Consider the following 57,671-nt stretch of genomic DNA (forward strand, 5'->3'; position numbering starts at 1 on the left):
AATACAACATTCCCGATAAAAACATCTATAACTACCAGAATTTCGATCAGATTGCCAACAATCCGGATATCGACATCGTGTATGTGGTCCTGCCACCTTCCATGCACAGGGAATTTGTGGTGCGTGCAGCCAAAGCGGGTAAGCACGTTTTCTGTGAAAAACCGATGGCTCCCTCCGTGGCTGACTGCGAGGCGATGATCAGTGCCTGCAAAAGCAGCAAAGTAAAACTGGCGATCGGCTACCGGTGCCAGCATGATCCGAATATCCAGGCTTATATGAAAGTAGCTAAAGAACAAAAGTTCGGAAAAGTTAAGATGGTGAGCAGCGCGGCGGGCTATTTTGATGCCCGGACCGATCATTGGAAACAGAAAAAAGCGCTTGGCGGAGGCGTTATGGGAGATATGGGCGTGTATGCATTGCAGGGCGCCAGACTCGCGACTGGTGAAGAGCCGGTCAGCGTTATCGCGCAGGCGTCGACCACGCGGCCGGAGATTTACAAGGAAGTGGAAGAAACGATGATGTTTATGCTGGAATTTCCCAGCGGTGCACGCGCTGCCTGCCAGACGAGTTTCGGTATCAATATGAATTACCTGCAGGTCAACTATGAAAAAGGCTGGCTCAAACTCGAACCGCAGTCGGGATACAATGGCAACAAAGGAAGTATGTCGGACGGAACGATCATCAATTTCCCGCTCAAAAGCCAGCAGGCCAAGCAAATGGACGAGGATTGCCTGGCGGTCATGAACAATACTGACCTGATTGCTCCCGGGGAAGAAGGTTTGCGTGATATCCGTGTGGTGGAGGCCATTTATAAATCGGTGGCTTCCGGCAAAAGTGTCAGGATCTGAGCCGTAGGGAAACAGGCGGAGTCGCGAAGTTTCAACGTATTGTGCCTGACATTTTAAACAAAGTAAATTGACATTCTGAACACAATGAGCTCCCTGATGACGAGGTAATTTTGTCCTATCACATTTAAATATAAAATGACATGGGACAAAACAATTATCAGGGAGCTTTACAACAGCCAATCGGTTCAGGCTTCGACGCGACATCCACGGCAAGTGATGTAATCAAAGGTATTGACCTTTCAGGAAAAATTGCAATAGTAACAGGTGGCAATACCGGTATCGGTTTGGAAACCACCAGGGTTCTGGCTGCAGCAGGCGCTACTGTGATCGTTCCCGCGCGGGATGCGGAAAAGGCCCGCAAAAATCTTGAAGGTATCCCGAATGTCGAATTGGGAGAGATTGATTTGATGGACCCGGCTTCCATAGATGCATTTGCCGAAACGTTTTTGGCCACGGGCCGGCCGCTTCACCTGCTGATCAACAATGCAGGCATCATGTGGGTACCGCTGCGCCGCGACGGCCGGGGTATCGAATCGCAGCTGGCTACAAACTATCTGGGACAGTTTCATCTTACTGCCAGGCTATGGCCGGCACTCAAAATCGCAAATGGAGCCAGGGTTGTGAATGTATCTTCACTCGGCCACCAGATGGCCCCGTTCAATTTTGAGGATCCTAATTTCCTTCACCGCGAGTATCAGACACTGCAAGCTTACGGGCAATCTAAAACCGCCAGCAATTTATTCGCCCTTGAACTGGACCATTTTGGCAGTCGGTCGAACGTAAGAGCGTACGCATTGCATCCCGGCTCTATAAACGGCACCGAATTAGGCAGGGAGGCCTCACTGGAGTTATTTCAGCAAATGGGCTTTCTGGATTCGGAGGGTAACCTGCTTCCGGAGGTGGCGGCATCTTTAAAAACAGTTCCCCAGGGCGCGGCCACGACGGTTTGGTGTGCAACCAGTCCGGCGCTTGATGCGATCGGCGGGGTATATTGTGAAGATGCAGATGTGGCGGTGCTAAGCCTGGACAATGCCGGGGCCGAAAGTCAGCACGGCGTAAAACCTTATTCGCTGGATAAGATGAATGCCAAGAGATTGTGGGAGTGGAGTGAAGAAGTTACAGGTATTAAGTTTGGCTCCGAAGCAACAGCTGTGCAGTCGTAAACTCGCTCAAATAGTCGTTTTATCATGATCGTCAGTTTCAAAGCCGGCTGAGATTACTATTTTTGGATAAGCGAAAAGAGGCTGTGTCAAAGCGACAGAGATGTCAGCCAGCGGGCTGTTAGCGATGCAAAAGCCCGCATTTTATTACCTAAAATATGGACCACATTTCAAAGTACCTGACAAAGGAAATCAAGCTTTCCAGCTACGACGACAAACTGTTTAAATCGGACCTGATGTTTGACGACCACATGCTCATCTGGTTTATTTCGGGTGAAACCAAGATCATACAGGCAGATGCTACCTACTATTTTAAGGCGGGTGACATATTCCTGATCCCGAGGAACCAGCTTGCTACGATTGTTAACTATCCGAAAAACGGGCAACCCCACAAAACGGTGGTCATGCATCTGGCGGCGGAACGGTTAAAACGGTTTTATGAAAAAATAGAGGTTAAGAAGACAATTACATCAGAGCAGAAAATATTCAGCTTTTCCAATCATCCTTTGCTGGAAAGTTGCCTGACTTCCCTGATACCCTACTTTAACCTGAGAGGTGAATTCCCGGAAAGTATCGCGTCACTTAAAATTACGGAAGCGATCACAATCCTGAGGGAGATCGACAAAACGGTTGACAGCGTGCTGGCTAACTTTGACGATCCGGGTAAAATTGATCTCATTGATTTTATGCAGCGCAACTTTATGTTCAATATGCCTATGGAAAAATTGGGTTATTTAACAGGCCGCAGCTTGTCGACATTCAACAGGGATTTCAGGAAATCCTTTAATGCCACACCTCAGAAATGGCTTACGGAAAAAAGGCTGGAACTGGCATACTACCAATTGGCGGAGAAAAATAAAAGACCCACTGACGTATATCTGGAAGTGGGTTTTGAAGATCTTTCCCATTTTTCTTTTGCCTTCAAAAAGAAGTACGGAGTCGCGCCTACCCAGTTACCGGCCTGATGCACTCATGAACTTTTCAGGGTAGCGGTTGCCAGAAACGGTTCCAACGGGCATAGCCGCTTCCATGCTTCGCAGGTCTTCGGCAGAAATTTTCACATTTTCAGATGCGATGTTTTCTTCAAGATATTTGACCTGCTTGGTGCCGGCAATAGCAATGATGTCTTCTCCCTGCGCAAGACCCATGCCCAGCGCACGAATTGTTGGTGCACCCGGTGGGGCGTTACGAACAACAATTTATTGTTTTCGACATTGAACTCTTCGAGGTCTACACCATGCCGGGTGCAGCCATTTAACATAAAAAAAGAAAAAACTAGTATGGTTTGCGATGGTTCAGCTCATATTGACCGGCGATCTCAGGCGCCAGCTGACCAAAGCCTGGTGAAACGATCCGGATCGGCAGTTCGTCGTTCTGTGTAAATGGGTCGGGCAGTTTACCAGTGTTTTGCATAAATAAAATTAGCTAAAAGGTTTCGTTCCGGCGCTTGACAAGACCATCATGATATAACGTATTTTCGCAATTGTATAATAGCAACGGCAAGCCACCCGCGACCTTTGTTATGTTTCAAAACCTGTATTTGTCCGTCGCAAAGCAGCATTAAATCTTCTTATCAGTGAACGTTCTACCTCCCGGATGCTATATTATTTTACCTCATCAGCGCGCACGGTCACATCCAGCACGCCCGGCGCGTTGGAACTGGGAAGATCGATTTGTAATAATCCTTTATTTAAAACGGTGAAGGCCAATTTTTTACCATTAAAAGAAGTCTGGTATTGTTTGTCGGGCTTCATGCAAACAAGAAGAGTCCTGACATGCGGTTTGGTAGAATTGTCAAAAGACAGGTTGGCTTTGAATCCTGAATAGTCCGGGTTAAAGGATTTTTCATCAATCCATGTCTCAAAGCCGGCGGTAACTGTTCCGATTTTGTAATAAGAAGAAAACCAGGCCAATACAGGTGCCGACAAGCCCGAAAATTGGTGCCAGCCTGCGCCCCTGCCGGACTTGGCAAGAAAATGTTCAAACGTGTAGTATGAAGCGTCGGTTTCTGTTTTCCATACGTCGAGCGCTTTGCCGGCCAGTTTATAAGCCAACTGAGGCTGACCGATATCCAGGAGTGTTTTCCAGATAAACCATTGATGCGGCATCCATACGGAACCGTTCCAGTAACCATCGTTTTTATAATATGGAGCCGACTGGTCCACAGCCGAAATGCCGCTTGGTGTCCATAGGCGTTCCGGCGAAAAAAGCTTTTTTACGAGGATGTTTTTTTGATCTTCTGTGCATATACCCGCCATCAACGGAGAAACACCATCCAGTCCCATATTGAAATTCACGCCTCCGGGCTCATAATTAAAAAAAGAAGCTGCATTGCCCTGGGCGTCATGTTTAACGTAACTGAAATACCCGCTCTGTTTGTCCCAGGAGAAATTTTGTAATGCAGCCGTGAACCTGGCGATATCCTGGTCATACTCTTTCACATCGTCATTTAACCCGAGTTTCAAAGCCATCATTCTCAGTATTTTAGCCACCCGGATCGCGTGGGCTGTGTTGGAAACCGGAGCGGTGCTGTCTTCCAGTTTCTGGGCATGCACGCCCACCTGCGGCGGATAATCGTCCCAGCCGGCCGAATTGTAGAAATAATCCCAGGTTTTCAGAAGCCCGGATTTCAGTAAGCCGATGGTGGAGCTGCCGAATTTGCCTGCCGTAAAAAGGTAGAGCCGTCGTAGCCTGGGGTAAAAATAACTGAGCAACTCTTTGGATTGCGTTTTATTCCATAGGTCCAGAAATGCATAGACCTGCACGGGCAGGGGAGAGCCATGGTGGATAAAGGCGGACTGACTGTCGTCGGGAGTAGTGTAGGCATTGATGCATTCCGCGGCGAGGCGCTGGTTGACCTCGTTCATGCCGAGCGCAATAAATCCCGAATCCCAGGTATAAAGGCTGTTCCACCACTTGCCCGGCGTGAAATTCCGGATGTAGCTGTTTTGTGTATAAACCGGATAAACGACGTTGGACAGAAGAGCTGCCTGCATCATCTTCTGACTGAAAAGATACTTTTTGCCTTCCCCGAGAATTGCCTCTTCCGCGCTGGCGGGTGTTTTCGTCAGAGCTGGCCCGGAAGAACTGAACTGATTGAGCCTGTCTTTAACCTGACTGTAACTTCCCGAACAAATGACAGCATAGGCAGTATGATCGCTCTGCGGTAAAATTTCGATCGGACGGATAAATACATTCGAAAAGCTTCCTTCTTTGTTTCCTGTAAAGACTTTATCGACATGGTTGTGGACCAGGTTCTTGAAGAAAATATCAAGTTCACTATGGCGGAATTCCCGTATCTGGGAAGACTTGTTGTCCCAGCCTATGCCGTAATAGGGAAGCATATCCCGATATTTCAGGATCATGTTTTGTGAAGCAGGGTTTTCTTCGGTTTTAGCCACGAAATCCATAACCTGTGTTTCAATCTTGAAAGGCTCTGGCTCCGATTGGTCGGAAATTACAAATCCGTTGATCTCGGCTTCTGCCGACCCGGACGCAACCAATACGACCTGACGGGTGCCGGGAGCAGATACGGAGAACGGAATATCGGCACTTTCCAGATCTCCTGTACCTTTCAATTGGATTTCTTCATTGGCCAAACCCGATATGCGAAAAGAAGAAACAGTGCCTTTTTTTGCCTTGTAAATAACGCTCAGTTTGCCTTTCAGCTGCCCAGGCTTAATGTTTACGGAGTAGGTTACACTGTCTCCCGCGGTTGTTCCGAACCCTTTGCCGATCGCGCGGCCTTCGATAAAGTCACTCTGACGCACCTCGCCCCGTAGCCAGCCGTCGTATACAAGGTGATCTCTCGGTGTTTTCTTCACATAACTCAAAGACTGATAAGACAATGCATTAAACCACCGTGCGCCCTCGGAGCAGCTGATTTTTTTCGCCGCATAGTTTTCCGGGTAGTCAATGAAGGACATCAGGTTCAGAGCAAGATTTTGCTGCAGATCGGTTTTGTTGACGCTGTGCATTTTAACCAGGACTGTCGATGAATCCTGGATCGTATAAGTGACATCGACATATACTTTGTCTTTCCATTCCAGTTCGTAACGATAAGTGAACTGTTTGAGCCCGGCACTGAACTCCCAGGGAAAGTAGCCCGACTCAAAACGTACGTTCGGGATCAGCACCTTGTTTCTATAGTATGCCGGCATCACGGAAAAATCAAAACGCATACCGCTTGCAATGTCGGGAATATGGGATATGCCCGCATATTTCTTTGAATAGGGACCCCATGCAGACAGGCTGACATCATGGGAATGAAGCAGTTTCCCGAAATCAATGTTCTTGACGGACGCGCCAGAATGCTGGGCGAAAGCTTCGTTTTGACAAAGTGATAATCCGAGAAAGAGGACAGAATAAAATAGATGTCGCATTGTGGTCTGGAAACTAAGAAGGTGTCCAAGCAGACACCTTCAAAATGCATAATATATTTAAATTAATAACCTGGATTCTGTATGATCTTATCCTTGTTGATGTCGATCTGGCTTTGCGGTACCGGGAAAACCAGGTTGTTCGGTGTCAGTTCAGCGACCAGTCTGATCTGGTCTTTTTTACCGTTGATGACCGGGATCGCGCGGTCCGTGCGAACAAGGTCAAACCAGCGATGGCCTTCGAACGCGAGCTCCACGCGTCTTTCCTGTTCCATAGCCAGGCGAAATGCCTGCTGTGTCGGGATATCCGCAGCGGTCTTTTTAGCCAGGCCGGCTCTTGTCCGGATCATGTTCAGATAGTCGAGAGCATCTCCGGCAGGCTGATAGCTCACTTCATTCAGGGCTTCTGCATACATCAGCAGTACATCGGCATACCGGATCAGGGGAATGTTATTTCCATTGTCGTTTTTAGCAACCGGCACATCATAATATTTCTTGATAAACCTTTCCGGGATAACCTGTCCGGCAGCATTGGTGTAAGACGAAGCTACAGACACATCCTTACGCAGATCACCCGTTTCATAGGCAGCGATCATATCCGCGGTTGGCTGGTTATTTCCATCCCCTCCGAAAGCGATCACAGCATTACCCGAGTTTTGAGGAGCGAAGGAATTAGGCCACGCGTTTCCTTCGCCAGCTCCGCCGGATTTATACTGCACATCAAAAACTGACTCTTTGTTATTCTTATTACCGACACGGAAAACATCTGCGTAGGAGGGGAGCAAAACGTAAACACCCAGATCAATCACCTCTTTCAGTTTGGAAACAGCAGGCGCATATTTTTTCTGAGTTAAATATACCTTGCCCAAATAGGCCTTTGCAGCACCTTTAGTTGCTCTGCCGAGGTCGGCTGCTGCGTACGAAACAGGCAACACACTTTCCGCTTCGGTCAGGTCTTTTTCAATTTGCGCATAAACATCCGCTCTGGGACTGCGGCCGTAGGTATAACCTTCATCGGGGGTAGCAACCGGTTTCAGTATCAAAGGCACATCTCCGAAGGTCTGAACCAGGGTAAAGTACACGATGGCACGCAAAAACTTGGTCTCTGCGATGTACCTGTTTTTCAATGTTTCGTCCATCGTCACCGCGCCGATTTTATCCAAAATGGTATTGTGACGGGCGATAACACTGTATGCGTCGTTCCAGCGGCCGGAGATGAAAGGATTGGTGGTTTTGATATAAAACCGGTCGAATTCATCCTGGTCTGTCACCGAACCGGAAGCAACCGCAACGGTATTGTCCGAGGTAATCTCCCCGAAAACGTAGCTGTTACCCGTGAGGCCGCCGATCTGTAATCCGGCATAAGCGCCATTCACCGCGTTCTTGAAGTCGTCTGCGGTTCTGTAAAAATTATCGCTGGTGGCGGTAGAGATTGGTTTCAGGTCAAGAAACTCTTCGCTGCAGGAAGTAAGCAGAAGCGTTGCCGCCAGGAAAATATATGAGGTTGATATTTTCATTGTTCTTAATGTTTTAAATGGGTTCCCGCTTTGGGGGGAACGTGATATGTTAAGGATCAAAACCCTATGTTGATACCGAGGGTAAATGTTTTGGCCAAAGGATACGCGCCATAATCCACACCGGCTGCAAGCGGGCCGGGAAGCGGCGTTCCTGTGGTCGCGACAGTTGCTCCTTCATAATTGCTTACCTCCGGATTGTAGTTCAGATACTTGGTGAAAGTAAACAGGTTTTGAGCGGACGCATAGATCCTTACCTGCTGCAGCTTGGCCTTGCTGATCAGCGACGCCGGCAGCTGATACCCAAGACTGACATTCTGGATACGCAGGTATGAAGCATCTTCGATCCAGCGGGTTGAAACTGCATTGTTGTTTCCGGTCGTGCGGGCATTGGCACGTGGTGTTACACCGTCTCCCGGATCGCTGGCTGAACGCCATCTGGTCAGAACCGTAGTCAGCTGATTGGCATTTCCTTCCAGGTTTTCAAAAAACCGGCGGCTCAGGTTCAAAATTTCCCCGCCTTGTGTTCCCTGAATAGCGATGTTCAGATCGAAACCTTTGTAGCTGAATGTATTGGTGATCCCATATATGAAGTCGGGCTGGTTGTTTCCGATGATCGTACGGTCATTGGCGTTGATTATCCCGTCGCCATTGATGTCTTCATATTTTACGTCGCCAGGCTTGGAAGTAGGATCGTGAGGATAGCTGTCCAGATCCGCCTGATCTTTAAAAACACCCAGCTGCTTGTATCCGAAGAAGCTGCCGATCGGAGAGCCGATCTGGGTTATATTGGTTTCACCCACACCGCTTCCTGTACGGATCGGGTCTCCGGTTGGCCCCAATGCAACTACTTTATTACGGTTGAGTGATAGGTTCAGGCTGGTATTCCAGATCAGCGCTTTGGTCAGGTTGCGGGTATTGATGGCAAATTCCCACCCCTTGTTTTCCATTTTACCAATGTTCTTGACAGCCGAGCTGAAACCGGTCACCGTGGGGACGTTCACTGAAAGCAGCAGGTCCTTTGTTGTGCGCTGGTAGTAATCGACGATCAGCAAAATACGGTTGTTGAAAAGTCCGAGATCGATACCCGCATCCAACTGCTGGCTTCTTTCCCATCCTAGCTGGGAGTTGGAAAGTGATGATGGCGCCAGACCATTCACGAGGTTGTTGTTAAAACTATAATTGTCCGACCTGAGCGTGGCTACATACGGATAGTTGCTGGAAAACGCATTGTTTCCTGCCAGACCGTAACTTACACGTAACTTGGCCTCGGAAACTGCGGCTATGCTTTTCATAAAAGTCTCTTCGCTGAGTCTCCATCCCAACGACCCGGCCGGGAATGTTCCCCAGCGGTTGTCTGTACCGAAAATGGAAGATCCGTCTCGGCGGACAGACACATTCACCAGGTACTTTCCTTTATAGTTGTAGTTTGCCCGTGCAAAATAAGAGGCCGAAGCATTTTCCACTTTGGAAGAAACAGCGGTTGTGGTGGTACCGCTTGCACTTCCGTTCAGTGTTTCTACGACATCATTGGGATAGGAGCTTCCTGTTCCCTGACTGTCCTGAAACTGGAATTTTGTAGATTCCATACCGATCAGAACATCAAAATTATGTATGTCCTTCAATGACTTGCTGTAGTTCAGTGTCTGGTTGAAGAGCCAGCTCAGACCCTGGTCCGAATAGGCCGTTCCCGTGGATACGGAAGGCGGCAGGATCTGGTTCAAAGGCATTTTTGACGTGCGGTACGCATTGCGGCGGTTGCCGCTGAAATTCACATTACCCGAAACCCGGTATGTGAAATCCTTGAACAGGTTGAGTTCAGCATAAGTATTTCCCAGCAGATTGGTGGTCAGGTACTGGCTGTTGTATTCGGTAATGTTGGCCACGGGATTGGTAATACCCGGGTAGTTGTAAGGTGCGGCAAAGGCAGTTTGGGAAGTATATGAACCATCGGCAGCGTAAATGGGTATCATAGGCATTACCGACAAAGCAGAGTTGACCACCGCGTTATCGGCCCAGTGTCCTGCATCTTTTACTTCCTGCTGGATTTTATATGATGGGTTCAGGTTCATACCGATTTTCAGCGTCGGCAGCACATTAACCTCCACATTGGCCCGTAAAGTATAGCGATCCAGAGACGACCTGCGGATGATACCATCCTGCTGAAGATATCCGCCACTGATGCTGTACCTGGCTTTGTCGGTGCCTCCCGAAGCAGACAGCTGGTAACTGTTCATTTTGGCCGTTCTGAAAATTTCATCCTGGTAGTCGGTGTATGGAAGGGCCGCCACTCTCGCAGGATCGTCAAAATTCAGCCAGTCAAATACTTCACCTCTGGGATAGCGGTACCGAAGGTAATCAGTAGGTCGTGCACTGTTTGGATCGGCAATATTGGCGCCAGGGATATTGCCGAGGTAAGCATTGTTCGAAGCGTCTTTGCCAAACTCTGCAAATTGCTGGGAATTGATCAAGTCAATTTTTTTGCTCAATTGTTGAAACCCGGTAAAAACATCAAGATTAACGCTTGGTTTACCGCTTTTTCCGCGTTTTGTTGTGATCAGTATTACCCCGTTCGAACCTTTTGAACCATAAATGGCGGTTGAGGAGGCATCCTTAAGTACATCCATACTTTCAATATCGGTTGTATTCAAGTTGCTGAAAATACTGGCATTCACGATGTTCCCGTCCACAACGATCAAAGGTGCATTACCGGCGCTGATCGACCCGAAACCACGGACCTTGATAGCGGGAGTACTTCCCGGTGTACCATTGTTTTGTTGAATGACAACACCCGGGATTTTCCCCTGAAGCGCAGTTGCGACGTTGGATACAGGCATATCCTTGATCTCACTCATCGGTACTGAGGAAATGGCGGCTGTTACGTCTGCTCTTTTTTGCGTACCGTAACCCACAACAACTACCTCCGAAAGCGACTTGGTGTCTGTTTTCAGGTCGATATAAAGTTCGCTCTGGGCATCTCCCACGCGTATTTCCTTGCTTTCATAGCCCACATAGCTGAACACCAGTATCACATCCTGATCCGGGATATCCAGGCTGAACCGTCCGTCCACATCCGTGGTCGCACCCTGGGAAGTCCCTTTGATGAGTACGTTCACACCGGGCAGAGTCTGGTTATCATCCGCTGATTTTACCTGTCCTTTCAGGTTCCTGTCCACTTTCCGGAGAGGAGGCACAGGCTTGTTCACCGGTGAAGGGGTTTCCGCTCTTTCGATGGGGCGCGACAGGATGATCTGGCGGCCACGAAGTGCATACGTGATGTGATGCGGCGCGAATACGCGGTCAAGAATAGATCCTAGCGGTTCCTTATCGGCCTTGATCGTCAGCCGGGTTTCAGGCTGGAAAACCTGGGAATTATAGAGGAATTTAAATCCTGCCGATTTCCGGAGCTGCTCCAGAGCCACCTCAAACGGCGCTTCGGTCACCTCTATACTGATTCGTTTCTGTAATAGCTCCTGGCCACTCACGTTGTGTGCCCCGGCAAGGGCGACACCAGCGAGTAACATGCATAGCGGGAATAATGACACTCTCATGATTTTGAAGAGTATAAAATGCGTAGAATTCATATATATTTGAGTCGTTTTTGTTAATTGAACAGCTAACTTTTGGCAAAAACCGCCTTATTCGGCAGATGTTCGTATCTGCCATCGGGCAACTTTATGAGGCCAGACGTGGTACCAGCACGGTTGGCCTTTTTTACGGATGTGCTTTGTCAGGATTTCTTTTATGCATAGGCAGGGACTGGGTTTTTAGTTGAGGTAACCTTTTATATTTCAACGACATCCTTTCGATGTGATAATGATCCGGGCGTCAATCTCTTCATAAGTGGCGTTGATACCGGCACAGATCAGCTGGATTTTTTCCTTCATACTTTCGTCGCTCAGCGAGGCGGTCAGCGCACAGTCTTTTAATGTCTGCTCATCATATACGAGCTCGATACCGTAAGCCTGCCCGATTTTTTCCAGGATCTGGATCACTGGTGTTGAGGTAAATTCAAAACTTTCCTCCGGGACGGGTATGATCTTCACGGGTTCTTTGACCAGATACCGGTGGAAAGTTCCGCTGGTGCTCACAAAGTCAACGCTCTGGTTTGGTGTCAGTATGACCCCGTTCAGAATATTACCTTTATCGTCACGCGTCAGTCCGTTATTTTCTGCGGCAAAAACCGACACTTTGCCAGTGACTACCGTTACCTGGGAATCAGCATCCTTCGCCCATGACCGTACCCGGAAACTGGTACCCAGCACCTTCGTAACCAGTCCGTTCGCGTATACCAGAAAGGGCTTTTCGGGTTGGTGTGTCACACGGAAAAATGCTTCCCCGTCGAGTTGTGCAACCCGTTCTTCCGAGATATTTTCATCATAACTGAGCCTGGCACCCGGAGCCAGGGTTATCCTGCTGCGATCGGGGAGCTGCACTTCCATATCAGCGGTTGTCTCGTTGAAGTAATTCTGAGCCACATCCGTTTGAGTTTTCCCGGATGCAGGAAGGGACAAGAAATCGCCGGGCTTATGCTGATATTGCCACAACAGCCAGCCCAGGCCCAGTACCAGAGCCGCCGCAGAAGCAGCCCGCCACCAGCCTGATAACCCAAAGAGGGAAACAATGTCGGCTTTGGGGCGGTCATCTTTATTTCTCAGCACCGACTCCCGGATTTGCGCAATATCTGCCCGTACCTGCTCGTCGGAAAGGTCCATAAAAGGTTTTTCTTCCAGCAATCCGAGCAAGCGCCGGGCCTCCTGCACTACTTCGGCCCTGTCAGGGTTGTCCCGTAACCAGGTATGCCAGAAAACCGTCTGAGCGCCGTTCCCGCTTTTTACCCAGCTCTGAAAAGAGTCGTCGAGGGCAAGTTCTTCGGCAGTATATTCCCGATATGATTTCATTTCTGCTTAAATTCTGTCTAAGAGTTGCAGAAAATATTCATATCTACTGATGAATTGTGATTTTTTTTAATTGAAAATCAAAACGAGGATGAAAATCCATAATCCGCGGAGTTTACGGAGGGTTTCATGCAGAAGGTTATAAACCGACTGTCGGTTAAGGCCCATCATTTCAGCGATCTGGTCGGGGCTCAGGTCTTCGAAGAATTTGAGGTGTATCACCTCTCTCTGGCGGGCGGGCAGGGCGTTGAGGATAGATTCCAGTTTGGCGGAGCGGAACCTGGCCTCTTCCTCACGAATCAGCTCCGTTTCAATGGTAAATTCACTGATGAAAGCATCGCCTTCCCGCCACTCGTCCAGGAATGCATTTGAGCGCAGTTTCCGCTTTTCAAAAAGCAGATGATTGCGGACGGCCTTGATCAGGTAAAAGTTCACGGATTGTACACCTTTCAATCCCGACCGCCGTACCCACAGGTCAGCAAACACTTCCTGCAGACAATCCCGGACCACGTTTTCATCCGGCCAGATCCGGCTTCCGTACCTGAAAAGCGGCCGGTAATATTGCGACATAATTTCTTCAAAAGCAGACTCGTCGCCGTCACAGAACAGCTGCCACAATAACCCCTCATCCGTTTTTGTTGAAATCATACTATTTATTCTCTCTCTCCTTATATATCGCAAATATACACTTCTGCATTTGTTACATCGTGTGCAGAGGCTTTTTTTGAGAAGGATATTTTTGATTGGAGCGGGAGGCTTCTGATTATGGCTTTCGCAGTCTGTAATCGGCCATTTCCTTAGCGATAACCTGGTCGTCGGGATTTGCGTTTTCCAGGAACTTCAGTGCTTTTTGAGAAATGAACCTGTTTTCATTGTGAAGAAGTTTAGAGACTTTCCCGCATATCTCGAGATCTTTCACTGCGAATTTTTGATATAGTCCCAGCACATCGCCGATGAGTTCGGCATTGAGCTTCTGAAGTTGGTCTGCGAGGTTGTTTTTGACTTCGGCATTCAGAAATGGCGCCTCATTCATTTTTTTGATGAGCAATTTTTTCTGGCTGTAATCTGCCTGGTTGAATTTGGCGAGCAGGGACAGTTGCAGGGAGTCGGATCGCAGATCGGCAGCACTGATCGCATGGATCGCGCGCTCTGATAAACTGAAATTGCTGTTATTGATAAAATCCAGCAACTGATCCCTGAGTGCCCGATCCGGTTTTACAAAACCGTTGATGTGATTGAGCGCCCATAGCTTGTCCGAAGGATCATCACTTTCCAGGATTTTCAATACCAGTGCGGGAGATAATGATTTGGTGGTAAGCTCTTCCACCCGGTTTTTGGTGGGGCCATAAATGAAATGCCACATTTTATACGTCGTATAGGCTGCACCTTTGACGATGTAATCCAGCACGTTTTTAGCCGTGGCCGATGTAACGGCATCTATTCCTTTTACAGAAAAATAAGGCCTGGGTACCAGCTCTTCGTACGACAGGTTGCCAAGGGGCGATTGCCCGTCGGCCAACAGTGCATTCAGCCTGTGGTATTCTTCATCCGTGAACGGTTCGTGGTCCGATTTACTGAGAAATTCCTTTACAGGAAGTTCGAAACCCAGATAACGGCCGGTAATGTTCCAGTAAATGACAACATCCAGCAACCTGCATTTTTCATCAAAACAAACACTGGCTTTTAACCGGCGGTAGTAAGATACCGGATAACCTTCCTTTGACCTGTTTTGAAATAGGGTGTCGTCAGAAAGTTCGTCGTCAAATTCGAATGTAAATGACTGAACGCTTGCAGGTTTCAACGCGATTGTCGGGTATAGGAAATACCTGGTTGGCTGGTCGGACCGGAATGCCGACACAGCCAATACAAGCACTATGAGTTCAAAAAATACGCGACACCTATTCATGAAATATCCTTTCAGGCTATGCCGGGTACGATGCCGCCATGCTCAGCAATGAGTTGTCTGAGGTCTTTCATAGGAACCTCGCCCGGTGTTTTGTTCAGCTTGCAGGCCAGCACTGCCGCTGCCCCGGCCGCCTGGCCCATACCCATGCAGGAAGCCTGCACACGCAATGCCGAATTGGCCAGCCGGTCGCTGCTCAGGCAGCGGCCGGCCACCAGAAAGTTTTTGCTGTTTTTGGGGATCAATGCGCGAAGGGGTACACTGGGTACTACTCCTTCTTTCAAATGATCGGGAACCACACCGTTCTCATCATGCACGTCGATAGGATAGTAGGAATAGGAGACGGCATCGTCAAACAGCTTTCCGGTAACATAGTCTTCGTGGGTGATCTTGTAAAGTCCGTCGATCCGGTAGGTTTCGCGCACGCCGGTTTCATTCTGCATGTCAATGATCCTGGTCTTTTCCAGGCCAGGCAATGTTCTCAGAAAACGAAGCGTGTTCAAAAGTGCCGTCCTGCCCTTGATATTGGCAAGTGAATGCGTTTCCGAAGTTGTCGAATCCGCGCCGAGGATATGCTGGATGTTGTCGCCCTCACTTTTCAGCAAGCCTACAATGTTGTTGCGGAAATCCGTTTTTACCAGTATCCCTTTCGAAATTGCTTCCTGGTATCTGGTCTGGATCATTTTCAGATCCAGCGATTTGAAATCGTAGCCGCCGATCTGGAACATCAAAGTACCGGGCTGCGTTTCTGCTTCCCTCAGCAACTTGTAGCCGGCCAGATGCGCCGCATAACCATTTCCGGTGCAGTCAATAAGCTGCTGACATGTAATCTCCGTGTGGGTGCCTTTGCCGATCGTCTCAACTGTCCAGGTATTATTCTGAAAAGCCAGCCGGATAGGGGTTTCATAAAAACGAAGCTGAACGCCTGCCTCGAGACATTTCTCTTCGAGCAGCATCGCGTAAAGCTGGCCGTTGAGCCGCACCTGGTGGCGGGGATGGTGGCGCCCGTGGGGTATGGAGAAATCGGGCAGGGTGTCGTCGTTCAATGCCACGGCCTCCTGGACAAGTTCCCAACCGATTCCGCCGATCACCTGTTTTCCCCAGGCAAAAAATATCCCGGGAAATGCCACGCCTCCGGTTGTAGTGGTCCCGCCAAGCTGGCTTCCGTTCTCGATCAGGATCACTTTGCGTCCCGCACGGCCCGCCTGTATGGCTGCAATAACACCGGCAGTACCGCCGCCCACCACTACGATGTCTGTTTTCAGCGACTGCTTTTTAACTTTATAAGGTTCTCTTTCTATTTCAACCGGAACTGCGTCTTTTGCGCCTATACCAAATGAAAAGGCACCTATGGATGCTAACGCTGATCTTCTCTTCATAATCCTGTCAAATTTATATGATCAATAGCCTGGATTCTGGTCTTTACCCGGATCCAATGCTTTATTAAAGTTCAATTCTGAATTCGGTATCGGCCATAACAAATGCTTGTCGGCAACGGTAATGCCTTTTGACTGCTGAATTGCCTCTTTCACTTTTCCTGTGCGTTTCAGGTCCAGCCAGCGTTTGCCCAGATAATGAAACTCATAGGCTCTTTCACGCAAGACAAGATCCTGGAATGTGGCTGCGGTGTAATTCGCGGTAACATAGTCGTCAGCCGCGGCGACAGTGGGAGGGAGTCCGTATGCACGGCGGCGGACCTGGTTTACTGCTTCCATCGCTGCTGCCGTGGGACCATTGCCAGCCATACCTGCCGCCTCAGCGTAGATCAGCAATGCGTCTGCGTAACCGTAAACCGGATCGTCGTTGCCCGCTCCGTTCTGAGCAACGGCGGCTTTGTCGACAAACTTGGAACTTAGCAAAGTGTTGGGTCCCAGACCGATATTAACCTTGTTCCATAAGCCTTTGCGGATATCTTTTTCATCCCATGCCTGATAAAACGGATCGGTCGTCTGTCCGTAAACTACGTAAGCGCCACCGAAGTTGAACAATCCGGTACTCGGGTGATTGGTGATCCAGAGCATGTAATTTCCCTGGGCGACCTGCCGTGTATATTTGAAAAAAAAGATCTCTTCGGTTGTGCTGGCCAGTTCGGGGCCAAATACATTGGTCTGATAGTCGGCTGGTGTTTTCACGGGTACGAGGGAGAATTTAGCGGATTTGATCACTTCATCCGCCTTGTCGCGCGCCTCGGCAAATTGTTTGAGATTGAGGTAAACATCTGCCAGCAGCAACTTCGCCGACCATTTGAAAGGTCTTCCCGCCTGGGCAGCTTTTTCGGGCAGGTTCTGCTCCGCTTCCGTCAGATCGGCCACGATTAATGCATACACCTGCTCAGGCGTGCTTTTCGCAAGGTCCTCTGTCGACATATTGTTTTCGGTCCGCAAGGGTACGCCCGCCCAGTTCCTGACCAGCTGGAAATAGTTGAAGGCTCGCAGGAATTTGGCTTCGGCCACATACTTTCTGACATCCGCTTCGCTGATCGCATTTCCTTTCGGGGCATTGAAAATGATCAGGTTGGCATTACGGATACTGAGGTAAAACGCATTCCACAGATCAGCAACCCGGCTGATATTGGCATCATTAAAACCCTGATATTCATGCAGCGGGGCCCAGCTGCCGCGACCGTAGGCATAGTCGGCCTGGCATTCGAGGGTGGTTTCGTAAACAGCATAATTGTTGCTTCTGAGCGGAGAATAAATACCGTTAGTTGCAGCCTCCACCTCGGCGGCTGTGTTGAAGAAAGTTTCGACAACAATGGATTTGGGCTTTTCCTCCAGCAGGTCCTCACAGGAAGTAAGGCTGGCCAGCAGGATCGCGGGAAATATATATTTTGAAATTTTCATGAGAATGCTTTTATCAGTGAACACAAAACTGGAATGGGTTTAAAATCCGACACGGACACCTGCTGTAAATGACTTCGCCGTGGGATAGCTATTGTGGTCAAGGCCCTGGATCGGGTTTTCATCCCCGCCTCTGGAATTGACTTCGGGATCCCACCAAGAGTATTTGGTGAGGGTCAGCAGATTCTGCCCGCTGACATATAACTGCACGTTTCTCAAAGACTTAACCTGCCATTTTTCCAGCGGAAGATTGTAAGCCAGCTGGATATTTCTCAGCCGCAGATATGAACCGTTCTCAATAAAGCGGTCGGATACGCGCAGATTTGAACTTCTGGTGATGAGCGGATATTTCGCATTGGTATTTTCCGGTGTCCAGTGGTTGTAAAGTACTTCTTTCGGCATATTGAGACCGAAACCGTAATCCATCGTATTCACTACCGAGCTCACATTGAAAAGGTCATTTCCCTGGATACCCTGCACGAAAAGCGTAAGGTCGAACCCTTTGTAGGACATACTGGAATTGATCCCGTAAATAAAATCGGGGTTTGGGTTTCCGATGTAGGTTTTGTCGTTTTGGGTAATGGCGCCGTCCCCGTCAAGGTCTTCAAATTTCAGTTTTCCGTCTTCGGTATACCCGTCTTCCCGGTACCCCCAGAACTGTCCTACCGGCCGGCCTTCTCTCAAAATAGTGGTTATATCATTGATAGCCACCACATTCACATTGCCTCCCAGCACGTCCCCGCTGTCATACAGTTTTACAACTTTATTGCGGTTCAGCGAAATGTTTGCATTGAGGTCCCATTTGAAATCACCGGTAAGAATGCGGGTATCTATGCCCAGTTCCACGCCCTGATTCTGCATTTCGCCTACGTTTCTGATCGTGGAGGTGTAACCGAGAGAAGAGGGCAAACTTACCCTGTTGAGCAGGTTACGGGTATTTTTGATATAATAATCTGCCGAAATAATGACCCGGTTTTTCAATATCCCAAGATCAACGCCTATGTCTTTTTGTTCGGTAGTTTCCCATCTGAGGTCGCCCGGCAATACCGTGCCCGGCGTGAACGTGGTGAACATGGCGTCGTCAAATACCGTCCTGCCTGCATTCAGTCGGTTCAATGTAGCATAAGGATCAATCGCCTGGCTGCCGGTAAGTCCCCAGCTGGCCCTCAGTTTCAGATCGGAAATGTGGGTATTGTTTTTCAGGAAATCTTCATTGGAAACCCGCCACGCCACTGCGCCGGAAGGGAAATAGCCCCATTTATTATTCTTGCTGTACCTGGACGAACCGTCGCGGCGGAGGCTGGCTGTAAAAAGGTATTTGTCTTTCAAAGCGTAGTTGACCCGCGCCAGGTAAGAAAGCAAAACCGCTTTGGAATAACCTGAACCGGGAATGCCCGGCGTTGCCGCCGAACCCAGGCCCGAGGTTTCAGTGATATCGCTCAGGAAACCGGTACCGCTGCCGGTTACATTGGTATTCAGAAAGTCCTGATAGGTAAAGCCCGCCACAGCCGACAAACTGTGTATGTCATTGAATGTCTTGGTATAACTGATGGTATTTTCATTCAGAAAGCTCGTCTGCTGAATGCTGCGCACCGTGGCGTTCCCATTGGAGTTGACAAAGTTACGGGACGTGTAGATATCTGTACGGTCATCTGCGTTTTCGATGCCTCCCGAGATTTTAATGGCGATTTCTGGGATTGGATTATAAATAAACGCCGCGTTCGATAAAATGCGGTTGGCTTTCACCACGTTGGTTTGCTCGTTGATGAAATTCAGCGGATTGATCAGGTCTGTTGCGATGAACGGGTACGCAGTGGCCATAACTCGGTACGAACCGTCTGCATTGTAAGGTGAAAGTGTTGCAGGAGCTGATATTGCAGCCGAAATCATAGAGTTGCCCCGGGCGCCGCCACCGCTGTCCCGTCGTTCTGTTTTCAGGCGGGATAATGTTGTGGACATCGTGAAGGATATTTTTTTGCTGATATTATGCCTGAAATTTGTGCGCAAAGAATACCGATCGTAATCGCTCCCTTTAATGATTCCGTCCTGCCCGAAGAAACTGCCGGATATTGAAAACTGCGTTTTATCATTTCCCCCGCTGACGGTCAATGCGGTTGATTTGATTGCCGCACGGCGGAAAACCTCATCCTGCCAGTCAAAACCTTCGCCGAAACTGTTGATCTGTTCGTCTGTAAAATAAGGGGTTACCTTATCATTCAGGGCTTGTATGTTGTAAAACCGGGCATATTCAGAAGCATTCATCAGGTCCAGCTTTTTACGGAGCGTTTGCGAGCTGTAACTGGTTTCAATGTCCACCCGTGTTTTTCCTGCCTTACCCTGTTTTGTTGTGATCAATACCACTCCATTTGCTCCCCGCGAACCGTAAATGGCGGTTGCAGATGCATCTTTCAGTATTTCCATACTTTCAATATCCACATTGTTCAAAATGGTAGGGTTGGTGCCCGAAGTTGGAAATCCGTCGATCACATAAAGCGGCTCGTTGCTTCCCTGGATCGAGTTCGTGCCGCGGATGCGGACTGTCATACCCGAGCCCGGCGAGCCGTTGGTCTGATTGACCTGCACGCCGGCAGCCCGGCCCGAAAGTGCCTGTAAAGCATTGGAAGTAGGAAATGAATTGAGCTCTTTCGATTTAACCTGCGCCACTGAGCCCGTGAGGTCGCTTTTTTTGACAGTACCATACCCTACCACGACCACTTCATTCAGCGAGCGGTCTTCAGGCGACAGCGTCACCGTCATGGCTGATGAATTTCCCACAGCCACTTCCTGACTCTGGTAACCCACAAAACTGAAAACCAGCGTCGCATTTTCTTCGATCAATACCAGCCTGAAATTGCCTTCAATATCCGTGGTAGTACCCTTTTGCGTGCCTTTTATCACGACGCTGACACCCGGCAGGCCTACGCTTTTTTCGTCAAGCACCTTTCCGGTCAACTCACGCTCCTGCGGTATTTTCGGCTGCAGCGGCATGATCGCCGGTATGAAGCTCTGGTTGTTGTCGACTTTGGTCAGGATAACCTGCCGCCTCACGATCTTGTATTTGATATCGAGCGGGTTCAGGAGTTCATTCAGCAGGTCGACCAGTTTCCGGTCCTCGGCTTGCAGGCTCTGCTTCTTGGCATCCCGGATCAGGTCCGGCCGGTATGTGAATTTTACATCGGCCAGCTTTTCTATATTTTTCAGGATCGTCATGAGCTCCTGATTCTTCGCATTGATCGTAATTCTTTGATTAAGAAGGTCCTGCGCATCTGCTTTCCCTGCAAATGACCAGCCAGTAAAAATCACCGCCAGAATAGTCTGAATGAGCGAGATTTTCATAATGGGGTATAGGATTTTTTGGATTATAAATTCTTTTTTCATTAGTTTTGATTTGTTCTTGTTTTGAGAAAAAGCAATAACGATCCTTTCATCCGCGAAAGCGGATGCATGGTTTTCGGAACATGAAAGGGATTTTGAGCCGGTAACGCTGGAACCGTTACCGGCTTTTTTGCAGGGTTTAATTCATATTATCTGGCGGGTTTAAGGGTTAAGGTTAATTGCACTTTCTGCCGGTGATCACAATCTGGGCGTCTACTACCTTATAAGTAGCCCCTATCGCCTCACAAATGACATCCAGCCTTTCAAACAGGGTTTCTTCGGAAAGTGAAGTCGTCAGGTGGCAGGAGGAAAGTACTTCCGGGTCAAACAGGAAATCCACGCCGTAGGCATTTTCCATCGCCTCGAAAATCTCAGTAACCGGCGCATTGTTAAAGGCAAATTTTTCAAGTTCCTTCTTAGCGATCACGACCTTGGGCTGTTCCACAAGTGACCGGCTCAGCGTTTCATTTTTGCGCTGGAAATCCACCTGCTGATTGGGAATCAGGATAATGCCTTTGGTTTCGGGATCAATGTCGGCCACGTAACGGTTGGCAAAAACGGAAACCCTCCCCGTTTTCACAGCCACGGTAACCTGGCTGTCCTCATCAAATGCCTTGATCGTGAAGCTTGTGCCCAGTACCTTGGTAACCAGTTCATTGGCGTATACTATGAAGGGTTTCTCCGGATCTTTGGCTACATCGAAAAACGCTGCCCCGGACAGATACACATCTCTAGTTTTCTGAGTGAAATCGCCCGCGTAGCTCAGCTTGCTGCCTTTGGCCAGAAACACCCGGCTTCCGTCCGACAGCGTTACGACAAGCGTTTTTTGTCCTTTATTGACCACTTCTTTCAGAGGCGTTTCTACATTTTGAACCAGCTGCTGATACCCTGTTTTCTTTGCTGGAAGCAGGCTATAATATGCCGACCAGCCCAGCCCGAGAAGCAGGAAGACCGAAGCCGCAGCCAGCCATAACCGGCGGTACCCCGATTTTCTCCCGGAATCCAGTTTGGTCATAAAAAGTTTCGCATCAATGTTGTCCCAGATCTCGGCAGGGTCTTCTTTCGGGAACGGCATGGCGGATGCCTCCGACAGCTGCTCCACGATCTGCCGCGCCTGCTCCATCACTGGTCCGCGATCGGGGTAAGCCGCCGTCACCCGCTTCCAAAATAAATTGTTTTGCGTATCCGGTGATTTTACCCATTCGATAAACCGTTCGTCGCCTACAAAATCTTCGACAGAATATGTTGTGTATTTTTCGATCATAGAGATGCCTTTCTAACCCCTAAATCGGGAGGATATAGGTTTGTACTCATTTTTTATAAAAAAAATTAAAAAAAAAGTTCAGCCCAGCAGGAAAATCAGGAGCATGATCCAGCCCGCAACCTGAAAGAACTTGCGGAGCTCTCCGATGGAGCGATGGAGAAGATTGCGAACGGACTGGTTGCTGATCTGCATCATCTCGGCGATTTCTTCCAGGCCGAAATTCTGATGGTAGCGAAGCTGCAGCACTTCCTGTTGTCGCTTTGGGAGCTGGCTGATCGCATTTTGCAGCCGTTTGATAAGTTCTTCGTGGGTTTCATTTTCCATCAAAGCCTGCTCCAAGGGAAAGTCTACCAGGAGGCCCTCGGCAAATGATTCCGGGTCGGGCCCGGGTTTATCGTGCTGGATTTCGATGTTGCGCACAATGCGGTTCCTGAGCGCACGGAACAGGTAAAATTTGATGGAATCGGTATCGGAAAGATTGGCACGCTGCAGCCAGAGATTAAGAAAGACATCCTGAATGCTGTCCTTGATCAGCTGACGGTTGGAAGTAACGCGGTAACCGTAGCTCAGCAGATCTTCAATATAAACATTATAGATTTTAGCAAAAGAATCCCTGTCACCTGATTTGAACTTGTTCCATAGCTGATCTCCGTCACTTGCTTTCACTGTAATGCCAATCGTTTAATAAGGAGTTTCGCAAATTAACCACAAATCTTATTAAAATATTTATCTACGCCTGTTCATTCTTGTCAAAGTTGCGGGAACCTCAGAAATGGCACTTCCGCTTGTATTCGAGCGGTGTCAGGCCGGTTATCCTTTTGAAATGCCCGAAAAAATTTGATCTGTTGTTAAACCCGCATTCAAAACAAATTGCTTCTGCCGTGATGGAACTGTCCTCAATGAGCATTCGCTGGGCATGACTGATCCGGATTTCTATCAGGAAATCGTGGAAGGTCTTTTTGGTCATGATTTTGAAATACCGGCAAAAGGAAGTTACGCTCAGGTTTGCGACAGAGGCTATCTCGTCCAGTGTCAGATCCCGCTTGTAGTTGGCCAGCGTGTGGGAATATACTTTGTTGAGCCTGTCTGCTTCTTCCTTGCTCGACTGGTAGGACGATTTTTTGGAAATAGGCTGCATATCTTCACTTTCACAAAGAATTTCCAGCATATTCAAAATGACCACCACTCTTTTCAGTCCGGTTGCTTTTACCGACCGGTGCATCAATGTGATAAGCTTTTCACGCGTCTCGCCGGTGATCACAAGGCCGGCTTTGGCTTTTTCGTACAGGTGAATGATCGCAGCGGATTCCGGTTTTGACAGGAAATCCTGACCAATGAAGTCGGGCAGAAATTGTACCACTATCGCCTCTGCAGTCACTTTGGGATCCCTCTTGAAATATTTTTCATGGCAGCGCCACATGTGCGGGAGGTTTTCGCCCAGCAGAAGCAGTTCGCCTGCATCAAAATTACTGACGTTATCGCCCACAAAGCGTACGCCCTCGCCTCTGACAATGTAGTGGAGTTCCAGTTCCGGGTGATAGTGCCACACCGTGCCGAAGTTGGGCAATGTATGGTGCCGGGACAGGTGGGAAGTCAGAACATCTCTTGGAACCAGGTAAAATTGCGGTTTCATAAGGGTTAAGATCTCAATTTTTACACAAGGTAATTTTATAAAAATCCAATAAAAAGTGATATGCTAATCCGGCGTACATTGTGGATAATTATTTGATCGGGTTTTAGGAATGTTTCCGGGAGATTTGCAGAACATAACAGTTCCAATATTTTACCGGAAGAAAATATGATAAACCCTTTAAAACTCAGAAGGCCCGTCTGTCAGATGCTGCGGGCCGGATTACTGAAGATAGCGCTGGTCATGCACGTGGTGGCAATCTTCGGCGCTTCCCTGACAGCCGCACCAGCCGACCGCATCATACGCGGGACCGTCAGGGATGCAGAAAGTCAGACTGGCTTACCAGGTGTTAACCTGATCATCAAAGGCAGCCAACAGGGAACGACTACCGATGTGAACGGAAAGTTCGAGATTGCTGTGCCGGGCGACAGTACTGTCTTGGTGGTCAGCTTTGTCGGTTACCTTTCACACAGTGTTGTTGTAGGAAGCGCCAGTACCCTCGATATCAGTCTGAAAGTAGATCAGAAAGCTCTGGACGAGGTGGTAGTGGTAGGCTATGGAACACAGTCGCGACGGAATGTAACAGGCTCGGTGGCCAAGGTAGACATGAAGCAAACGGAAAACCTGCCTAATACGAATATTACCCAGGCATTGAGAGGAAGAGTCGCCGGCGTGCAGTTTACGGACAACGGAAGGCCCGGTCAAAATGGTTCGATTCTGGTACGTGGGCCCAGGTCGCTGAGCGGGGGCAATAACCCGCTGATCGTACTGGACGGGATATTCTTCAATGGCAGCATGGCGGAGATCAATCCCAATGATATCGAGTCGATGGAGGTTCTTAAAGATGCGAGCGCCGCGGCTATCTACGGTTCGAGGGCTGCCAATGGGGTTATATTGATTACCTCAAAAAAAGGCACTACGGAGAAGCCTACGATCCGATTCAATGCATTTGCCGGAATTGCAGACCGGGCTTATAAAGTGAAGCTCCTGACGCCGGAACGTTATCTGGAGAGAAAAAGGGACTATAACAAAGCAGTTGGCTTACCCTTCGAGAAAATTACCGATTTACTTCAGTCATCCGAAGTTGCCAACTATGAGGCGGGCAAAATTGTGGATCACTGGGATGTGGTGTCGCAGGATAGCAAGATAAGTTCCTATGATCTAAGTCTTGCCGGAAGGGCAAAGCATACCAGCTATTTCATTTCGGCGTCCCTGGTAGACGAACGGGGCTTGTACCTGAACGACAATATGAAACGTATATCCCTGCGCGCCAATATTGAAAATGAAGTTACCAAATGGCTCACATTAGGGGTCAACTCCACTTACAGCAGGCGCGATTACTCCGGGCGAGAGCCGGATCAGGCAAGCAATATCGGACCCTATTCAACTCCGTTCTTCGAAGATGGCGAGCCGACGTTCTACCTGCTGCCGGAAGATCAGACCAACCAGGGAAATCCGGTCAGGAATTCAATTCTTACCAAAAATGAAGAGATATGGCATAATTTGTTTGCAAATTTTTATGCTCTGATCAACGTACCTTTTATCAAAGGACTGAACTACCGCCTTAACTATTCCCCCAATTACAGGTGGAGACACAATTACGATTTTTTCCGGCAAGACAAGCATATTACAGCCAACACCACTACCGCGGGCAAAGTAAATCAGGAAGATTTTGACTGGGTTATGGAGAATATCCTGACATACTCCAAACAACTCAATCCGGACAATGCGGTAGACGTGACTTTGCTTTACGGAAGAAACCATTTGGGCTGGGAATCGACCACGGCTAATGCGGTACAACTTTCATCTGATGTCTTGGGGTGGCACAACCTGGGACTGGGGGCTGTACTCACCAATAGTTCATCGGCAGGTTCTTCCGACGGGGTGTCATCGATGTTACGTATCAATTATAAGTTAATGGATAAATACCTGTTCACACTCACTGCACGGCGTGACGGAAGCTCGGTATTCGCAAGTAATAACAAGTATGCAACTTTCCCATCGGGTTCTGTCGCCTGGATTGCCTCAGAGGAATCGTTTCTTAAAAGCGTTGGTTTTTTGGATCTGCTGAAGGTCAGAATGTCATATGGGGCTGTGGGGAATCAGGCGATCAGTCCTTATCAATCCCTCAGCTTGTCGGCAACGAACCGGTATGTTTTCAGCGACGGAGGAGTTTCGTCCCTTGGCGTGTTCCCTTCCAGTATGGCTAATCCGGATTTAAAGTGGGAAACAACCTATACAGCCAACGCTGCCATTGATTTTGAGCTGTTTAAGCGACGCGTAGGCGGTACGGTCGAATTTTACAATATGGATACTAAAAATCTGCTCGTTCAGCGTTCGCTGCCGACCATGACGGGTTACAGTTCTGTCTGGACCAATCTGGGGGCAACTAACAACAAAGGTTTTGAATTGACGCTGAACACCATCAATCTTCAGAAAGGGAAATTTGAATGGAGCACCAACTTTGTGTTTTCGACCAATAAGAACAAAATAGTCCATCTATATAATTCTGATACAAATGGAGATGGCAAAGAGGACGATGACCTGGGAAACAGGTGGTTTATCGGTCAGCCAGTAAGTGTTGCATACGACTACGTTTTCGATGGTATTTATCAGGAAGGGGACGAAATACCGGCAAATTCAAAAGCTGGATCGGTACGGCTTAAAGATCTGAATGGAGATGGGAAAATAGATCCTGCCAATGACAGAAAAATTGTGGGACAAACCGGACAGCCGCTTTACCGGTGGGGAGTAACAAATAACTTGAGATACAAAAACATTACGCTTTCTGTTTTTGTAAACGCTCTTCAAGGCTGGATTTCGGCAATTGATCTGAATCCCGGTATCCATACCCACCGGAATTATAACAGAATCGACGATGGTTGGTGGACACCTGAAAACAAATCGAACACCAGTCCTTCTGTAGTATATGTTAATCCACTGGGACATAGCTACTATCGCAGCAGAAATTTTGTCAGGCTGCAGGATGTTTCCTTGGTCTACCAGTTTCCGGAAGCATTAATAAAACGCGCTAAACTGTCCGGGTTACAAGTGTTTGCGAGTGGGAAAAATCTATATACCATTACCAAATGGCCGGGCTATGATCCCGAAAGCGGGGCCAGCCAAAATGGAATACCTGCTTCGCGGATCGTTACACTGGGCGTCAATTTCGGATTCTAATTTATCTCCTTACTCATGACCAATTATGAAAACTTATAAATTCAGAAAAGGAATCTTTTGCCTGCTGACACCCATCATGTGCCTTTTGACCCAGTCATGCGGCGACGATTTTCTAAATGAAGTCCCACTCGCATCGCTGAGTTCTGAGAACGTGCTCACTTCCAGATCGGGTTTCGAAAACTATATCAATGCACTGCATTTCGGCGCACGTGAGGAACTAACCAAGTTTGACTATCTGCCCTGGTATATGAACCTTCAGATCGGCACAGATATCGCATGCAATGGTGAGAACGCGACACCGAATTTCCGGAACTGGGAAACCTTTCTGACACCCGTTACTGCCTGCGTGGAACGCTACTGGGACTGGGCATACGCGGACATGCTTCCCAGAGCAAATACGGTTATTGTATATGCAAACAGGCCTGAATCAGCGAAAATCTGGTCCAATGAGGCTGAAAAGAATGCCGTGATTGCCGAGGCCAGGTTTTTCAGGGCCTACACCCATAATTTTCTTGCCAATTTATATGGAGGAGTGCCGGTTGTGGACACGATTTACATAGGTCCTAAAACGGATTTTGCCAGGAATACCCGGCAGCAGGTTTATGAATCAGCTAAAAACGATCTGGAATTCGCTTCGGAATGGCTGCCCGCAACCGTGGAAAAGAGCAAGGAAGGACGGATAGTAAAAGCGGCAGCCGATCATCTTTTGACCGAAGTATATATCAGTCTGAAAGAATATGACAAAGCCATAGCAAGTGCATCGGAAGTGATCAATTCCGGGCAGTATCAACTGATGACCGAAAGGTTTGGAGTCAACAGGGCTTTGCCGGGAGATGTATATTCGGATCTGTTTAAAACCGGTAATCAAAACAGAAGCTCCGGAAACCTGGAAACGATCTATGTGTGGCAGTTCGAAGATCAGACTCCGGGAGGTATGGGCTCGAATACCGGCGGGAACCCGAGCCTCAGAAACTGGTCACCTTTTTATGTCAATGTGAAAGATCCGGACGGAAAAGCAGGAATGATAGTCCAGGATAGTCTGGGCCGCGGGGTCGGGATTGTCAGACCGACCACCTATTTCCTTTATAATCTTTGGAAAGACAACTGGAATAACGACATAAGAAATTCCCCTCACAACATCCGCCGGACTTATTATTACAATAATCCTTCCTCTGCCTGGTACAAAAAGGAAGTACTGAAAGAACATTATGCAAAGCTGGATACTTTTCAAATGTTGTACCCAACACTCAGAAAAATTGAGGGCAAGATCGGATACCTGGGAGGTACGAGTTTGTTTCACAAAGGATTCACCTATTCCGATTTTATCGTTTATCGTCTGGCCGAAACCTATTTGCTGCGGGCTGAAGCGTATATGCTTAAAGGTGAACTGGCAAAAGCAGCGGAGGATATCAATATGATCCGTAAACGTGCAAATGCCAAACCGGTTTCACCAGATGAAGTTACGCTCGATTACATTCTCGATGAACGTGCCAGGGAGCTGATTGCCGAAGAGCCCCGGCACAGGACCCTGGTCAGGACTGGTAAGCTGGTGGAGCGTGTCCGCAAATATAACATGCGCGACGATGCACGGTCGACAATTCAGGATAAACACGCGTTCTGGCCCATTCCCCAGAAAGCAATTGACGCAAATTTCAGCAATAAACTTGATCAGAACCCGGGATATTAACTACCTGAATCAGTTGCAGCATAATAAAATAAACTCTTGATCATGAATAACATATCAAAAAAATATAGTTTGCATACCCTTCTTTCTATGTTGGTCGTTTGTCTGTTTTTTAATACAAACGGCATAGCCCAAAGTACCCCCGGGCAGCAAAGCGGAAAAGGAGAGGTACTTTACAATGGTATTGAACTTCCCGACCAATGGCCTCCCAAAACCGAAGACCCGAAATCTGCGGAACCTATGCGTGTACCATACCTGGAAACGCCGCCGAAGGTGATACCCATCAATACTGGCCGCCAGCTTTTTGTCGATAACTTTCTGATTGAAAGCTCTGATCTTAAACAAGTCTTTCATACGGCAAAAAAGTTTGAGCATAATCCTGTTTTTTCTGCTCAGACAAAAAGCGAGCTCAGCCATGTCGACATCGGGGAAAAGGGACAAAAAGCTGTTACGTATCTCGGGCACGGAGGTGTTTTCTTTGATCCGGGCGAACAGCATTTTAAAATGTTTTACACGGCCGGTTGGAGAGGTGGCCTGGCTATGGCGACCAGCAAAAATCTTGTAAACTGGACGCGCCCGGATCTGGGTATTGTAAATGAAAATATCCTGTTGCCTTCCGGCTGGGCGGATGCTGGCGGTGACAATTCATTTTGGCTGGATGTGAACCCTGAAAATGCTTCTGAAAAATATAAATATTTGACAGACAGGGGTACTCACAATAAAGACCGCCGAAATCATACGGTCCAGACTTCAAAGGACGGCAAGGCCTGGACTCCGGAAGTCTCTACAGGAAAAGCAGATGACTACTGTTCATTCTTTTACAATCCGTTTCGTGATAAATGGGTTTACAGTATCAAAAGACAGGGGATAGGCAGGGCAAGATATTATTCTGAAAACAAGGATTTTATAAAAGGTGCCGATTGGAGTAATGCGGTTTTTTGGGCAAATGCCGACAAACTTGACGAAGCCGATCCACTGATAAAAGATCAGCCTCAGCTTTACAGCCTCAATGCAGTAGCCTATGAAAGTATTATGCTGGGCGAATTTTACATTCTGCTCGGGCCTGATAACCGTATCTGTTACGAAGGGAAATTTCCAAAAATTACCGAACTGAAACTCGGTTTCAGCCGCGACGGTTTTCACTGGGACCGCCCCGATCGCCGGGCATTTATCAAACCCACACAGAAAGATGGCGATTGGGACAGGGGCTATTTACATGGCACCACCGGTGTTTGTCTTGTTATGGGCGATGAACTTTGGTTCCCATATTGCGGGTACTCGGGTATCGCTCCCGATGGGTCGAGGGGGATGTACTCAGGCGCTGCCATCGGTATGGCAAAATTGCGGCGGGACGGATTCGCCTCCATGGAATCAGAAGGTAAAAAAGGAACATTAACTACCAGGCCAGTCACTTTCGACGGGAAACATTTCTTTGTAAATGTGGATTGCACGGAAGGTGAATTAAAGGTTGAGATTTTGGATGGAAATAATAAGATAATCGCCCCATATTCTCTTAAAAACAGCATTTCAGTTAAAACAAACAAGACGTTACATCAGATTAAATGGAAAGGCTCCCCGGATCTTTCCGCCATTAAAGGCAAGCCTGTCAAATTTAGATTTCATTTGACAAATGGAAAGCTCTATTCCTTTTGGGTTAGCCCGGACGAAAGTGGGGCAAGCTATGGCTACCTGGCAGCTGGCGGGCCAGGATACGATGGCGTGATCGATACAAAAGGGAAAAACGCTTACTGATTTCAGGTTAAATATTTGATCGATAATGACCATTTACAAATTATCAGCAGGACTTTCCTGCCTGTGTTTCGCGATAGCCATGTTTATGCTTTCCACAGGCAACGCTTCCCAGGCTGGTCCGGCGATTACCGCATTCTTCCTTTTGGTGGCTGTTGCCTTTCGGGGATATGAATCTCTGAAAGGGTTTAGCTACACCATGTTCATTCTTGGCGCAGTGACGGCCGCCCTGTTTTACCCTCATTATTTTATAGAATACAATGGTTTCAGGTTCACAGGGCTGATCACACCGCTGATCCAGCTGATCATGTTCGGTATGGGTACTTCCATGAGTTTTGAAGATTTTTCGGGTGTGATCAAAATGCCGAAGGGTGTCTTTATAGGTGTTACCAGTCACTTTCTGATCATGCCGCTGCTGGGTTTCGTACTGGCCAGTATCAGTGGTCTCGAACCCGAAATTGCGGCGGGTATTATCCTGATCGGCTGCTCGCCCAACGGGATGGCGTCCAATGTGATATCTTATCTGGCTAAGGCCAATCTGGCGCTTTCTATCACTATTACAGCCATTTCCACTTCCATGGCTCCATTTGTCACGCCTCTTCTGATGAAGTTGCTTGCCGGTGCTTTTGTAGAAATTAACGCATGGAATATGATGTGGGATATTGCCAAAATGGTCATTCTGCCGATCGGGGCCGGGCTGCTTTTCAACAAGCTGTTCAGCGGAAAAGTGAAATGGCTGGATGAAGCGATGCCGCTGGTTTCTATGTTCGGGATTGCGTTTTCCATTGTGGTGATCACGGCGGCGGGTAGAGACAGCCTGGTCAGGATCGGCCCGTTGCTGCTTTTACTGGTTTTGATCCACAATCTGTGCGGTTATCTGCTGGGTTACTGGTCGGCCAGGTTGTTCAGAATGAATGAGCGCGATTGCCGCACGATCGCGATCGAAGTAGGTATGCAAAACGGAGGCCTTGCTTCCGGCATTGCCAAAGAAATGGGCAAAATAGCCACAATCGGACTTGCTCCTGCAATTTTTGGCCCCTTAATGAATGTAACCGGTTCCCTGCTGGCTTCGTGGTGGCATCGAAAAACTCCTGAAAACTGATATGTCAAACAGAAAAGCAATACACTACTGGAAGTGCGACCGTCCGTCCGCATTTTATACGCTTACCAATGACCGGCTCACCACCAGTGACTCATTTTTAATAGAAAAATCTTTGATGCAACAGCTTGAAAAGTGGTTCGGCAACAAACCTTTTTCGCTTCGGAAAGCGGGTGGGCAGGGCAATCATATCACATATCTGGCCGAGTATGGCACCGAAACGTATTTTCTCAGACTGGAAAATGGCCCGGAAGGAGATGATTATATGGAAATCGAGGCCAGGGTGCTGGATCTGGTACGGGAAACTGGGGTTCCGACCCCCAAGGTTTATGCAGTGGACGCAACCCGGTCGGAGGTAACGTTTTCGTACCAGATGCTGGAATTCTGCAATTATCCTGATCTGAATAAACTGCATAAGGAAAGAAACCTGGATCTGGTTAACCTTGCGGGGCACATCGGCGGGAATATAGCAAAATGGCAATCCATTACACCCGCTGGTTTCGGTCCTTTCGATCCCGGATTACTGAGGGATGGTGGCCAGTTAAGGGGCTTGCATAAAACTTACCCTGATTATTACTTCCTGAACTGGAACAAACATCTCAATTTCCTTGTGGAAGGCGGACTACTGAACGAAACCGAGGCGGAGGACATGGAGATCCTGGTGGGACGACATAAAAAATACCTTGAACTGGATCACGGCTGTCTTGTTCATAAAGACCTGGCGCTATGGAACATTCTTGGAAACGCAGAAGGCATTAAAGCATTTATCGATTGGGATGATACCATTTGTGGTGACCCCACAGACGACCTTTCCCTGCTGGCCTGTTTTCATTCCGGCGAAGTGGTAGAAGCAGCTATTCGTGGTTATCAAAAAATAAGGGTATTACCAGCGCATTTTCTGACCAGGTTCTGGCTGCATTTACTGAGGAACATTGTGGTAAAAGCTGTAATCCGTGTCGGTGGGGGCTATTTCGACCGGAAGTCGGATTTTTTTCTGCTCGGGTCCGGTGCCACTGGAACTTCACTGAGGGACTTTACCAAACAAAGAATTCAAACTGCCTGCGAAGGACTTCAGAGCCTCAAACAAATCAAAGATCTATGAAAGCAGATACTGGTTCCCGGCGGTTGGGCATAGGAACGTGGTTATCGGTCGGCTCTCCTGTTATTGCCGAGATTGCATCGGAATGTGGTTTCGACTGGTTACTGTTTGACCTGGAACACGGCTGCATCAGTGAATCGGGTGTACTCGCCTGCCTGCAGGCAGCAAAACGTGAGGATATCAGGCTGATCGTCCGGGTCGGTTCTCTGGACGAAGCCCTGATCGCCCGCGTCCTCGACTGGGGCGCTTCCGGCATCATGCTGCCGCACGTCTCTACGCCGGAGCAGGCTGCTGACTGCGTCAGGGCAATGCGTTATCCGCCCCATGGTTCACGCGGGTTCTCGAGTTCAGCGCGGGCGTTCAAATACGGACTGGATGCACCGAAAGATATGTCGGGCTGGGTACCGCCTTTGTTTCTGGCGCAGATCGAGAATTACGAAGGTGTGCGGAATTCGGCGAACATCGCCGCTGTCGAAGGTGTCGATATGCTCTTTGTGGGTCCGGCTGATCTTAAACTCGATCTTTCCTTTCGTTCCGGAGAGCAGGCATTGTCTTTTGAAGAGGCGCTGGCCACAGTTAATCAGTCCGCACAGCTGCATCAGAAACAATCGGGCATTCTTGTGAGAAACCCTCACGATATTCCGGAGTTGCAGCAGGCGGGATTTACGTGCCTGGCATTGGGATCGGATATTTCTTATCTCAGAGAAGGCTTTACAGGCAGCCTGAAAAACATCGGAACAAGCTGAAAGTAAACGAACTCTTCGGGAAGAAATCCGGCCGGCATCCATAACTCCGGTTACAATGGCTGCCAGAGAATTTTGTGCAGGATCAGTTTGATAACCAGTGTGGAGTCAGGGTGGACGTTTGGCGGATAATCTTTCCTCTTTACCAAATAGGGGGGAGCGATTATCTCTTTCACCTCCCCGACTTTCATCCCCACCAGAGCTTCATCCACAGCCAGCGTCGCCTGGTTTCCGCCAATAAGCACCTTGACTGGCGTTGTCGTACCCTCGTTAGAGTACAGAATCGTCCCGTTCCTGTAACGGGTAGTCTCAAACAACAAAATTTCCTGTCCGGTTTTGGCTTTGACCCCGGTTCCTTTCATGATCCTTTTGTACTGAAGGCCAGATGGCGTGCTCATAATCCTGCCCTTCCAGCAACCGGCAAGCCATGGTACCAAACACATCAGTAGAAAAGCGGTGAGGGGCTTGTTGCATAGGAATGTGTATCGGGTAGGGGGGAACAGCATTTTAACTCCTGTTTTAGTGGATTTCAAATCTACCAGCTTGAATTGATAGCGGCGATTACACATTGTAAAAGATTGTTAACAGACTGTAAAAGTTGGTTTTTTCACTGGTACGGTCTGTAAAAAGTGTTGGTTGAAAAATTGAGGAAAGGGGAAAATGGGTGAAAAATAAAAGACTAAAAACTCTTTTATTTCAAGGCTTTTGAAAATACATTTGTAAATAAACCAGGGGAAGATGTTTTTTTCGAAAACGTGTGAATACGCAATAAGGGCTGTGATTTTTATAGCCCAGAAATCCGAGGGAGGGAAAAAGGTCGGTATCAGAGAAGTAGCAGCAGGAATAGATTCGCCGGAGCACTTTATTGCCAAAATTCTTCAGGACTTGAGCAAGCGTCAATTGATACAATCCAGTAAGGGTCCCAATGGTGGTTTTTACATCGGTGATGCGTCGCGGAGGCACACGTTAGCGGATATTGTTAGTGCGGTGGACGGTGATAAAGTGTTTAAAGGTTGTGGATTAGGACTCAAAATCTGCTCGGAAACAAAACCTTGTCCGTTGCATAACCAGTTCAAGGAGATCAGAAAAAAGATGCAGGTTGCACTGCAGTCAGCGACGATCGGGGAGTTCAATGAGAGTCTTAATTTAGGATTGAGCTACATCAAAGAGAGGTGAAATTTTAGATTTGATTAAAGTTCACAAAAAGGTATCGCTTCTGTTTGCTGCAAAAGATAAAGAACATAACAATGCATTGGTTCTGAAGTGTTATCTGGATAAATTGGTTTGAGTGATAAAAGTGGTATGGTGTGAGAATGCAATTGAATTTAAGAATGTCTGTTGGGAATAGGGGTGATGTCTCGTTGCTGGTGTGTATTGCATTGCTTTGCGCAGGCTGCGGAAATGACCGGACATCTTCAAACGAAAAACAAGCCAGGACAACAGAAACAATTGCTGATCTGGGGGCGCTTCCGCTTTATGTAACGGACCCGGCCGACAATCCGTCAAGTCCTGAGAAGGTAAATCTGGGCAGACTCCTGTTTTTTGACCCGGTTCTTTCCGGAAATAAGGATGTGTCCTGCGCTACCTGCCATCAACCGGAGTTCAACTATGCCGAATTCCTGGAAACGTCCATCGGGGTAAACGGGGTAGGGAGCGGCAGTAAAAGAAGGTTTATTGAGACCAATGATCTGCCATTCGTAAAACGGAACTCTCAAAGTATATTGAATACTGCCTTCAATGGGATAAAAAACGGAGAATTGTATGAGCCGGAAAAGGCTCCTATGTTCTGGGACCTGAGAGCGAAGGGGCTGGAAATGCAGGCATTGGAACCTATCCGGACGCTGGAGGAAATGCGCGGCAATTCATTTCATGAGGATAAGGTCCTGGACGAAATTATAGAACGGATCCGGAAAATTCCGGCTTACAGCGTGTTGTTTTCTGAGGCTTTCTCCGGTGAGCAGGAACCCGTGAACCAGCTTAATTTATCCAGGGCGATCGCATCCTACGAGCGTACGCTGATTGCCCCCAATACCCGGTTTGACCAGTATATGCGTGGCGACAGCAATGCCTTGTCCACAAGTGAAAAGGACGGACTCAATGCATTTCTGGTTACAGGCTGCGCGAAATGCCATTCGGGGCCGATGTTTTCCGATTATAAGCTGCATACCCTGGGCGTACCCGATACGGACAACCGGAAAGAAAGCGATGCAGGAATCAACAATGATTATGCATTCAGGACACCCTCACTCCGGAACCTTCGGTATACGGGCCCGTATATGCACAGCGGCAAATTTGCGACCCTGGAGCAGGTGCTGATGTTTTATGAAGACGTTGCCGGAGGAAAGATATTAAATTCGAATGTGAAGAAGGAACAAATGGATTCGCTGGCTACACACATGGATGTGAATTTTAAAGATATATCCAGGATCGTGGAGTTTTTAAACACACTCAATGACGACTCTTTCGACAAAACCGTCCCCGCTTCTGTACCCAGCGGATTGCCTGTGAAGGGTCTTTGAGAAGTCCCGCAGCTGCCCATTCCGCAGCAGAGGCCGAAACCGGAAATGCCCAGGTAGTCTCAATTCAATGTCATCAAATAGAAATATTGCTTTTCCCTGGTTTTGACCTGGTATTCTTCGTCCTTGTAAACCAGTGTCGGGATGATCGTATTTTTTTCTTCGCGATCCAAAATTGTACGTGTTTGCTATGATTTCGCGGCTGGCCGATTTGTTTCGGGCGAAGTGAATTCGTTACCTTTGGAAAAAGTAATATACTATGAACCGTAAGAGTTGTCTGCCCCCTCCGGCACCTTGAATTACCAATAGCTTGATGAATGCATTGCCTCCAAATCATTTGGACCTGCGATGCTGTGATTCAAAATTTAAAATATTGATAATTTGAAATCTTTAAGAAGTAGACAAATCTTATGAAAAAAACATATCTGGTATTACACGCTGCTGTAATACTGGCCGGCTTTACTGGTGTATTCGGGAAGCTGATCTCGCTGAATGAAGGACTGCTGGTCTGGTACCGGGTATTCTTCTCTGCTATTTGCTTGTTTTTTATTCTGAAACTGCTCAATGTAAGTACTGCTATTTCACGTAGGGAAAAGCTTGCTATCGCTAGAATTGGTCTTTGTATTACTGTACACTGGGTGTTTTTTTATGCCAGTATCAAGTATTCCAATATCTCAATTGGTGTCGTTTGCTACTGCCTCACCAGCTTTTATACGGCGATTTTTAACGGGTTGATCAACGGAAAATTCGAAGTTTCCGAGCTGTTGCTGAGTTTGCTTACTTTGCTGGGCATCGGACTGATTTTCCATTTTGACGCTTCTTATCAGCTGGGCATCATGCTCGGGACCATTTCATCTGCCTTTGCTGCGCTTTATACAATTTACAATGAGCGGCTGGTACGGCGGTATGACAGTAAGCTTATCAATTATTATCAGATGGCCGGCGGCACAGTTGGCCTGGGGATTTTACTGCCTGCCTACCTCTACTATTTTCCTGTGGAAAGCCTTATTCCAAGCTTAAAGGATACTTTCTATCTGTTGCTGCTGTCGCTTTTCTGTACGGTCGGCCTGTATGTGTTGTTCGCTGAGGCATTGAAAAGGATACCGGCATTTACCGTGAACCTTACCTTCAACCTTGAACCGATCTATGCCATTATTATGGCTTTTCTGTTTTTTGGTGAAAGTAAAACCGTGAATGCATCCTTTTACATCGGCTTGCTGTTTGTAATGTCTTCCGTGGTTTTTCAGAGTTTAATATCTATGCGGCAGAAAAGCTAAACATAGCCGGGAATCATCCGGTTTGAGGACTGATCCCCGGCTGTTTTTTGTGAATTAATGTGGAGATGAAATGTGAAGTGCTAGTTTTGTAACCTAAAAGCACACTTATGAAACACATTTCTACTATCATACTGATACTTCTTGCTTCATTCGCTGCCAGCGCGCAGGTATCCGGAGATCTTTTTCAAAAAAATATCGATGCACATATCGACATTGTTCCGCTTGGTTTTCCGGATCCGTCCATTCGCTTTGGCTCCGAAATGATGCTGGGCAACCGCTGGTCGGCGGGCCTGAACCTGGGTGTGGGCGTTCCCATTCCCGGCAACCGAGGACTGGGGTTTAGCGAGCCCAGGTGGACCAGGGGGTACCGGCTGTTCGAAGTGCGGCCTGAAATCAAGTTTTATTGGTTAAAACGTGAAAGAATGGGTTGGTACATGGCGGCGGAAGGGGTGTTTTCGGCTATGGCAGGGACTGCGGGGAAAAGTTACTATTTTGCTGAGCACAGTGACACGTTGCAGGTGAATTTTGACCAGGCCGATTTTCAGAAGACCAAGATCGGAATGATCGGAAAACTGGGCGGGCGGTTTTTGCTGGCCGAGCGCATCACGCTGGACTTTTTCTCCGGGTTGGGATTATCCAGTACCCGCTCCTCCTACGGCAACCTTGTAAATCCGACAGAAAGCAGGTCAGACCCATTTTTTGAGGGGGAGAATTACAATGTCGGCAAAAGAATTACCGGGCACCTGTCTTTCGGGTTGCGAGTAGGTATGGTGATATGGAAAAAGCCTACTGGGTTATCCCGGTAGGCTTCTTACACTCAGAAATATTTTTTGATCGATTTGGGGTAATCGGCAAAAGCCAGTCCGGGTTCCGGAATCTCGGGATGCCACATTTTTTCCCATTCAAAACTATAATATCCGTCATATCCCCCCGATTTCAGTGTGTCTATGGCCTCCGTAAGCGGTGCCACGCCCTGACCGATAAAGGTGTATTCCGGTTTGCCGTTCACCAGCCTGCCGTCCTTGATGTGCGTATGCCTGATGTATTTTTTTAAAGTAGCATAAACCTCTTTGGGCGGCTCTTTCGTCACCGACCACATGTTGAAAATGTCCCAGATAAGGCCTACGTTCGGATGCTCGGCCTGCTTCATGATCCGGAGCAGCACATCCTTCCAGATCACCTCTCCGTGAGACTCAAGTAAGACGGTGACATTGGCTTTTTCAGCGTATTTTCCCAATTCCAGAAGCCCTTCGCCGATGATGTCTATTGTTTTTTCCCGGTCCTGGTCTTTCGGCAGGTCGTTTGGGAATACCCTTACATACGGGCAGGCGAGTTGTTGGGCCAGATCGATAAAACGCCTGGCTTCGTCCAGGTTTTTTTGTCGTTTTTCCGGATCCAGATGATGCAGGGCCGTTGACGCGCCCAGGTTACAGATCTTGATCTTTTTGTCTTCAAATTGTTTTCGGGTCTGCGCGATCTGATCCGGAGAGCTAAACTCCGGGCATTTGGGAAGATACAGCTCACCTTGCAGCCCGCGGATCTCAACAGCCTGATAACCCTGGGCAACTGCCGTTGAGATGATCTCGGAAACCGACCACTTCGGACATCCCAGTGTCGAAAAAGCCAGTTTGGGTTTACTCTTTTTCAGGGGCAGATCCAAGGCCGAGATTGCGGCAAGTGCCATACTATTTTTTAAAAATATCCTGCGGCTGTTCATAAGGGTTAGATTTTGTTTGTTTCGGGGTCGATGCTGAATTGGAGCACGGTCTGCAAATTTCGCCCAATATAAAATACGGAGGGCAGAAATCTACTTTTGAAACCTACATTCAGCCCGCAAAACGGCCGGTAAAAGCAGAAATGGATAGGAAACAAAACAGGTTAAGCAAGGTCAGTTTTATCTTGAAAGGAACTTTTGGACGATAGTCAAAGCAGTTTTTGGGTCTTAGTTACTGGTATTGGGCTGTCACACTGTAAGTTCCGGCTATTGGCTTGTTAATGCGAACCCATTCTTTTTGAATGTCAAAATCCTTCCAGGGTTTCCCGTTTACGAGCACTTTACGGATCTGTTTTTCCTGCGGGTGACGGAACCGGATCAGCAGTTCGGCCGGCGGATTCCGGTCTGACAATTCAATATGGGCTGTAACCGACCCGGTAGCCGCCTTACTTTCCATTGTGTAGGAAAGCGGGCCAAAATACGTTGGTGCATTTTTAATTTTGATCTGTTTGCCATTTGTCAACCAATTTCTCGGAATGGCCTGTCCAAGTATTAAAGTAGACGAATCCCTTTCGCTTACCAGCATGTTACGATATAGTTCAAACCAAGCCCCATCGGTACTGGGCGGGCCGTAGTATTGCCCCCAGGCCCAGCGGTGCTCAACCGGCGACAGCTGGTTATGCGAAAAACCACATGCCATCAGACTGTAAAATGCCCTGATAGCAGCTTTGGGTTCGTCCCGTAAAAGATAGGCCGTTGCCTGCTGCACATACACCGGCTCATTGGCAGCTCCCTGGTTTTTCAGAAAGAGATTATCTTCATGGTCGTGTAACATGGCCGTTGTGAGCCAGCCACGCGGATCAACAGCATTGAGCCGGGCAAGGTGCAGCGGCCCGCAATCCACATCGGAGGGATACCACTGATCCATCATCCGCCGTGTGGTCATAGCGTCTGTGGGTACAAAATTAGTCCAGCTTCCGTCGGCCAGCTGCACCACCGCAGACCTGACACTGCTTTGTGAAAATGCTTTTTCAACATCCTTTTTCAGCCTTCCGGCGGCGGTTAATACCTCGTTTGCTTTTGGATGTCGATGAATTTTTAACGCCCGGCCGAATATTTCCAGGCCTGCCACAAAATAGGCCTGTGAAAAAGCCCATTCACGATCAGCGTGGGTAAGGTCGTTCAATGGCCCGCGGACCAGACCGGTAGCGGCACTATCCTTTCTGGTATTGTTTACCTGCGCAAGGCACCAGTCCACTGTTTTGATCGCCTGTGGCAACAGTTGGTTAAAGTGTTCCCGATCGCGGGAGAGCAGGTAATTTTTACCGATGGCATACAAATGCCCCGGCGAATAAACAGCCCAGTTTGCGAACCCGCCAATCCTGCCATCTTTTTGCTGCTGGCTACGGAACATAGCGCCTATTTCGGCATCGGCTACGGACTGGTACCCGCGCAGACCATAAAGCATATAATCCACATAAACGGCCTGGTTAACCGGCCATTCCGCATTTTTTTGTCCGTATGCAGTGTTCGCATAAGGTAAATCCATTTGAAGTGTTCCATTGTTGTCTTTTCGGTGCCGGGGGAGGATGAGGGCATGCCATAAATTCGCGCGAAAAAGATCATTGACAGCCTGCTCAGGAACCTGAAAAGACGCGCCCTGACAGAGCCAGTGCTCCCAGTAATTCACCACCGATTGGCGGGCAGTTTGAAAATCGATTCCGTATAACACTGCACTATCGGCAGCTGCAACTGCGGGTGAAGGCAGTTTGGCCAGAATTTCCCTGGTTTCATCACTATCTGAATTCCCTGTAAATTTCAATTGAATGACGGACGAAGAATCTGCTCCATTTGTTGACCGGGTCTGCTCTACGGAAAAGCCCGGCCCCGTTTCCACGGTCAGCCAGATCGCATGGTTTCCCTGTTCGACAACATTCCAACGTTCCCCTGACCTTTTGGCTTCCAATTGTACTTTTTTGGCTACACCTGCTATTTTTAAATCGAATGAAACCGGGCCTGATTTGCCTGAAAAGTGCATTTTGGTCAGCATAACACTTGGAATTTCTCCCGGGTTGTCGCCAGGAAAACCGGCGAGCGGAGCGGCAAACTGTTCGGTCCCGCATACCTGTCCATCCTTTTCAAGGCGGGTAAGGCAAATGGGTAAGCCGTTGACTATCTTTTGTGATTGCCATTGACTTCCAGGCCAGGAGACGTCAAATTTGAACTGATGCGGTGAGGCAAAATCAGGCCGGACATTCGCCTGGCGGTCTATCGCAAATTTATACAGTGAGCCATGAGCCGCTGCTGTGATCAGCAGGTGCCCGGTTGTGCCCAGGTATTTGGTCTGCCAGGAAACGTCCCAGTCGACAGGGTTTCCGAAATCTTCCCACTTCTTTTTAAATTCTGCAAGCGTAGCATCCGGCGATTTGTTGACCACATCCAAAGTCCGCTTGCCGGTCAGCGACGACAGATGTTTTTTAAAATCAACAGGCTTGTCCGCCAGCGTAATGTAGCAGTCGTGCCCGGGCAGCCACATTGCGCCATGCCGGAGCAGTTGTGCTACTGCAATTGAAAAGCCTTTTGTGCCATCATCGGCCAGTTGAATGGTCAGTTTTGGCGTATCGGGCTGCTTCCAGGTATCATCCTGCAGGCGGGCCGCCTGACCTTCGGAGCCGTTTTCCATCAGGTAACCCCACATCGCATCATTGTTGACGGTATACTGGTCTTTGTGGGATGCCAGTTTTAGCGGTGCGGCCGTCGGTGCGGGCCAGGCAACCTCGACGGTCAGGATATCGATGTCCCCCTTTCCAGCATGAAGCACCGATTTGCCACCCGCTTGGTCGTTCTTTTCCATTCCCGAACCGATTGGCCCGAAAACTTGCAAACCTGCCGAACCCGGCAAAATCTTTACCGAACGAGCAGTAGTTTTTGGCGCCCGGTGACCAAAGGAAATGCGTATTCCGGCTTTGTTCAGGCCAGCCGGGTGTGTCTGCATCATTTTCCCGGAAACGTCTACGGATAATGTCAGCCAGGCCGCACACAGGCAGAATTTTATGTATTTCATCAATCAGCTCGGGGGAAACTCAGATTTTGATACCTGTTGGATTACGACGGTTTGATCCGCCCAAAATGAACGGGTTGGGTTCGAAGTAACATACAAGCATTTCATTTTTACGAATAATTACAAAAAAAATAAAAAATTTCACAAAATGGCCGAGGGTATTGCTTCAATAAAACACTCTTATGGATAACTACTTCCTTAATTTGTATGAATCCTAAGTCTATTATTGAAAGTAAACCGCATATTACGGAACAGGCCAGATTGTTGTCCGATTTTCCGGATGTTAAGAAAGCCCAGACAGATTTTGTTGATTCAGAATTGTTTATCAAGCAGGCATTTGAAGTAGATCCGGCGAGAGGTTATGAATTGCTTTTCAAAAGATACTATAAACAACTTTGCAGTCATGCGGTCCGGTTCGTGTATTCCAGGGACATTGCAGAAGACATCGTAGTGGATGTATTCGGGCAGTTTTGGTCCAAGCAGCTGCATACCTCCGTCGTCACATCGTACAGGTCCTATTTATTTACGTCCGTCAGGCATGCGGCATTTCATTATATGAAAAAAAACTTTGGCAAAGAGGCGCTCACCGAGGATTTGGGGGAGCTGCCGGTAGCAGCTTCGGCATGTACTCCCCAGCAGGAGCTGCAGTTTCAGGAGCTGGTTCTCAAAGTGGAGCAGGTCATAAGGTCACTATCCCCGCAAAACCAAAAAGTGTTCTTAATGAGCCGGTTTGAAGGGAAAAGAAATACGACGATCGCCGAGGAGCTGGGACTATCCGTGAAGACCGTGGAAGGACATATAACCAAAGGGCTGTCGATCCTCAGAAAGGCTCTGCAGGACCATGGATTGCTTTCCGTCATCCAACTATTTCTGCTATTTATTTGACGGGATTTTGCCGTCAGAACACATCATACTGAATTTAACTAAGCATGAAGAAACCCTTTCTTTCAAAACAGGTGATACAGAATTTCTTCGAGGGGAAAACAACCCGGATGCAGAATATTCTGATTCAGGAATGGCTGGATAACCCGGCCAACCGGGAGCTGTATTTTCAATGGCTGGAAGAATGGGAGAGCGAGAATCCTCAGTTTACTCCTAACATTGATCTGGCTTATGAACGTTCATTGTATACCGTTCAAAATAATACTGCTGATCCCAACTTGCCGGCATCCCTGGCGCGGACACTTTCCAGATCCTTCAGAAGAAACCTTTTTTTCCTTCAGTGGGTAGCTGCCGCTTGTTTTATCCTGCTTGTCAGCGCTTATTTGTCTTCCGACTTCTGGCTCTACCGGCAGTATGAAACCGGCTATGGCGAAATACGGGTCGTAAGGCTACCCGACAGCACCCGGGTCACACTTAACGCCAACTCGGTTTTGACCGTTCCGCGCTTTGGATTCGGAAGCGGTACAAGGGAAGTCAGGCTGAAAGGAGAAGCCGAATTTGCGGTAAAACACACACCCGACCACAGAAAGTTTATCGTTAGGACGCCTGATAAGCTGGAAGTGAGGGTGTTAGGGACGGAATTCATCGTTTACAGCCGCGACAGGGGCTCAAAGGTAGTGCTGAGCCAGGGAAGCGTTCAGCTGAGGTCCCTCAAAGAGCTGAACCCCAAGCCAGTCCTTCTGAAACCCGGTGATATTGCCATGTTGTCGGTCCAGGGAAGGCTTACCGTCAGTCATAGCCAGACCTTATCCACCCATCAGGCCTGGAAGCAGCGCAGGTTTATGTTCGAAAATACACCTGTGTCTGAAATTGCCTATCAGATCAGCGAGCATTTTGGCGTGAATGTAGTTGTGTCGGATTCCGTTCTCGCGAAACGGACCCTCGGGGGCACCTTCAACGCCAGCGATCCCGCGAACATTATCAAAGTTGTGTCTGATGTTCTGAATGCCCGTGTGACCCGCTCCCCTCGGACCGACGGACAGTCGGAAACCTTTATCCTCAATTCCAATCATTAGTCTGTATCTTAAATCGTTAATTGTTATGACCAAACTAGTACACTTTCAAGTGTTGGTAACCTTAATGGTGGGATGTCTGTTAGATGTGTCGCCTTTAAAAGCCCAGCTGATGGCCCAGAATCATACGAAAAGCAGTGCCGGACCTACAACAAGCCCCGGCAGCAAAGTGACTTTACGGGATGCACTCATGCAGGTAAAAAAGCAGTTCAAGGTGGATATTTTATTTGAGGAAAAATTGCTCGAAGGCATTACCGTATTGCCGGCACAGATACAATCCGGGCAGTCGATTGAAAACAAACTCAACAATATGCTCACTCCGGCCGGGTTACGTTTCAAAAAAGTGAGTAAACAGACCTACCTGATCCTGACAACTCAGGACGAAACCAAACAGGGGGCGGAACAGCCGGTGCCAGAAAACAACGAACCGCCTGCCACATCGCAGCAGCCCACATCGAGTTCTTCCCAGATCATTCTCGTTGCGCCGGAAGCAACTAATAAAGCAATTGACCGGACCGTAAGCGGTGTCGTGAAAGGAGATGCAGGTGAATCGTTGCCAGGTGTGAGCGTCCTCCTGAAAGGAACAACAAGGGGAAGCACTACCGACGCGAATGGAAAATACAGCATCACGTTAGGTGATGATCTCAAGGCAGATGCTGTGCTGGTTTTTTCTTACGTCGGTTACCAGAACCAGGAAGTCGTTGTGGGTACCAGATCTGCCGTCGATGTTTCAATGGTACCTGATCTGAAAAGCCTGGAAGAAGTGGTGGTCGTCGGGTATGGTACCCAGAAGCGCGAGCAGATCACAAGTGCCATTGCGAGCATTAAATCAGAGGATTTTGTGAAGGGGCCAGTCCAGGATGCAGCTCAGCTCATTCGGGGCAAAGTAGCCGGACTTACCGTGGTGACGCCGAGCGGAGATCCGACCGCATTGGCCCAGATTTCCCTCAGAGGAAATGCGACGATCAATGCCAGTTCCGAACCGCTGATTCTGATTGACGGGGTTCCGGGAGGCCTGAACACCGTAGCGCCTGAGGATATAGAATCGATAGATGTTTTGAAAGACGGTTCCGCAGCTGCGATCTACGGGACCCGCGGAACAAACGGCGTAATTCTGATCACTACCCGAAAAGTGAAAGGGGAAACACCGGCCATCCTGGAAGTGAACTCCTATTTTACTACCCAAAGGATGACCCGCAAGCTCGATTTCATGGACGTGAACCAGTATCGTCAGCTTGCCGCCCAGCAAAAGCCCGGAGCGATTGATTACGGCCACAGCACGGACTGGCTCCGGGAAGTTACCCAAAAACCGCTGTCCCAGGTGCACAATATCAGTCTCCGTGGCGGTTCCCGCACGACCAATTACATTGTCAGCATGGAGTACCGGCACCTGAATGGAATCATGAAAAAATCGGATAACTCTACGCTTTTTCCACGCATAGAAGTAAACCACTCGATGTTTGACGGGTTATTGAAGATCAATGCAAACCTGAGCGGTTATCAGCAGAAGTTTTACTCGATAGACGGCGGTTCCTACTCAGGGCTGGTTTACCGGAACTCGCTTACCTTCAACCCTACCGAGCCTTTAAAGGATGAAAACGGCAAGTGGACTGAACGGACCGACAAAACAGACTATATGAACCCGCTAGCGCTGATCGAAGAATCGCACGGACAAAACAGGAACAACAACTTGAGAACTTACGGTACCATTTCCCTCGCACCTATAGAGGGACTTGAAATCAAGGGGTTGTTTGCCCGTGATATGTACAACAGTACCAGGGGATATTACGAAACAAAAAACCATTATTCAACAGCCAGGAATGGCCGCAACGGGTTTGCGTCGAGAGGCACTACCCGCTCTCAGGACGACCTGTTCGAATTCACAGCGAACTATAACAAAAGTATACAGGACCACAACTTCGTGCTTCTGGCAGGACATACATGGAGGCGGTACAATATTGAGGAATACTGGATGCAAAACTGGGATTTTCCGACCGACAACTTTACCTACAATAACATTGGTGCGGGGTTGGCCCTCAGGCGCGGGCAGGCTCCGGAGTCGTCTTCCCAGTCGGAGAACAAGCTGATCAGCTATTTTTTCAGGGTCAATTACAGTTTTATGAACAAATACCTGTTAATGGCCAGTGTTCGTCACGAAGGATCATCCCGATTTGGAGCCAACCATAAATGGGGCAGCTTCCCGGCTTTTTCTGTTGGCTGGAATTTGAAAAGAGAGGCCTTTCTTGAAAATACAAACACGGTTTCCAACATGAAACTGCGTGCCGGCTACGGGGTAACGGGAACCGAACCGGGCACTTCCTATATCTCGCTCAATAAAATCAATTTCAATACCAATGTACTGATCAATGGTCAGTGGGTGCAGGCAATCAATCCTTCCAATAACGCCAACCCCGACCTGCGCTGGGAACGCAAGGAAGAGGTTAACATCGGGCTGGATTATGGTTTCATGAATGACCGGATTTCCGGGTCGGTGGATGTTTACCGCCGCACTACCCGAGATCTGATCGCCAATTTCCCGGTGCCTACGCCTCCTTACCTGTACAGTACCATCACAGCCAATGCGGCTTCCATGGAAAACAAAGGGATCGAGATCCAGGTCAATGCCATACCGTTACAGACACCTTCTTTCCGATGGACAACTTCTGCTAATTTTTCCACCAATTCCAACAAGATACTTTCACTGTCCAACGACAGGTTTGCGCTTGCCAGCGGTTATTTCGATACGGGCAATACAGGAGAGCCTATTCAGCAAACCACCCACCGCGTGCAGGTTGGGCAGCCGATCGGGAATTACTGGGGATTCAAAACAATTGATATCGATGAAACCGGGCACTGGATTATTGAAGGAAAAGACGGGCAGCCCAAGCCAATTGCCCAGCAGCAGGCGGACGACAAGCAGATCATCGGAAACGGTTTGCCCAAACGTTACCTCAACTGGAATAATACGCTGGCCTACAAAAATTTCGATCTGAATATCACCATGCGCGGCGCATTTGGCTTTCAGATCCTGAACATGACGGAAATGTTCTGGAGCGCGCCGGTGATGCTGACAAGAGGTAACCTGCGTTCCAATGCCTACGATCCGATTTACGGCAAACGCCCGCTGGCGGACGACCAGTCGCTGAACTATGTGAGCTACTACATCGAAAACGGTAATTACTGGAAAATCGACAATGTCACACTGGGCTATAACCTCAACCTGAAAAACAAGTATGTGAAACGCGGCCGGGTTTATCTGGCGGTTGCCAACCTGTACACCATCACCGGGTACAAAGGCATTGACCCGGAAGTCGGGATCAGCGGATTGTTCCCGGGCATAGATGATAAAAACCGGTATCCTGCCACTACGAGCTTCACTGCGGGAGCCATGTTGACATTCTAGTTTTATCAGACATAAAATCAAAAAGATCTTACGCTATGAAGCCAATTAACTCATATCTTTTTACAACACTTTTGCTCGCCTTTGCCACAAGCGCATGCAATAATGATCTGGACGAAAAAATCTACTCCGAAGTGACGGAGGAGTCGTATAATTATAACAATGCTTACCAGGCGATGAGTATCGGCTATGCCAGTATGCGCGGCCTGATATCGCATACACATTACTATATGGCGCAGGAATCGACCGCCGATGCCATCGTCATGCCTGCCAATGCTTCCGGATGGGATGACGGCGGTATTTACAAACGCATGCACCTGCATACATGGAATTCGGAAAACCCGCAGATGAACAATATGTGGAACAGCTTCTATTCCGGGGTCACCAACGCAAACCGGGTAATTGATCAGCTCACCGTCGGGAAAATCGCTGTTCCCAATGGCGTTACCAAGGAAGCCCTGGTGGCCGAAATGCGCGCAGTGAGGGCGTTCTTTTACTGGATGCTTTGTGATAATTTCGGAGATGTGCCTCTGATCACCGACCGGTCGGACGAGCTGCTGGGGAAAACCGCCAGGAAGGACATTTATCTGTTTATCGTTAAAGAACTGACGGAGTCTATCCCGACATTGAGCGAAGACCGGAACACGCTGATGTACGGACGATTCAACAAGTGGGCAGCCAAAACGCTGCTGGCTAATGTTTATCTCAATGCACAAGTGTATGCCGGAGAATCCAGATGGGAAGAATGCCTGGCATTGTGCAACGAGATCATTGCTTCGGGCAAGTATAAACTCGAGTCGAGCCTTTCTGCCCCTTTTGTGACTGAAAATCAGAATTCCCAGGAAATCATATTTGCAATTCCTTTCGAAGAGAACCTGGCAGGCGGGTTCAGTGCGCACATGTTTTCATGGCATGCTTCCTTGAAAAACAAGGTCAATATGCAGGCAACGCCCTGGGGAGCCGGGTCGGCAAAGGGAGTCCCGCAATTTATCAATACCTATGATCCGGATGACAAGCGCCTGGCCGCAACCTGGATGATCGGGCCGCAGTTTGCAGTAGACGGGGTGACGCCGTTGAAAGGTTCTTATGACCAGGCAGGTAAAAATGTGGTGCTTACCAATGAACTTCCCGACGGACTGTACACAGGCGAAGCGGAAGGGTACAGGATGAATAAGTTCGAAGTAAAAACAGCTGCGATGGGTAGCCTGGGCAACGACTTTCCTTTTTTCCGTTATGCACAGGTGCTGATGATGAAAGCTGAATGTTTGCTGCGTACGGGAAAAGCCAACGATGCCGCCATGGTGGTTTCGGAAGTGCGTGCGCGGGCTTTTACCGCAAAACCGGCAAAAGCTACTGTGACCGCGGCTGACCTGCAGAAAGGCAGCAGCTACCAATACGGTTATGTTGAAAATTACAAAGTCGTCGAGCCTGGAAATGCAGCAGCCATCCAGTATGGCCGGATGTTCGATGAGCTGGGGTGGGAGTTTGCCTGGGAAGGATTCCGTCGCCGCGATATGATCCGTTTCGGAGTGTATACCTCGAAAAGCTGGTTGTCGCACAAGCCGAACGGGGAGTTCAGAGCCGTGTTTCCGCTGCCTCAGATTGCCATTAATTCAAATCCAAAGCTGGAACAAAACCCGGCCTATCAATAAAAATAAAGATGAAGCAGTACTTTGTTTGTTGTGTTTTCCTGATTTCGGCGTTCTGCGGCTTTGGTCAATCTCCGGCCAAAACCCAGGTGTCGCGACAGGTAATGCAGCGAATTTTTGAGGAGGTCAAAACACCCTACAAATACGGAGTCGTAATACCCCAGCCGGATAGCGGCCGCATGGTCGACAGCCCTACCGTGTTCCGGAAAGACGGGCTTTGGTACATGACCTATATCATCTTCGACGGCAAGGGATATGAGACCTGGCTCGCCAAAAGCGATAACCTGCTGCAATGGACTTCTCTGGGCAAGATCATGTCTTTTACTGAAAATACCTGGGATGCGACGCAAAAAGCCGGTTATGTGTCATTGGTCGATACGGAGTGGGGCGGATCCTATGAGCCTGAGCGGTTGGGGAATAAGTATTGGCTTTCGTACCTGGGCGGTAGTGAAAAGGGTTATGAGGCAGGCAGGCTGGGTATCGGAATCGCCACAAGTGATGATCTGACCAAAGCCAGGGAGCTGGACCGGTTGGCGCAGCCGGTATTGTCGGCAGTGGATAAGGATGCACGCTGGTATGATGATAAAACAATTTACAAAAGTCTGATCATAAGGGACAAAGAACGAAAAACAGGCCATCCTTTTGTCATGTACTACAATGCAAAGGGTGAAAGGGCAGATGCAAAAGGCAACGGTTTCGAAAGTATTGCCATGGCTGTTTCCGATGATATGCATCATTGGAAACGCCACGGCCAGAAACCGCTGATCACCCGTAACACCGGGATCTGCGGCGACGCTCAGATCACAAAAATCGGCGATGTGTATGTGATGTTCTACTTCGGGGCTTTCTGGAAACCGGGCGCTTTTGAGCGGTTCGCATGTTCCTATGACCTTATTAACTGGACAGACTGGGACGGAGAGGATCTGATCGCACCAACCGAACCTTTTGATAAAACTTATGCGCATAAACCCTGGATCGTCAAATGGAACGGTGTGGTATACCATTTTTACAATGCAGTAGGCAGTCAGGGCAGGGTCATTGCGCTGGCTACCTCCAGAGACTTGGAGGCAGGTAACTAACATATAAGAAATGGTGGTAAGAATAATTTGTTTCCTGGTCGGAGTGACAGGTATTTTAACAGTCCGGGCGCAGGATTTTGTGTTACAACCGGATCGTTTCAGACCTTATATCACCGCCTTCAACGAAGCCGACGAAGAGATTTACAAACAGCTTGTTCCCAATGATAAAGCCTGGGAATTTCTGTCGCAGAATATTCCGCTTTTTGAATGCCCCGACAAACAGCTGGAACAAACCTACTATTTCCGCTGGTGGACGTACCGCAAACATCTTAAACAAACCCCGGAAGGCTACATTGTTACGGAGTTTTTGCCTGATGTGGGCTGGGCGGGCAAATACAACTCCATCAATTGTCCGGCAGGCCATCATTTTTATGAGGGCAGATGGTTGCGGGATACCTCTTTTTTGAAGCAGTATGCGAGGTTCTGGTTCAGGGGAGGCGCAAGTCCCCGATCTTACTCGTCCTGGGCTGCGGATGCGATCAGTGCTTTTGCGCAAGTCCATCCGGATACAGCTTTCCTGGCAAATTTATTACCGGATCTGACCAACGATTTCCGGGAGTGGGAGAAAATGAGGCTCGATTCGACAGGCTTATTCTGGCAGACAGACGATCGCGACGGTATGGAGGTGTCTGTATCCGGCGCATACGGGAAGAAAAACGAGGGATACCGGGCCACGATCAACAGCTATATGTACGGCAATGCAAAGGCTTTGTCCCATATCGCCAAAATGGCCGGCAATAATGCTATCGAACAAGAGTATAACCAAAAGGCGGTCTATATCAGAAAGCAGATATTGGGTAAACTATGGGATGACCGGGCTCAGTTTTTCAAGGTTATTCCAAGAGGTTTGCCTGCATTAAAACAAGCCGACGTTCGGGAGCTGCACGGATTTACACCCTGGTACTTCTCGATCCCGGAGGAAAAACACGCCATCGCCTGGTCACAGCTGACAGACGAAAAGGGATTTTGGGCTGCCTATGGCCCGACTTCCACCGAGCAGCGGCACGCCGGATTTCGCATTGCCTACGAGGGACATGAATGCCAGTGGAACGGCCCGAGCTGGCCTTTTTCCACCACGATTACTTTAACATCTCTGGCAAATCTGCTCAATAATTACAACCAGAAGGTGATGACAAAATATGATTTCTGGAAACTGCTCATTACATACAGCCGCTCTCATCAGCGGGTGAGGGAAGACGGCAAACTCGTACCCTGGATAGATGAGAACCTGAACCCTTTTACCGGCGACTGGATTTCGCGCACGCGTTTGTCGACCATGGAAAATGGCAGCTGGTCTGCTAAAAAAGGAGGCCGTGAAAGGGGAAAAGACTACAACCATTCTGCTTTCGGCGACCATATCATTTCCGGACTGGTCGGAATCAGGCCGCAAGCTGGAAACATGCTGGTAGTTAACCCGCTTATTCCTGACAATACCTGGGACTATTTTTGTCTGGACAAAGTTTCGTACCACGGTAAAAATATTACTGTCCTGTACGATAAAACCGGCACCAAATATGGAAAAGGAAGCGGTTTGCGGGTGTTTGTTGACGGTGTGGAACGCGCTTTTGCTCCTTCATTGACAAAGCTTACCCTGTCCATCTGATAAGTTTTATAAATTGACACAATACTCAGGTCATCAAAATCCGTATGAAAACAATTACAATCTTTTCCTTTCTTTTTCTATTCTATACTGTACTGTTCCAGGCTGCCGGTCAGTCTGTTACCCGTCCGGCGGGAGCTTATTCGGGCAGCCGTGCCCCTTTGCGTTCCAATCCGTACAGTGAACTTCCGCTGGGTGCTATCAAACCGCAGGGGTGGCTGAAGGAAATGCTTGTCAGTCAGAAAAACGGGGCAACGGGCAAGCTTGACGAGCTGTACCCATTGGTGATGGGAAAGCGCAACGGCTGGCTGGGCGGAGATGGCGATCAATGGGAGAGGGGGCCGTACTGGATCGACGGTTTACTTCCGCTCGCCTACATACTGGACGACCAGGAACTGATCGCCAAAACGAAGCCCTGGGTAGAGTGGGCGATCAGCAGCCAGCAGTCCGACGGATATTTCGGCCCGTCGAAAGACTATGGCCGTGAGCCCGGCGTGCAGCGCGACAACAGCCGTGACTGGTGGCCGAAAATGGTGATGCTGAAAATTTTGAAACAGTATTATTCGGCTACCGGCGACAAGCGTGTTATTTCACTGATGACCAATTATTTTAAATATCAGCTCAAACAGCTACCCGCAAAACCCCTGGACCACTGGACGTTCTGGGCCCGCTACCGTGGTGCTGACAACCTGATGATCGTATACTGGCTGTATAACATTACAGGCGACAAGTTTTTACTCGATCTCGGCAACCTGATACACACGCAAACTTTTGACTATACCAATGCCTTTTTGAATACGGATTTGTTATCGACCCGGGGCAGCATTCATTGTGTCAATCTGGCGCAGGGCATCAAAGCACCGCTTATTTATTTTCAGCATCATCCCGATCAAAAATACCTGGATGCAACCAGGAAGGGTTTTGCAGATATCCGGAAATTTAACGGGATGGCACATGGGTTGTATGGAGGCGATGAAGCATTGCATGGCAACGATCCCACGCAGGGTTCCGAGTTGTGCTCAGCGGTGGAAATGATGTTTTCGCTGGAAAGTATCCTGGAAATCACTGGTGACGTAGGTTACGCCGACATGCTCGAAAAAGTAGCATTTAACGCTCTGCCAACGCAGATTTCGGACGACTTCATGACGCGTCAGTATTTTCAGCAGGCCAATCAGGTAATGACCACCCGGCATCACCGCAATTTCGACGTTAACCATGGAGGAACCGACCTTTGTACGGGGTTGCTAACCGGATATCCGTGCTGTACTTCCAACATGCACCAGGGCTGGCCCAAATTCGTACAGAACCTCTGGTATGCCACTGCCGACAAAGGCATTGCGGCATTGGCGTATTCCGCCAGCGAAGCAAAGATCAGGCTACCCAGCGGAATTGACGTGGCTGTGAAGGAAGAAACAGCATATCCTTTTGAAGAAACCATCCGGTTTACCATTTCTCCATCCGCCAAATCAATATTTCCGTTTCATTTGAGGATACCGGAATGGTGCCGCAAAGGATCGATCAAAGTGAACGGCAAACTCTGGCTGGAGCCGGACGGAAACCAGGTTGTGAAACTCACCCGGGAGTGGGAAAAAGGAGATGTCGTTGAGCTGACCCTGCCGATGCATATTTTCAAAAATACCTGGGTCGAAAATTCTGTTTCGGTGGAGCGCGGACCACTTACGTATGCTTTGAAAGTAGGGGAGTCTTCCAAAACGGTGCAGAATCAGAAGGACCCGGTAGATTACGGATCAGTCTATACCGAACTACGCCCGAGCACTCCCTGGAATTACGGGCTGATCTATACGCCGGACAACAAACTGGAAGAGCAGTATAAATGGGAAGTCGCGAAGCCGGTTTCCGCTTATCCCTGGAATCCGGAAAACGCGCCTATGCAGATAAAAACCAAAGCCCGGCGGATTCCGTCGTGGGGCCTTTACAATGAAATGGCAGGTCCCGTACCTTACAGCATTACCTATCAATTGGAAACGGAGGACCAGGAAGAGGACATCGTCCTGATCCCGTATGGCTGCACAAATCTCAGGATATCCCAGTTTCCCGTGATACCGAAAAAGTAAAAGCCAATTCGTAATACCAAAAAAGGTCGAATCAGAGATCAAAGTCTTGGATTCGACGTTTTTATGTAGTTTAAATTATTCTTTCCAAAACATTTGGAGGTAAAAAATCATTATAAATCCCTTCGGCATGATACCCGTCAAACGAAATTTTTTGGGGTAATTAATTTCTCTTGCCCGGATTTCCATCACGTATAGTTGCTACCGTTTTGATCTTTACTACGGCCCCCATCATGCCCACCATGCCGCTACGGATGCTGACGGGATCGGGATTGTCAACGGGAACTAGGGAAACATGTTTTTTATCTGGGATATGATCTTTGAACCAGCTAAAATGACGGGGGAATTTTCAGAGCATATTGGCCTGGAAGGCTATCAAGAGGAACCGTGGTAGGTGCAATTAGGCTATCCGTTGTTCAGGTCGAAGGATCAACGTAGTGAACTGTCTCAATAATTTCGGACAATAACATCGTACAAGTTATTGATTTTTAATTATTTACATTGGTTTGTAAAATTTAATGATACAAATTTTTTAATTTACTATCCTACAAAGTCTATATACTATATAAAAATTAATACCTTTGTTTTCGTGTTAACAAAAACTCTTCTGATGAAAACATTTTTCCTACTTACCAAGCTCCGTTGTTGCCATTACCTTATTGTAAAAGAACCAACTCTTGGGCATGAGCCATGGTCATGTAGGAATTGAAATATTCTTCGGTCACCAATAATTAAAAAACATAGAAACCACCAACTGTTATAGCATGAAACAATTTTTGAAATCGACTTTTTTAATAGCTGCACTCTTTTTCCCTTTATTTCTGTCCGCCCAGGACAGCCCCACTATTAATGCAACCGTTACCGGTAAGGTACTGGACGCTGCTACCAATGAAGCACTGGTCGGTGCAACGGTGACAATTAGAGGAACAACCAATGGAGACGTTACAGATGCAAACGGGGAATTCAGCCTGGTTACCGGCCAGAAGTTACCGTTCACGCTTATCGTAACTTATGTAGGTTATCTTAAAAAAGAAGTCCTGATTAACGAAAGCAAGGTTGAGATCAAACTCGACGTAAATAATACACAACTGGAAGATGTAGTGATTTCCTCACGTCGCCGTCAGGAATCCGCTCAGGAAGTACCCATCCCGATTTCCGTTATTGGCGGGACCAGGGCCGAAGATGCCGGTGCGTTTAATGTGAACCGGCTGAAGGAATTGGTACCTACTGTGCAATTGTATGCTTCCAATGCCAGAAATACAACGCTTAACATTCGCGGATTGGGCTCAACCTACGGATTAACCAACGATGGAGTTGACCCTGGTGTGGGCTTTTATGTGGACGGTGTTTACTATGCACGTCCTGCGGCCACTGCACTCGATTTTATTGACATCGAACGTGTTGAAGTACTGCGCGGGCCACAGGGAACGCTTTTTGGAAAAAACACAACTGCGGGTGCCTTCAACATCACTACACGCGCTGCCAGCTTTACCCCCGGCGCCAACTTTGAGCTGAGCTATGGTAATTTGGGTTTTGTACAGGCCAAAGCGTCCCTCACCGGACCGATCAGCAAAAAACTGGCCGCGCGCGTTTCCTTTACAGGTACCCAGCGTAACGGTACTTTTTTTAATGCTCATACGCAATTGCCGATCAACGACATTAATAACATCGGTGTAAGAGGGCAGATACTGTATGCACCCAGCGAAAAAGTAAATATCACCGTGATCGGGGATATTTCGGATCAGAAACCTACCGGCTACGGCTGGCCGGTGGCTGGGGTAGTAACTACCAAAAGAGCCGATTACAGGCAGTTCAACAACATTATCGCTGATTTGGGATATACACTTCCTTATAAAAGTGCATTTGACCGTGTACTGGATCTTGATACACCTTCGAAAGCTGATAACCAATTGGGAGGTGTTTCGGTAAACGCCGATATTAAAATAGGCAACGGAACACTGACTTCTACATCTGCGTGGCGTTACTGGAAATGGACACCTCTGAACGACAGGGATTACATTGGATTGCCGGTATTTACGATTTCGTCGGGTAACTCCAAGCACGATCAGTGGTCACAGGAAATACGCTACTCCGGGAAAATATCACCCAAATTGAGCGGTGTAGTAGGTGTGTTCGGCCTTTGGCAGGACCTGACATCCGATCCGGTACAAACCGAAGAAGCGGGTTCGGCCCAATGGCGGTTTGCACAAAGCTCAACCAGTCCGCTTTGGAAAACTCCGGGTCTGTTTGACAATTTCGGTATACGCACTACAAACGAGATCAAGAGCACGAGTTTGGCAGTATTCGCGCAGGCCGACTGGGCTGTCACAAGCAAGATCCACGTGTTGCCGGGGATACGTTACAACTACGACAAAAAAGTTGTTGATTACAACCGGGTGGCTTATGGAGGATTGCAGACAACGGACCCCGCATTGGTGGCTTTGAAAAACGGGGTATACAGTAATCAAGCTTTTAACACGGATTATGCGGAGGGAAATTTCTCAGGGCAGTTGTCTGTGCAATATAAACCCAGCAGCAGTTTTAATGCCTATGCTACTTATTCCATTGGTTACAAGCCAATTGGTGTGAATGTAGGTGGTTTGCCAACAGCAAACGGACAGATTTTGCTCGACCTTGCCAATGTGAAACCTGAATACGTGGATCACAAAGAATTTGGTATCAAAACCAAACCGTCACGGAATTCCGTATTGAACCTGACTTTCTTCCGCTCTGATATCGACGATTACCAAACCCAGGTGCAAACTCCTGAACCTGGTGTAAACAGGGGATATCTGGCCAATGCAGAAAAAGTACGGGTACAGGGAGCGGAAGTAGATGGTAACATCCGGTTTGGTGCACTCACGCTGAACGCTGCGGTTGCTTACACTGATGGTAAGTATGTCCGTTTCGCCAATGCACCGGTACCCTTGGAAGAAGTAGGAGGACCTCAGGCTTTCAAGGATGTGTCCGGAGGAAGGCTGCCGGGTATCTCCAAATGGTCGGGATCAATAGGTGGCGAGGTTGTTGTGAAAGGAACCTTTATAGGCCTGAAAGGAAATTACTTCCTGGGTGTTGATGAATTTTTACGGTCGGAATTCTCGTCAAGTCCTTCACCATCCCAATATCTGAATATCGATGGGTATGGACTTACCAATGCACGGGCGGGTTTCAGGGCATCTAATGGAATTTCGTTCTTCTTCTGGGGCAGAAACGTCTTCAACAAGAATTACTACGAGCAACTATTGGCTGCTCCGGGGAGCTACGGACAATATGCAGGGATCGTTGGCGACCAGCGTACCTATGGCGTAACTTTGAGATATACGTATTGATATTCAGGTTGTGAAAGTGGCGAAAGCCGATTTTCACAAAAGCAATCGATGGATTATAAAAAGAGCTGCGAACACGTTTCGCAGCTCTTTTTGTACCCATATACCGTCCCGCTGGGACTTGTCAATCTCATACGAACGGCGCTATCAATATTTGGTCCCGACGGGACCGTGGCATGTCCTGACCCTGACGGGTCACATAACGTTGCCCAATGATGTGTTTTTGGAATAGCATGAACCCGCATCATTAACATTGAAACATCCGGCCGTTATTCAATCATATTGGCCGGAAGCTTTTCCGCCAAAAAGAGATACTGCTTTGGAAAATGATGCTGCCAGATATTGGGATTGTCAGGACTGTTGTTAAATTCTTTGAAATACGCCTCATCCGCGTGCAGGACAATGGTTTTACCCGTTCTTACGTAATAGTTACTATTATAAAAAGCCGGGACGTTAAAGCCGGGGATCTGCTTTTTTACGGCTTTTGAAACCATTTTACCCAGAAATTTCTGGTAGTTCCTTCTGGCCCGTTTGCTGGGTTTGCTCATTCTGTTGTAGACATGCTTTAAGGCCAGGTTCTTTGGGAATTTTTGTTTCCTGATCATCGCCTTCGCTCCACGGAAGGGATTCACAGCTGTGAAATCATCGACTGTCTGA

The 57,671-nt window shown here is 48.3% G+C and carries 39 protein-coding genes (2 of these 39 only partly in view); 21 read left to right on the top strand and 18 right to left on the bottom strand.

Going from position 1 to position 57,671, the window contains the following annotated elements; translation table 11 throughout:
• The 3 genes from FBF61_RS15255 to FBF61_RS15265 form a co-directional block, all read left to right on the top strand.
• A protein-coding gene (locus FBF61_RS15255; protein WP_138478658.1) for a Gfo/Idh/MocA family protein crosses the window boundary here: on the top strand, positions 1–848 show its 3' portion. Its footprint begins 241 nt before the window's first position; 848 of the gene's 1,089 nt are visible here — the last part of the coding sequence; its start codon lies off the left edge, out of view; it ends in the stop codon at positions 846–848.
• 140 nt (positions 849–988) lie between these two features.
• Entirely contained in the window at positions 989–2,011 is a 1,023-nt protein-coding gene (locus FBF61_RS15260; protein WP_138478660.1) for an SDR family NAD(P)-dependent oxidoreductase, read from the top strand.
• Positions 2,012–2,166: 155 nt separating this feature from the next.
• Positions 2,167–2,973 (top strand): helix-turn-helix domain-containing protein, encoded by an 807-nt coding sequence (locus FBF61_RS15265; RefSeq protein WP_138478662.1) that lies wholly within the window; start codon positions 2,167–2,169, stop codon positions 2,971–2,973.
• On the opposite strand, the gene FBF61_RS15270 is transcribed toward FBF61_RS15265, so the two are convergent.
• From FBF61_RS15270 to FBF61_RS15330, 14 genes are all read right to left on the bottom strand, one after another.
• The gene (locus FBF61_RS15270) at positions 2,962–3,156 is read right to left on the bottom strand and encodes a hypothetical protein (protein ID WP_138478664.1); all 195 of its coding nucleotides are present in this window, start codon (positions 3,154–3,156) and stop codon (positions 2,962–2,964) included. The genes FBF61_RS15265 and FBF61_RS15270 overlap by 12 nt on opposite strands.
• A 127-nt stretch (positions 3,157–3,283) precedes the next feature.
• The gene (locus FBF61_RS34655; RefSeq protein ID WP_166444541.1) at positions 3,284–3,421 is read right to left on the bottom strand and encodes a hypothetical protein; all 138 of its coding nucleotides are present in this window, start codon (positions 3,419–3,421) and stop codon (positions 3,284–3,286) included.
• A 191-nt stretch (positions 3,422–3,612) separates the two neighbouring features.
• Complete coding sequence (locus FBF61_RS15275) at positions 3,613–6,390, bottom strand: MGH1-like glycoside hydrolase domain-containing protein (RefSeq protein ID WP_138478666.1); 2,778 nt, start codon at positions 6,388–6,390, stop codon at positions 3,613–3,615.
• Between the two features lie 62 nt (positions 6,391–6,452).
• Positions 6,453–7,904 carry a RagB/SusD family nutrient uptake outer membrane protein gene (locus tag FBF61_RS15280; protein WP_138478668.1) on the bottom strand — a complete coding sequence of 484 codons (1,452 nt, stop codon included), beginning with the start codon at positions 7,902–7,904 and terminating at the stop codon, positions 6,453–6,455.
• Between the two features lie 56 nt (positions 7,905–7,960).
• On the bottom strand, positions 7,961–11,452 hold the full coding sequence (locus FBF61_RS15285; protein WP_138478670.1) for a SusC/RagA family TonB-linked outer membrane protein: 3,492 nt from the start codon (positions 11,450–11,452) through the stop codon (positions 7,961–7,963).
• Between the two features lie 240 nt (positions 11,453–11,692).
• Positions 11,693–12,802, bottom strand: coding sequence for a FecR family protein (locus tag FBF61_RS35410; RefSeq protein ID WP_138478672.1), 1,110 nt, complete (start codon positions 12,800–12,802; stop codon positions 11,693–11,695).
• A 66-nt stretch (positions 12,803–12,868) separates the two neighbouring features.
• On the bottom strand, positions 12,869–13,447 hold the full coding sequence (locus FBF61_RS15295; RefSeq protein WP_138478674.1) for an RNA polymerase sigma factor: 579 nt from the start codon (positions 13,445–13,447) through the stop codon (positions 12,869–12,871).
• Between the two features lie 115 nt (positions 13,448–13,562).
• Positions 13,563–14,705: a hypothetical protein gene (locus tag FBF61_RS15300; RefSeq protein WP_138478676.1), complete on the bottom strand. Its 1,143-nt coding sequence runs from the start codon at positions 14,703–14,705 to the stop codon at positions 13,563–13,565.
• A gap of 11 nt (positions 14,706–14,716) precedes the next feature.
• Complete coding sequence (locus FBF61_RS15305; RefSeq protein ID WP_138478678.1) at positions 14,717–16,081, bottom strand: FAD-dependent oxidoreductase; 1,365 nt, start codon at positions 16,079–16,081, stop codon at positions 14,717–14,719.
• A 21-nt stretch (positions 16,082–16,102) separates the two neighbouring features.
• A complete protein-coding gene (locus FBF61_RS15310) occupies positions 16,103–17,545 on the bottom strand; it encodes a RagB/SusD family nutrient uptake outer membrane protein (RefSeq protein ID WP_138478680.1) in 1,443 nt (480 codons plus the stop codon).
• 39 nt (positions 17,546–17,584) lie between these two features.
• A complete protein-coding gene (locus tag FBF61_RS15315) occupies positions 17,585–20,878 on the bottom strand; it encodes a SusC/RagA family TonB-linked outer membrane protein (RefSeq protein WP_138478683.1) in 3,294 nt (1,097 codons plus the stop codon).
• Between the two features lie 214 nt (positions 20,879–21,092).
• A complete protein-coding gene (locus FBF61_RS15320; protein ID WP_138478686.1) occupies positions 21,093–22,181 on the bottom strand; it encodes a FecR family protein in 1,089 nt (362 codons plus the stop codon).
• Between the two features lie 78 nt (positions 22,182–22,259).
• Positions 22,260–22,847 carry an RNA polymerase sigma factor gene (locus FBF61_RS15325; protein WP_166444542.1) on the bottom strand — a complete coding sequence of 196 codons (588 nt, stop codon included), beginning with the start codon at positions 22,845–22,847 and terminating at the stop codon, positions 22,260–22,262.
• Between the two features lie 100 nt (positions 22,848–22,947).
• On the bottom strand, positions 22,948–23,814 hold the full coding sequence (locus tag FBF61_RS15330; RefSeq protein ID WP_138478690.1) for an AraC family transcriptional regulator: 867 nt from the start codon (positions 23,812–23,814) through the stop codon (positions 22,948–22,950).
• 165 nt (positions 23,815–23,979) lie between these two features.
• Between FBF61_RS15330 and FBF61_RS15335 the strand changes: the two genes are divergently transcribed.
• Genes FBF61_RS15335 through FBF61_RS15360 form a run of 6 tightly spaced genes read left to right on the top strand, consistent with a single transcriptional unit; the run spans position 23,980 to position 33,368 of the window.
• Positions 23,980–26,991, top strand: a complete 3,012-nt coding sequence (locus tag FBF61_RS15335) for a SusC/RagA family TonB-linked outer membrane protein (RefSeq protein WP_138478692.1) — start codon at positions 23,980–23,982, stop codon at positions 26,989–26,991.
• 25 nt (positions 26,992–27,016) lie between these two features.
• A complete protein-coding gene (locus FBF61_RS15340) occupies positions 27,017–28,678 on the top strand; it encodes a RagB/SusD family nutrient uptake outer membrane protein (RefSeq protein ID WP_138478694.1) in 1,662 nt (553 codons plus the stop codon).
• A gap of 42 nt (positions 28,679–28,720) precedes the next feature.
• A complete protein-coding gene (locus tag FBF61_RS15345) occupies positions 28,721–30,427 on the top strand; it encodes a glycosyl hydrolase family 32 (protein WP_138478696.1) in 1,707 nt (568 codons plus the stop codon).
• A gap of 25 nt (positions 30,428–30,452) precedes the next feature.
• A complete protein-coding gene (locus FBF61_RS15350) occupies positions 30,453–31,526 on the top strand; it encodes a bile acid:sodium symporter family protein (RefSeq protein ID WP_138478698.1) in 1,074 nt (357 codons plus the stop codon).
• 1 nt (position 31,527) lies between these two features.
• Entirely contained in the window at positions 31,528–32,625 is a 1,098-nt protein-coding gene (locus FBF61_RS15355) for a phosphotransferase family protein (protein ID WP_138478700.1), read from the top strand.
• On the top strand, positions 32,622–33,368 hold the full coding sequence (locus FBF61_RS15360; protein WP_138478702.1) for an HpcH/HpaI aldolase family protein: 747 nt from the start codon (positions 32,622–32,624) through the stop codon (positions 33,366–33,368). The genes FBF61_RS15355 and FBF61_RS15360 overlap by 4 nt, the downstream gene beginning before the upstream one ends.
• Positions 33,369–33,418: 50 nt before the next feature.
• On the opposite strand, the gene FBF61_RS15365 is transcribed toward FBF61_RS15360, so the two are convergent.
• Entirely contained in the window at positions 33,419–33,763 is a 345-nt protein-coding gene (locus FBF61_RS15365; protein WP_166444543.1) for an FKBP-type peptidyl-prolyl cis-trans isomerase, read from the bottom strand.
• Positions 33,764–34,103: 340 nt separating this feature from the next.
• On the opposite strand from FBF61_RS15365, the gene FBF61_RS15370 reads away from it, so the two are divergent.
• The 4 genes from FBF61_RS15370 (at position 34,104) to FBF61_RS15385 (ending at position 37,964) form a co-directional block, all read left to right on the top strand.
• Positions 34,104–34,541 (top strand): RrF2 family transcriptional regulator, encoded by a 438-nt coding sequence (locus tag FBF61_RS15370; protein WP_138478706.1) that lies wholly within the window; start codon positions 34,104–34,106, stop codon positions 34,539–34,541.
• A 155-nt stretch (positions 34,542–34,696) separates the two neighbouring features.
• Positions 34,697–35,884 carry a cytochrome-c peroxidase gene (locus FBF61_RS15375; RefSeq protein ID WP_138478708.1) on the top strand — a complete coding sequence of 396 codons (1,188 nt, stop codon included), beginning with the start codon at positions 34,697–34,699 and terminating at the stop codon, positions 35,882–35,884.
• A 407-nt stretch (positions 35,885–36,291) separates the two neighbouring features.
• Positions 36,292–37,158, top strand: coding sequence for a DMT family transporter (locus tag FBF61_RS15380; RefSeq protein WP_138478710.1), 867 nt, complete (start codon positions 36,292–36,294; stop codon positions 37,156–37,158).
• A gap of 107 nt (positions 37,159–37,265) precedes the next feature.
• Positions 37,266–37,964: a hypothetical protein gene (locus FBF61_RS15385; protein WP_138478712.1), complete on the top strand. Its 699-nt coding sequence runs from the start codon at positions 37,266–37,268 to the stop codon at positions 37,962–37,964.
• A gap of 11 nt (positions 37,965–37,975) precedes the next feature.
• Here FBF61_RS15385 and FBF61_RS15390 read toward each other — a convergent pair whose 3' ends face one another.
• Positions 37,976–38,842: a sugar phosphate isomerase/epimerase family protein gene (locus tag FBF61_RS15390; RefSeq protein ID WP_229215064.1), complete on the bottom strand. Its 867-nt coding sequence runs from the start codon at positions 38,840–38,842 to the stop codon at positions 37,976–37,978.
• Between the two features lie 262 nt (positions 38,843–39,104).
• Positions 39,105–41,936, bottom strand: coding sequence for a hypothetical protein (locus tag FBF61_RS15395; RefSeq protein ID WP_138478716.1), 2,832 nt, complete (start codon positions 41,934–41,936; stop codon positions 39,105–39,107).
• Positions 41,937–42,140: 204 nt separating this feature from the next.
• Here FBF61_RS15395 and FBF61_RS15400 point away from each other — a divergent pair, with 204 nt between their 5' ends.
• The 8 genes from FBF61_RS15400 (at position 42,141) to FBF61_RS15435 (ending at position 57,017) form a co-directional block, all read left to right on the top strand.
• Positions 42,141–42,818, top strand: coding sequence for an RNA polymerase sigma-70 factor (locus FBF61_RS15400; protein ID WP_138478718.1), 678 nt, complete (start codon positions 42,141–42,143; stop codon positions 42,816–42,818).
• 44 nt (positions 42,819–42,862) lie between these two features.
• Positions 42,863–43,891: a FecR family protein gene (locus FBF61_RS15405; RefSeq protein ID WP_138478720.1), complete on the top strand. Its 1,029-nt coding sequence runs from the start codon at positions 42,863–42,865 to the stop codon at positions 43,889–43,891.
• Positions 43,892–43,916: 25 nt separating this feature from the next.
• Positions 43,917–47,291 (top strand): SusC/RagA family TonB-linked outer membrane protein, encoded by a 3,375-nt coding sequence (locus FBF61_RS15410; protein WP_138478722.1) that lies wholly within the window; start codon positions 43,917–43,919, stop codon positions 47,289–47,291.
• Between the two features lie 35 nt (positions 47,292–47,326).
• A complete protein-coding gene (locus FBF61_RS15415) occupies positions 47,327–48,940 on the top strand; it encodes a RagB/SusD family nutrient uptake outer membrane protein (RefSeq protein WP_138478724.1) in 1,614 nt (537 codons plus the stop codon).
• Positions 48,941–48,948: 8 nt separating this feature from the next.
• A complete protein-coding gene (locus tag FBF61_RS15420; protein WP_138478727.1) occupies positions 48,949–50,016 on the top strand; it encodes a glycoside hydrolase family protein in 1,068 nt (355 codons plus the stop codon).
• Positions 50,017–50,026: 10 nt separating this feature from the next.
• Entirely contained in the window at positions 50,027–51,619 is a 1,593-nt protein-coding gene (locus FBF61_RS15425; RefSeq protein WP_138478729.1) for an MGH1-like glycoside hydrolase domain-containing protein, read from the top strand.
• Positions 51,620–51,663: 44 nt separating this feature from the next.
• Complete coding sequence (locus FBF61_RS15430; RefSeq protein ID WP_138478731.1) at positions 51,664–53,691, top strand: beta-L-arabinofuranosidase domain-containing protein; 2,028 nt, start codon at positions 51,664–51,666, stop codon at positions 53,689–53,691.
• A 761-nt stretch (positions 53,692–54,452) separates the two neighbouring features.
• Entirely contained in the window at positions 54,453–57,017 is a 2,565-nt protein-coding gene (locus FBF61_RS15435; protein ID WP_138478733.1) for a TonB-dependent receptor, read from the top strand.
• Positions 57,018–57,283: 266 nt separating this feature from the next.
• Here the strand turns inward: FBF61_RS15435 and FBF61_RS15440 are convergent, their stop codons facing one another.
• Positions 57,284–57,671: the 3' portion of a lipase family protein gene (locus FBF61_RS15440; RefSeq protein ID WP_138478735.1), read on the bottom strand. It continues 743 nt past the right edge of the window; 388 of the gene's 1,131 nt are visible here — the last part of the coding sequence; its start codon lies beyond the right edge, outside the window — the gene reads right to left on this strand; it ends in the stop codon at positions 57,284–57,286.

Origin of the sequence: Dyadobacter bucti (genome assembly GCF_005869225.1) — a bacterium.
Lineage (GTDB): Bacteria > Bacteroidota > Bacteroidia > Cytophagales > Spirosomataceae > Dyadobacter > Dyadobacter bucti.

Bases quoted from the DNA above. Each gene is read 5' to 3' on its own strand.
- FBF61_RS15260 (WP_138478660.1), top strand. From the start codon at position 989: ATGGGACAAAACAATTATCAGGGAGCTTTACAACAGCCAATCGGTTCA.
- FBF61_RS15265 (WP_138478662.1), top strand. From the start codon at position 2,167: ATGGACCACATTTCAAAGTACCTGACAAAGGAAATCAAGCTTTCCAGC.
- FBF61_RS15270 (WP_138478664.1), bottom strand. From the start codon at position 3,156: ATGGGTCTTGCGCAGGGAGAAGACATCATTGCTATTGCCGGCACCAAG.
- FBF61_RS34655 (WP_166444541.1), bottom strand. From the start codon at position 3,421: ATGCAAAACACTGGTAAACTGCCCGACCCATTTACACAGAACGACGAA.
- FBF61_RS15275 (WP_138478666.1), bottom strand. From the start codon at position 6,390: ATGCGACATCTATTTTATTCTGTCCTCTTTCTCGGATTATCACTTTGT.
- FBF61_RS15280 (WP_138478668.1), bottom strand. From the start codon at position 7,904: ATGAAAATATCAACCTCATATATTTTCCTGGCGGCAACGCTTCTGCTT.
- FBF61_RS15285 (WP_138478670.1), bottom strand. From the start codon at position 11,452: ATGAGAGTGTCATTATTCCCGCTATGCATGTTACTCGCTGGTGTCGCC.
- FBF61_RS35410 (WP_138478672.1), bottom strand. From the start codon at position 12,802: ATGAAATCATATCGGGAATATACTGCCGAAGAACTTGCCCTCGACGAC.
- FBF61_RS15295 (WP_138478674.1), bottom strand. From the start codon at position 13,447: ATGATTTCAACAAAAACGGATGAGGGGTTATTGTGGCAGCTGTTCTGT.
- FBF61_RS15300 (WP_138478676.1), bottom strand. From the start codon at position 14,705: ATGAATAGGTGTCGCGTATTTTTTGAACTCATAGTGCTTGTATTGGCT.
- FBF61_RS15305 (WP_138478678.1), bottom strand. From the start codon at position 16,081: ATGAAGAGAAGATCAGCGTTAGCATCCATAGGTGCCTTTTCATTTGGT.
- FBF61_RS15310 (WP_138478680.1), bottom strand. From the start codon at position 17,545: ATGAAAATTTCAAAATATATATTTCCCGCGATCCTGCTGGCCAGCCTT.
- FBF61_RS15315 (WP_138478683.1), bottom strand. From the start codon at position 20,878: ATGAAAATCTCGCTCATTCAGACTATTCTGGCGGTGATTTTTACTGGC.
- FBF61_RS15320 (WP_138478686.1), bottom strand. From the start codon at position 22,181: ATGATCGAAAAATACACAACATATTCTGTCGAAGATTTTGTAGGCGAC.
- FBF61_RS15330 (WP_138478690.1), bottom strand. From the start codon at position 23,814: ATGAAACCGCAATTTTACCTGGTTCCAAGAGATGTTCTGACTTCCCAC.
- FBF61_RS15335 (WP_138478692.1), top strand. From the start codon at position 23,980: ATGATAAACCCTTTAAAACTCAGAAGGCCCGTCTGTCAGATGCTGCGG.
- FBF61_RS15340 (WP_138478694.1), top strand. From the start codon at position 27,017: ATGAAAACTTATAAATTCAGAAAAGGAATCTTTTGCCTGCTGACACCC.
- FBF61_RS15345 (WP_138478696.1), top strand. From the start codon at position 28,721: ATGAATAACATATCAAAAAAATATAGTTTGCATACCCTTCTTTCTATG.
- FBF61_RS15350 (WP_138478698.1), top strand. From the start codon at position 30,453: ATGACCATTTACAAATTATCAGCAGGACTTTCCTGCCTGTGTTTCGCG.
- FBF61_RS15355 (WP_138478700.1), top strand. From the start codon at position 31,528: ATGTCAAACAGAAAAGCAATACACTACTGGAAGTGCGACCGTCCGTCC.
- FBF61_RS15360 (WP_138478702.1), top strand. From the start codon at position 32,622: ATGAAAGCAGATACTGGTTCCCGGCGGTTGGGCATAGGAACGTGGTTA.
- FBF61_RS15365 (WP_166444543.1), bottom strand. From the start codon at position 33,763: ATGAGCACGCCATCTGGCCTTCAGTACAAAAGGATCATGAAAGGAACC.
- FBF61_RS15370 (WP_138478706.1), top strand. From the start codon at position 34,104: ATGTTTTTTTCGAAAACGTGTGAATACGCAATAAGGGCTGTGATTTTT.
- FBF61_RS15375 (WP_138478708.1), top strand. From the start codon at position 34,697: ATGTCTGTTGGGAATAGGGGTGATGTCTCGTTGCTGGTGTGTATTGCA.
- FBF61_RS15380 (WP_138478710.1), top strand. From the start codon at position 36,292: ATGAAAAAAACATATCTGGTATTACACGCTGCTGTAATACTGGCCGGC.
- FBF61_RS15385 (WP_138478712.1), top strand. From the start codon at position 37,266: ATGAAACACATTTCTACTATCATACTGATACTTCTTGCTTCATTCGCT.
- FBF61_RS15390 (WP_229215064.1), bottom strand. From the start codon at position 38,842: ATGGCACTTGCCGCAATCTCGGCCTTGGATCTGCCCCTGAAAAAGAGT.
- FBF61_RS15395 (WP_138478716.1), bottom strand. From the start codon at position 41,936: ATGAAATACATAAAATTCTGCCTGTGTGCGGCCTGGCTGACATTATCC.
- FBF61_RS15400 (WP_138478718.1), top strand. From the start codon at position 42,141: ATGAATCCTAAGTCTATTATTGAAAGTAAACCGCATATTACGGAACAG.
- FBF61_RS15405 (WP_138478720.1), top strand. From the start codon at position 42,863: ATGAAGAAACCCTTTCTTTCAAAACAGGTGATACAGAATTTCTTCGAG.
- FBF61_RS15410 (WP_138478722.1), top strand. From the start codon at position 43,917: ATGACCAAACTAGTACACTTTCAAGTGTTGGTAACCTTAATGGTGGGA.
- FBF61_RS15415 (WP_138478724.1), top strand. From the start codon at position 47,327: ATGAAGCCAATTAACTCATATCTTTTTACAACACTTTTGCTCGCCTTT.
- FBF61_RS15420 (WP_138478727.1), top strand. From the start codon at position 48,949: ATGAAGCAGTACTTTGTTTGTTGTGTTTTCCTGATTTCGGCGTTCTGC.
- FBF61_RS15425 (WP_138478729.1), top strand. From the start codon at position 50,027: ATGGTGGTAAGAATAATTTGTTTCCTGGTCGGAGTGACAGGTATTTTA.
- FBF61_RS15430 (WP_138478731.1), top strand. From the start codon at position 51,664: ATGAAAACAATTACAATCTTTTCCTTTCTTTTTCTATTCTATACTGTA.
- FBF61_RS15435 (WP_138478733.1), top strand. From the start codon at position 54,453: ATGAAACAATTTTTGAAATCGACTTTTTTAATAGCTGCACTCTTTTTC.